Source organism: Streptomyces sp. NPDC002773 (genome assembly GCF_040295605.1).
In the GTDB taxonomy this organism is placed as follows: domain Bacteria; phylum Actinomycetota; class Actinomycetes; order Streptomycetales; family Streptomycetaceae; genus Streptomyces.
In genome coordinates, this window is record NZ_JBEOVO010000016.1 from 113607 (window position 1) to 171277 (window position 57671).

Sequence of the window (57671 nt, forward strand, 5' to 3'; positions counted from 1 at the left end):
GAGCACGCGTGCGCCGTAGGCGAGGGCAGGCGATACCGAGGCGATGTCCATGCCCGCCGCCGCCGCGAGTTCCTGCCACTGGCCCTGGGTGCGCTCGCGCCCGCCGAAGTAGACGAGCATGCGGAGGTCGGCGCTCGTGAAGCCCGGGTCCGGCGCGGAGGGCGTCTGGTCGGCGCACTCGACGAGCAGCACGGAACCGCCCGGTTCCAGCGCGTCCGCGCAGCGCCGCAGGATCCGTACGGCGTCCTCGTCCGACCAGTTGTGCAGGACGAACGACAGCGCAATCCGGTCGGCCTTCACCGGCAGCGGGTCGAAGAAGCTGCCGTCGAACACCTCGACCCTGTCGGCGAGCCCGGCCTCCTCGAACTTCCCGCGCGCCCGGGCCGCCGGGCCGGGGAGTTCGAGGAGGGAGGCGCCGATACCGGGCTGCTCGGCCAGCAGGGTGGCGAGCAGGTCGCCGTCGGCGCCGCCCACGTCGAGGAGGTGCCGCACCCCGGTCCAGTCGTGCTCCGCCACCACCTGGGCGAAGACGGTCCGCTGGCCCTGCGCCATCAGGTCGTAGAAGGTGGCGCCGAGGGAGGCGTCGTCCGAGACCTCGTCCCAGAAGTCCTTCCCGTACATCCGCCGGTGGACGGCGCCGCCGTCGCGGACCGCTTCGAAGAGGTGGACGAGCGCGAGGTCCGCCCGCCCCACCATGTGGCCCGGGTCCAGCCATCCGACCTGGGAGGCGGGGTGGCCGTGGGCGAGCAACTCGCCGATGGCGGTCGGCTCGTAGTGGTCGGGGCCCGTCTCCGTCAGGACGTCGACGGCGACCAGGTGCCGGAGCAGCCGCCGCAGGGTGTCCTGGTGGGAGCCGGTCGCCTTCGCGAGCCCGGCGACGTCGTGCACACCGCTCCGCAGGTGGTCGACGAGCCGCAGACTCGCGGCGACCCTCAGCGCCATGGGGGTCACCAGGTCTCCGAGCCGCTGCAGCGCGGCATAACCGGAGGAGGTGTCGGCGATGGCGGTGGAGCCGCCGAAATCGCCGTCTTCCGGGTTCCGCGCCACTTCGGTTGTCGGTTCGTCCACGGACACGTGCTTCTCCAATTCACATGGGGCGATATCGGCCGTCTGATACCGGGAATCGCGTTCTTCGAATATGCGGCCTTTCAGGCCGCGTCCAGTTCCCGGTGGGCCGCGGCCGGGCCGAACCACCGGGTGAGCGCGGGGACGAGACCCGCGGTGTCGCTCTCCGGCGTGGCCGTGCCGGCGCCGTCCGCGGCGGTGGCCGCGACCCAGGCGACGTGCCCGTCGGGTCGGATCAGCACGGCCGCGGCGGCCGGTAGGTCTCCGATCACCGGGAACGCCCAGTGGTCGTCCTGGGGCTCCGCCTCGACGAGGTCCACCCGGTCCGTCCAGCCGTCGAGGACCGTACGCAGGTGGGGCCGGCCGGTGAAGTCCAGGAGCACGGGCCGTGCGGCGTGCAGCAGCTCGTAGATCCGTGTCTGCCCGGAGGGGGACTTGATGTCGAGGTCGGTCATCCGGCGGCCGAGGGCCGGGTGCCCGCCGTCCACCGGGTAGTAGGCGTCGAGCTGGCTGATGACACCGCCCAGGTACCGGTTGCCGTCCTCGGACTCGACGAGGTCGGCGAACACCCCGCGGAGCGCGTCGGCGTGGGGGCCCGCGGGCCAGAGGGCGGTCTGCGCCCGGATGTTGTCGAGCATGCGCGTCGTGGCCGGGTGCCGCTCGTCGTGGTAGCTGTCGAGCAGCTCGTCGGGGGCCTGCCCGCGGACGACCGCGGCGAGCTTCCAGCCCAGGTTGACGGCGTCCTGGAGCCCCAGGTTCAGCCCCTGTCCGCTGGAGGGGAAGTGGACGTGCGCCGCGTCCCCGGCGAGCAGGACCCGCCGGTCGCGGTACCTGTCGACCAGTCGGCAGGCGTCGCTGAACCGGTCGAGCCGACGGGCGCTGTGCATGCCGAAGTCGGTACCGGCGATCTTGGCGCAGGCCTCGCTGAGCGTCTCCACGGTCACCGGCTCGTCCCGGTCGGTGACCTTGTCGAACTCCACGGTGATGATCCGGTACATGCCGGGGTACTCGGAGTGGAAGTTCATGTAGAACCCGTTCTCCCGACGGCCCTCGGGGCCGAAGACGACCTCGGCCGGGGGATCGGTGAGTTCGACGTCGCCCAGCAGCGCGGTCAGCGTGGCCTCCGTGCCGGGGAAGGCGATGCCGGTCAGCTTGCGCACGGTGCTGCGACCGCCGTCGCAGCCGACCAGGTAGTCGGCGCGCAGCAGCTCGGTCCCCTGCTCCCCGGTGATCTCCACCTCGACGCCGGTCTCGTCCTGGCGCAGACCGGTCACCGCGGCGGGCCGGCGGAGCCGTACCCCCAGCTCGATCGCCCTGTCCTCCAGGAGCTGCTCGATCCGGGACTGGTGGATGGCGATCGCGTACGGGTGCCTCGTCGGGAAGTCGTCGAGGTCCAGGTGCATGAAGGCGAAGTGCGCGAGCGGCAGCGCGGTGCCCTCCGCGAGGAAGCGGTCGACGAGCCCGCGCTGGTCGAGGAGCTCCACGCTGCGGGCGTGGAGGCCGCCGGCGCGTGACTCACCGGTGCGCGCCGCGAGCTTCTCGAGCACCAGCACGTCCACGCCCGCGAGCCGCAGCTCGCAGGCGAGCATCAGCCCGGTCGGGCCACCGCCCGCGATGATCACATCTGCCATGAGGACACCTCTCTTGTTCCGCCACAGAACTGCGTACGGACGGTTCGTTTGTGTGGTTGCGTACGGGCCCCGTCCCTGACGGAAGCCGGGCGCGCTCCTACCGGAAGTCGGCCGCGTGGTCGGCGGCCCACTCGTCGAGCGTCCGTGCCGGGCGGCCCGTGACCTCCTCGACCGTCGCCGTGACGTCCGCCGGCACGCCGACGAGCCCCGCCTGGAAGTCGAGGAGCATGTCGGCGAACTCGGCCGGTACCTGATCGCGGATCATCTGCTCGCGCGCGACCTCGGGCGCCAGCTCCTCGTACCGCACCGGGCGTCCGACGGCCTCGCCGATCCGCCGGGCCTGCTCGGCCTGGGTGAGGGACTCCGGCCCTGTCAGGACGTACTTCGCGCCCGCGTGCCCGTCCGTCAGGAGCAATCGGGCGGCGACGTCCGCGATGTCCCGCTCGTGGATGGGCGCCATCTCGGCCTCGGCGTACGGCCCGCGGACCACGCCGTCCGCGCGGATCTGCGGCGCCCACTGGAGGGAGTTGACGGCGAACGCGCCGGGCCGGACGAAGGTCCATTCGAGGCCCGACTTCTCGACCTCGCGCTCGATCTCCTTGTGGTACGCCACGATCGCGTTGTCGGCGCCTTCGGTGCTGTACTCGACGGCCGACGAGGAGAGCAGCACGACCCGGCGCACCCCGTGCTCCTTCGCGGCCCGGAGGACGGGGCCCGCCGTGCCCGGCGAGGGGAACAGGAACAGCGCGGAGACGTCCTTCAGGGCGGGTTCCACCGTCTCCGGCCGGGTGAGGTCGCCGCCCACCACCTCGGCCTCCGCGGGCAGCCGGGCCGCCGCCGGGTCGCGGGTCAGGGCGCGTACGGCCGCACCCGCGGCGAGCAGTTGCCCGACTACGTGACGACCGACGTTCCCGGTCGCTCCGGTCACCAGAAACACAGACCCTCCAAGGTCTTCGACGTCATTCCGCACGTGATCGCTCCGTCAGGCTGGCGTAGCGGCCGGAGTGGAAGATCAACGGCCGCGCGTCGGCGCCGACGGTCCAGTCGACCGCCTCGGCGATCACCAGTTCGTGGTCCCCCGCGACCTGGACCGACCTGATCCGGCAGTCCAGCCAGCCGAGTCCGTCCGCCGCCACCGGGTGTCCCGCGGCGCTCCTGGCCCACTCCCCCACGGCGAAGCGGTCCGCGCCGCGAGCCGCGAAGGTCCGGCAGACCTCTTCCTGCGTGTCGCTGAGGATCGTGATGGCGAAGCCGCCCGTCGCCCGGACAGCCGGCCAGGTCGTCGACGTCAGCGCGGCGCAGAACGCGATCAGAGGCGGGTCGAGCGACACGGAGGTGAAGGAGTTCACCGCCATACCGACCGGTCCTCGGTCCGACTCCGCGGTCACCAGCACCACTCCGGTGCCGAAACATCCCAGTACGTCGCGGAAACTGCGCTGGGTCAACACTGTCGCGCCCCCTGCTCTCTCCTGGGTCTCAGCGGAAGCCGTCGGCGTTGTCGCGAGCCCACTGGGCGAACGTCCTCGCCGGCTTCCCCGTGACCTTCTCGACCGTGGGCAGGGCCTGGGTCTCCGTCACGGTCGGGTGGCCGAGGAAGTCGAGCGTGGCGGCCACGATCTCGGCCGGCATGAACGCGGACATCTCCTCGCCGGCCCGCTCCGCGGTGATCTCCTCGTGCCGCAGCTTCCTGCCGATCGCCTCGCCGATCGCCGCCACCTGCTCGACGGGCGTGACGGGCCGGGGGCCGCTGAGCGGGTAGACCGCCCCGGCGTGCCCGTCCTCGGTGAGCGCGGTCCGGGCGACCGCCGCGATGTCACCGGGGTGGATGGCGGGCAGACCGACTCCCGCGAACGGCGTACGGACGACGTCGCCCTGCGCGATCTGGGCCGCCCAGGCGCGGGTGTTGGACGCGAACTGGCCGGGCCGCAGGAACGTCCCTTCGAGACCGGACGCCTCGACGGCCCGCTCGGCGTCCCGGTGGACCCGGCCGATCAGGGACTCCGGGCGGGTCTCCACGGCCACGCTGGAGAGCAGCACGATCCGCCGTACCCCGGCGCGGGCCGCCTCCTCGACCACCGCGGTCTCGTTCCCCGACATCATGAGGAACAGGGCCTCCACCCCGGAGAACGCCTTGGCCAGCGACTCAGGGTCGGCGAAGTCCCCCGCGACGACGTCCACGTCGGCCGGGAGCGCGGCCCGCCCCGGGTTCCGGGAGAGCGCCCGGACGGGCACCCCCTCGGCGCGGAGCTGCCGCAGCAGCTCGCCGCCCACGTTGCCCGTGGCTCCGGCTACCAGAATCATGACGTTCCCTTCCGGAACTTGTCGGTGTGGTCGGCGACCCACTGGGCGAAGCTCAGCCCGGGCCTGCCCAGGTACGGGTCGACCGGTGAGATCGCGTGCGGGCGGCCGACCATCGTGGTGAACATGCGCAGCCGTGCCTCCACGGCGTGCGGGGGGATGCCGGCGGCGAGCCACTCCTGCCGCGCCTCGTCGTGGCCGAGCTCCGCGAAGCGGACCGGCTCGCCGGTGACCTCGCCGATGATCCGTGCCCGGTCGGCGTAGGTGAGCGTCTCCGGCCCGCTGAACAGCGGTGCCTCGCCCACGAGTTCGTCGGTCAGCAGGGCGCGGGCGGCCACCGCCGCGATGTCGCGCTCATGGACCGGCGCGGTCCACGCGTCCCCGAAGGGGAAGCGGGCGACGCCCTCGGCCCTGATCTGCCCGGCCCACTCCAGGGCGGTCGCGGCGAGCCCTCCGGCGGGCCGCAGGAACGTCCACTCCGCGCCGGTCTCCCGGATCTGGCGCTCCAGCTCCCGGTGCTTCACGGCGATCATGTTCTTGGGGTCGTCGTCGAGGACCGAGTAAGACGAGAGGGCGACGATACGGCGGACTCCCGCCGCCTTCATCCGGGCGATCGGCTCCGCGGAGCCGCCCGGGAACGCGGCCATGACGAAGAAGACGGATTCGACGCCGTCCAGGGGCAGTTCGGCGGTCGCGGCCACCTCGACCCCGTCGGGAAGCCCGGCCGTGGCGGGGTCCCGGCTGAGGGCCCGTACCTTGTGGCCGGCCGCGAGCAGCTCGTCCACGAGCGGCCTGCCGACGTGCCCGGTGGCTCCGGTGATCAGGATCATCGTGGTCTCCTTCAGGCCGGTCCGGCCAGGCCCTGGGTGTAGTCGGCGCCCGCGGGTTCGAACTGCATGACCGCGTGGCTCGCGACCGAGCGCACGTCCCGCCAGTGCCGCTGGAGCGGGTGCCCGTCCTCCTGGGCCCGGGTGCCGCCGATCCTCAGCAGCCGGTCGGTCGCGTCGGCGAGCATCTGGAGCGCGAGCGCCAGGTCCCTGCGGTTGCGGCGCGCGAGCGCCGGCGTCAGGGCGCCGCCGTCCACGACGGCGGCGGCCCGCTCGATGAGCAGCTGGGCCGCGTCGATCTCTCCGGCGGCCCGGGCGAAGTCCACCTGGTAGGCCTGGCCCGCGCCGGCGCGGGGACCGGTCGGGGCGACCGCCACGAGCTGCGTGGCGACGGCGAGCGCGCCTCGCGCGGCGCCGAGCACGGGAGTGACGAACGTCAGCCCGCTCACGGCGGGGTTCGGCAGCGGGGCGCGGCCGGGGAGGCCCACCGTCGCGCCGCGCATCGCGTCCTCGCGCAGGCAGACGCGGTGCTCGGGCACGAACACGTCGTCCAGGACGAGCGTGTGGCTGCCGGTGCCGCGCATGCCGAGGGAGGACCAGGTGTCCTCGAAGCTGTAGTCCGCGCGCGGTACCGCGAAGAGCCGCATCGGCTGTCCGCCGGACTTCGGGCCGGGCGCGGGGCCGGTCAGCAGCGCCCAGTCGGCGTGCTCGACACCGCTGACGTAGCTCCAGGAGCCGGTGAGCCGGAACCCGCCCTCCGTCTCGACCGCCGTGCCCTGCGGCTTGATGACGGCGGCGACGAGGGTGTCGGGGCCGTCGCCCCAGATGTCGGCCTGGCCCTGCTCGGGCAGGCAGGCCACGTACCTGGCGGCGTGCGCGGCGAGGCAGGCGAGCCACGCCGTCGAGGAGCACTCCTCGCCGACCTTCGCGACCGCTGCGGTCAGCTCGGTGTAGCCGCGCTCGTCGCCGCCCCAGCGGGACGGCACCAGCCACCGGGCGAACCCGGCGTCCACCACGGCCCGTATGACGTCCGGGCTCACCCGGCGCTCGGCGTCGGCCTGCGCGGCCTGCGCTCCGGCCAGCTTGGCGACCTGGGACGTCGCCGCCTCTATCTCCGGTGAAAGTGACATTCCGGTTGTTCCCCTTTTCACGCGCCGTCGAGGACGGGCGGGATGTTGTGGTTGATGCGGAACAGGTTGTGCGGGTCGTACGCGGCCTTCAGCTCGGTCAGCCGCCGGTGGTCCGGCTCGGCGTAGGCCCGCCGGACCCGCTCGGGGTCGGCGTCGTGGTCGAACAGGAAGCCGGGCAGCAGGGCGCCGGTGTCCCACGGCCTCAGCCGCGCGAGGACCTCGTCCGCGGCCCGGCGTACCGTGTCCGCCTCCTCGGCGGGGGCCGGCATCCGCATCCACAGGTGGAAGGCCGCGTCCCTGGCGCCCGCCGCGTGCGGGCGCCGGGGCGGCCGGCTCACCGCCCCGCCCAGATGGCGCAGTTCGAGCCCCTGGAACGGCCCTTCGGGCGTCGCCGGGTCGATGAACGAGACCAGCGTCCCGACCGCCGTGTCGTCGAGCTCGGACAGCAGCGCGCTGCGGAAGTGCATGCTGACCGGGTGCTTCGGGTCGTGGTGGATCTCGGTGAGCCGCGCGTACGGCCGGGTGGCGCAGGTGTCCGTCTCGGGGGCGAGCGCGCGCAGCGGTTCCACCAGCCGGGCGCCCTCCTCCTCGTCGCCGGCGTGGACGACGTGCACGAGGACGAACGACCGGCCGCGGTACGGCTCGGGCACCTGCGGCGCGTCCTTGAACCGCAGCAGCGACACCGAGGACGACATCTCGTCCGGCTGGTCCTTGGCCCAGGTCAGGTAGGACCGCACCACGTGTGCCGCGTGCGCGGGGTCCTCGCCCGGGTAGAAGAGTTCGCCCGCGAAGACGGTCCGCAGCGGCACCAGGTCGATCTCGGCGGCGGTCACCACGCCGAAGTTGCTCCGGCCGCCCCGTACCGCCCAGAACAGGTCGGGGTCCTGGGTCGGTGACACGGTGCGGATACGGCCGTCGGCGGTGACCAGGTCCATGGAGCGGACGTGGTCGGCGGCGAAGCCGTGCGTACGGCAGGTCAGCGGCAGTCCGCCGCCGGTCAGGAAGCCCATCACGCCGACCTCGGCCGAGGAGCCGCTGAGCGGCGCGAGGCCGTGCTCCGCGGTGGCGGCGGCCACCTCGCCCCAGCGCAGCCCCGCCCCGATCCGGGCGGTCCCGGCCCGGGGGTCGACCGTGAGCTCGCGCAACCCGCCGGTCGCGACGAACACGGCGCCGTCGGCGGGGACGGACCTGCCGTGCCCGGTCGACTCCACCGCGACCGGCAGGTCCGCCGCGGCGGCGAACCGGACGGCGGCGGCCACGTCGTCGGCGTCGGCGGCGACCACCACCGCGGCCGGGCGGTGCCCGACGGTGAGCAGCCAGCCGGAGCTCGCCTCCTCGAAGCCGTCGTCCCCGGGGTGGAGCGCCCGGCCGCGGACCGCCGCGCCGAGGCCCACCACGCCGTGCCAGGCTGCCGGTTCGTCGGCGATCCGCTCACCGGCGAACTCGGCCGTGGTCGCGTGCACGAGCACGCCGTCGGGGGTAAGGATCCGGGCGGTGCCGGTCCCGGTGTGTGCCGCCCCTTCGAAGCGGGCCTCGACGTGGGCCTCCACCTGCCCCGCGTGGCCGCTCGCCAGGGTGTAGGTCTCGACGAGGTCGTACGAGAAGTGCCCCTGGTCCCGCCCGGCGGCCCAGGTCCCGGTGCCCACGGTGACCCCCGTACGCAGCGCGATCGTCCCGTCCGGGGCGAAGGAGATGACGTACGGGTCGGTCTGGTCGTCGTGGCAGACGAAACCGGTCCAGACCCCGACGGGGGTCTGGACCGGCCCGGCCACGGAGTCCGTGTCCGGCATGTCAGCTCTCCACCTTCTCCAACTTCTCCAGGGGCTTCTCTCCCTGGTTCGCCTGGTCCGCCTGGTCCGTCCCGTCCGCATCGGCGGCCGGGGGCGGGCCGGGCATCCGGGCGTTGCGCAGCAGGACCGCGGCCCCCGCGGCGAGGAGCACGGCGAGCACCGCACCGACGATCGCGGTCGTCTGCATGCCCTGGACGAAGGAGTCACGGGCCACCGCGAGGAGGCGGTCGGCGAGCTCGGTGGGGAGCCCGCGGGCGGTGTCGACCGCGGCGCCGAGCGTGTCCTTCGCCGCGTCGGCGTCCTGCGCGGACAGCCCCTCGGGCAGCCGGTCGGCGAGGTCGGACCGGTACACGGCGAAGCCGACGCTGCCGATCAGGGCCACGCCCAGCGCACTGCCGAGTTCGGGGCCGACCGAGGCCAGCGCGGACGCGGCACCGGCCCGCTCGGGCGGGGCCGCACCCACGATGAGGCCGGTGCCGAGCGAGATCATCGGGCCGAGCCCGAGACCGATGACGGCCGTCCCGCCCACCGCGAGGAACAGGTCGGAGGGGCCGCTGACACGGCTCAGCATCAGCATGCCGAGCGCGGAGACGACCAGGCCGCCGGCGAGCAGGTTGCTGAGCTTGACCCGCCCGGCGAGCGCAGGCCCGCCCATGGCGCCGACCATCACGCCGAGGGTGATCGGCAGCGACCAGAGCCCGGCCTGGACCGGCTCGAGACCCCGTACGAGCTGGAGGTACTGCATGACCAGGAACTGCAGCCCGGCGGAGAGCAGGGTGGCGAGCACCAGCATGCCGAGGGCGGTACCGAACAGGCTGTCGCGGAACAGCTTGAGGTCCACCAGGGGCTGCGTCAGGCGGCCCTGGCGGTGCACGAACAGGGCGGCGAGGACGAGTCCGGCCACGATCGGGACGCCCGACTCCAGGCCCAGGCCGTCCTCGGCGATCTGCTTCACGCCGTAGATCAGGGCGAGCATGCCGACGACCGACAGGACGGCGCTGAGGAGGTCCGGACGCGCGACCGAGCGGTCACGGTACTCGGGCAGCAGGATCGGCCCGAGGACCACGAGGAGCGCCATCACGGGAACACCGATGAGGAAGACCGCGCCCCACCAGAAGAGCTCCAGGAAGGTCCCGCCGACCAGCGGGCCGATCACCGTGCCGAGGCCGAAGAAGCCGGTCCACGCGCCGATGGCGGCGCCCTGCTGCTTGGGGTCCTGGAACATGACCCGGATCAGGGAGAGGGTGGACGGCATCAGCGTGGCACCCGCGATGCCGAGCAGCGCGCGGGCGGCGATGAGCATCGTCGGGTTGGCGGCGAACGCCGAGAGTACCGAGGCCACGCCGAAGGCGACCGCGCCGATCATCAGCAGCCGCCGGCGGCCGATCCTGTCCCCGATCGCGCCCATGGGGATGAGGAAGCCGGCGATGAGGAAGCCGTAGACGTCCACGATCCACAGCAACTCGGTGTTGCCGGGCCGCAGGTCGGCGGTGAGGGTGGGCAGTGCCAGATGCAGGACCGTCAGGTCCATGGCGATGAGGAGGGTGGGCAGGGCGAGGACCGCGAGTCCCAGCCACTCCCTACGGGTCGCCCGGGGCGGTAACCCCGCGTCTACCTCGTCTACCTCGGTACTCACAGAACTCTCCTTGCGTTGTGGCTGGACGAGGGAACCGTAGAACCTCAAGTCGAGTTGAGGTCAAGTGGTGTGCGGGGTCAGCGGACGTCGTGCCAGTCGGCGAGCAGCCCCGAGGCGCGCGCCTCCCGCACGCGGGGCGCCTTCGCGTCCTTCTCCGACATCAACGGCGGCTCGCTGAAGCCCCAGGGAAGCGCCAGATCGGGATCGAGGGGGTCGATGTCGATCTGCGTGCCCGGTACGTACAGGGTGGAGACCACGTAACAGATGCAGGTGTCGTCGGTGAGCGTCAGGAACCCGTGCCCGACGCCCTCCGGCACGTACACCGCCCGCCCCGACTCCGCGTCCAGCAGGGTCTCGTGGTGCTCCCCGAAGGTCGGCGAGCCGACCCGCAGGTCGACGACGATGTCGCGGGCCGACCCCCGCACGCACGTCACGTACTTGGCCTGCCCGGGCGGCACCGCGACCCCGTGGAGGCCGCGCAGCGTGTTGCGCGCGGACGTCGAGTAGTTGATCTGCGCCGGCCGGAACGGGCGGCCTGCCGCCTCCTCTACGAGGTCGTGGCGGAAGGACTCGAAGAACACACCCCGTGCGTCGGGGATCTGGTCCGGGGTGAACACGAACGCGCCGGGAACCCGCGTCTCGACCACACGCATCGCCGTCAGCCCCGCTCGCGGTACTGCGCGGTCAGCCGCTCCAGTACCGGTACGAGTTCACCCGGCCCGGGTGCGGCCGTGATGTCCGCGTGGATGGCGGCCGTCCCCTCTTGGAACGACGGCTCCGTCAGCAGCCGGGAAAGCTGCTTGCCCACCTCGGCCGCGGTGAGGCCGTCGGCGTGGAGGGTCACGCCCGCTCCCCTGGCCTCCAGGTAGCGGGTGCTGTTGAGCCCGCTCCCCAGGTCCTCCCGCACGATCATCTGGGGCACCCGGTGGACCGCCGCGGCGAAGAACGTGCCGAAGCCGCCGTGGTGGACGACCGCGGAGCAGGTCGGCATCACCTGGGTCAGCGGGAGGTAGTCCACGATCCGCACGTTGTCGGGGACGGAGAGGTCCGTGCCCAACTGGGCGGCGTTGACCGTGGCCACCACCTCGACGTCCATCCCGGCGACCGCCTCGAAGGCGGCCGCGACCCGCTCGTCCCGGCCGTCGTGGACCGTACGCCCGGTGACGCCCAGCGTCAGACAGACCCGGGGCCGGGCCGGCGGCCGCGCCAGCCACTCGGGGACCGGGCCCGCGCCGGTGTACGGCACCCAGCGCATCGGGACCCGGCGCAGACCGTCCGGCCTCGGCAGCTGCGAGGGCAGCGGGTCCACGGTGAAGTCGCCGAGCAGCAGCTCCTCGGAGAAGTCGTGACCGTACGGCCCGAACACCGGCGCCAGCGTCGCCGCCAGCGGATCGGTGTCCGCCCGCACCCCGGAGGCGGGGTCGTCCATCCGCTCGGCCAGGCGGCCGCGGATCCAGCCGAAGTAGTCGGGGCCCCACATCATCCGCGCCGACGCGGCCCCGCACTCGCGGGCCGCGACCGCTCCCGCCGGGCACGCCGGATCCCAGATCACCAGGTCGGGCCGCCAGCTCCGGGCGGCCTCCACCAGACGGTCGGCGAGCTCCGGCCGCCCCTCGCCGTCCGGGTGGTACCGCTTGCACGCGGCCACCAGGTAGTAACGGGTCGCCCGCCAGAGCTCGTCGAAGTCGGATCCGGGCTCAAAACCAAGCGCGTCGCTGAAGCGGTCCAGCTCCTCGTCGGTGATCGGCGCGGGCGGCGAGGTGCGCTCGCCGAGCCCCACCGCCGTGAGCCCGGCCGCGGTGATCTCCTCGACGAGGCCGTCGTTGCTGGCCACCCGTACCTCATGGCCCGCGCTCTGCAGCGCCCACGCCAGCGGGACGCTGGGGTACAGGTGAGCGGTCAGCGGTGCGACCGCGAAAAGAATCCGCATGTGAATGCCCTCAGCTGTCTGCCGGTCGTGAATGCGGGGAACAGAAAAGAGAAAAGAAAAAGGCGATCGATATTCTCAGCCCGGCGAATCGACACAGTGCTGAGGAAGTTACTGAACAGCTTCTTCGACGAAGCGGAGGAAGTCAATGCTGCTTTCTCAAAGCAACGACAGGCCTGGGTCAGAGAATTGTCAAGTCTCCTGGAAGTCTGCTGGACCGCGTATCCACCGCGTATCCGCGGAAGAACGGCCGAAGAACAGCCGAGGAACAACTCCTGGTGGACAGAACGAAAACGGGCACGGCGCCTAGGCCGTGCCCGCTCGTACCGCTGTCCGCTCGTACCGCTGGTTTTTCCTAGCGCCTGGCGTGCGCTCCGAGACACCGCAGGACGTCCTCCTCGTGGTAGAAGGTGCGGCCCTTGCCCGTGCGCCGCCGCCACTGCTGTTCGCTGGCGTGGCGGTAGACGCTGCCCGAGGCGATCCCCCAGAGCAGGGAGATGTCCCGGGCACTGAGCCACCGCACGGTCCGTGGCGGCGGAAGCGCCGGCACGGCCGGCCCCTCCGCCGCCGCAGCACCGCCGCTGAGCGCCATCCACTCCTGCGCGGACCAGCGGTGCGCTGGAACGGCGGAGCAGCTGATCTCGACCGGCGGATCGGAACGGCCGTCCCGCACGACGGCCGTGAGCCCTCCCCCGCAGTCCGCCACGACGCACGTCCCGACGTTCATCCCCCGGCCGGGGGACGGGTCGACCACGTACCGCGCCCGGCGGACCGCCCGCGCGACCTCCTCGCACAGCTCGCCCGCGGCTTCGTGGGCGGCGAGCCACCCGGCGTGCCGGATCAGGAACTCGACGACGTCGGCGACGGCGTCCCGGGGCGCGGCGACGACCCGCTCCCCGACGACGAGACCCGCCCAGGACCGCAGCACACCGACGATGACGGAACGGGCCTCGGCGGCTGCGGTGTTGAAGGGCAGCCCGGGCGCGGACCCGCCACCGGACGTACGCTCGCGCGGCCGGTCGGCACCGCCGAGGAGCAGCCCGCACTCGTCGTAAAGGTTCGGCAGCCGCCTCAGCCCGCCGACGAGCGCGAGGGCACACCCCGAACAGAGCCGCGCGCCCACGACGACACCTCCGCGCCGCCCACTCCCGCCACGACAGGCGAAGCCCTCGCATTCCACGGCACCGGCCACCGCGTAAGGCGCTCGTGTCGTGTCGTATCCGCGTGCCATATCGCCCCCGTCTCGAGTGACACGAACGTATTTCGCGGAGCCGGTACGAGGCAAGGAAAGACCCCGTTCCATGTCAATCCTCTGTAGCGCACCTTCCCTTTCCCTGAGGGAACTGTCCTCCGTGTGTCACCCACCGACCGACGCGCAACTGCGTCAGTTGCCGTCGCCTGTTCCTGAAACCACGGACGGACTGTCCGCCTCCTCCCCCGAGGTCCGCGGCGTGGGGATCGCCGACATCGGCGAACCCACCGAGGGATGCGCCTCCCCCTGCGTGAGGTAGACCTCGCGCCGCCGCAGCTGCGCCTCGTCGAGGTCGAGGGAGAGAAGCGGGCCGAGGACCGCTTCGGCGCCCTGGGCGGCGAACGTCTCGGCGGTGCCGTCGGTGTGGTGTTCCAGCCACTCGAGTGACCAGTCCACGACCCGACGTGTCTCGGCCGCCGAGAGGTCCTCCAGCGCGAGCAGGGATCTGAGGAGGAAACGCGACCGCCATTCCGGCATCCGGCGCTCCAGCCACGCGAGCGACCAGGAGATCGCCTTCGTGCGCTGCGCCAGTGTGAGGTCCGTACGCTTCAGGCGGGACTCCAGCACGAAGCTGACGTCGAGCGCGGTGGGGTCCGCCGACACCCGGGTGACCACCAGCGATTCGACCGTCGCGGCCTGTTCGGCCGGCAGGTCCGCGCGCTCGGCGAGGACGCCCAGCACGCGCCAGGTCTTCGCCGTCTCCTGCTGGGAGATCCACCGCAGTCCGCAGTCGGCCAACCTCCTGGCCTGGTCCCCGCTCAGGTCCGTCCGGCCGAACAGCGAGCGCAGCGTGCGGTGCAGCTGCGGTGAATGGCTGTGGCTCTCCAGCCAGGCGATGCCGGCGTCCAGTACGTCGTCGAGGTCAGCTCCCCCGATCCGGTCGTGTCTGGCCAGCCCGACCACGATGTGCCGCGCCGCACGGCTGGTTCTGTGGGTCTCCAGCCAGCCCATCGCCTGCGGAAAGACCCACTCCCACTCGTCATCCGCCAGGTCGCCCCGGTCCAGCAGGGGCTCGAGGACGAAGCCCGCCTCCTTCATCGACAGATGCCGGGTGAGCCATGTGCGGGTGAACGTGAGGATGTCCCGCACCCGCTCCTCCACGAGGCCGGTGCACTTGAGCAGTTTCTCCATGACGAAACTGGCCTGGGACTCGGACCCGCAGTGCCGCAGCCAGCCGATGGCCAGAAGGACACTGGCGTCGAGCTGCGCCTCGTCCAGACCGGGATGGGAGAGGAGCAACTCCAGCACGTGCCGGGCACGCGACTGCTCTCCGTACCTCAGGAGCCACTGCAGGCTGTACGCCACCACGGCGTCGAGGTGCCCGTCCGACATCTCGGATGCCCTGAGCAGCCGCTGGATCAAGTGCGTGGCGGTGACGTCCGCCCCGTGCACCTCCAGCCAGTCCAGGGCCGAGGTGACGGCTCTCCTGGTGAGTTCCCCCGCCGGCTCGGAATGCTGCAGCATCGGGTGCTCGAGCACGGCGGTCAGGACAGTGAGCGCCTCCACCTGCGTGGCGTTCTCCTCGAGCCACTCCAGCCCGGAGACGAGCGCCCGCAGCTTCTCCTCGTCCGTACGCGCGGTGCGGCCCCCGAGCGACCTCTGGAGCTGCTGGACCTCCATCCGGGTGCTGGTGTTCCGCCGCTCCCAGATCTCGGACAAGGCGCCGGCCTGGGCACGCTGTTCGGGCGTGAGTTCGGCCCGCCCGAGCAGCTCCGGCAGAAGGCGATCGGTCCCGGGTCCCGGGCAGTGCCGCTCGAGCCACGTCAGGCCCTCCTGTACGCCGACTGCGGCCTCCTGCGCCGTGAGGTCGTCGCGCGCGAGGAGTGCGCCGAGCAGGTGGCCCGCGCTTCTCCCCTCCCGGTGCTGCTCCAGCCATTGGGCCGTCCGGCAGGCGGCGAACCGCACCTCGTCGGGCGGGAGGTCGGCACGGAGGAGAAGCTGCGGCAGAACGCGATCGGCCGTTTCTTCGAGGCCGTGGATGCGCAGCCAGCAGTTCGCCGAGACGACGGCCAGGTCCGCCTGCTGGTCGGTGAGGTCGGATCGGGCCAGCAGGACGGGCAGGACATAACTGGCGTCCTTGGCCTCCTTGTGCTGCGACAGCCATTCGTTGGCGAAGGTGGCGGCCCGACGGGCCTCGTAGGCGGGAATGTCCTCCCGCTTGAGCAGGTGCTGCAGGACGTACCCCGCCGATTCCCTGTGTCCGTGCAGTTCCAGCCAGGACATCGCCTGCCCTATGGCCAGTCGAGCCTGCTCGTCGGTGAGATCGAGCCGGGTCAGCATCCTGGGCAGGAGGAAGCTGGCGGCTGCCTCGGTCGCGTGGAGGTCCAGCCAACGGCCCCCGAATCCGACGACGAGATCGCGTTCGTCGGGGTGGAGGTCGCCGCGCTCGAGCAGCCGACCGATCAGGAAGTCGCCGTGCTTCTCCGTCGCGTAGGCCTCCAGCCACCGGACTGCGGACCCGACCACGAGGTCTCGTTCGTCGGGGTGGAGGTCGTCGCGCTTGAGCAGCCGACGGATCAGGTAGTCGGCGTCCGTCTCCGTCGCGTGGGACGTCAGCCACCCGACCGCGTGGGTGATCGTCCGCCGGGTCTGCGGCCTGGTCGCTCCGTGCATGCCCAGTACCGCGTGCAGGATCCAGTTGGCACGCTGACTGTCCCAGTGGTGCTCCAGCCACTCGAGCGCCAGCGTGACGGCGTAACGGAGCTCCTCGCGCGGAAGGTCGGGGTGGTTCACCAGAGCGAGCAGGACCTTCGACGAGATCTCGAAGGTGATGTGGCGCCCTGTCCAGTCATAGGCTTCCGCGATCGCGCGGCGCACTTCGTCGTCGGTCAGGTCCTTCCGGCCCAGGAGGGGATGGAGGACCAGTCCGGTCTGCCGCGCGGCCCTCGAGTGTTCGCACCACCGCAGAGCCGCGGGGACGGCCTTCCTCGCCTGCTGGACGGTGAGGTCTCCGCGGGTGACCAGGGCGCTCAGGACGAAGTGGGCTCCCTGGGACTGGCCGTGGAGATTCACCCAGCCGACCGCGTTCTCGAGGGACGGGCTCAGTTCGGCCGGCAGGTCCGTTCTGCTGAGCAGCGGGCCAAGGACGTAGCTGGCGTCCTGCCGCCAGCCGTACGCCTCCAGCCAGCGCAGTGCCGCCGGGACGAGCAGGGCCGCGCTGTCGGCGGGCAGGTGCCACAGGCCGCTGTGGAGGAGGTGCCGGGCATCCGTCGTGTCGCCGTACTCCTCGAGCCAGGGACCGGCGATCTCCTGCCAGTTCCGTACTGCGGCCTGCGACCAGGGCGGCCCGTATACGAGCGCCCCGAGGGCGTAACCGCCCGCGTCGGCGTCGCGCCGCATGACGTCGCCGATGGCCGGGGCGTTGTCCGCGAACCAGCGGTCCAGCAGCTCCGACACGGCGGCCAGGGGCTGGGGCGCCAGGTCGTTCATCAACCGGGCGAGGTTCGTCGCGTAACGCCCGAGCGTCCGGGGGCTGGTGAGCGAGCCGCTCAGCAGCGACAAGGTCCTCCGCCGGTCCGGTCTGCGGGAACCAGGGGGGAAGATCACCGACTCGACGAGCTGGTCGCAGACGATGTCGTGGGCGGTGGTCACCATGTCGGTCTGGTCGTCGCGCTGCAGCCAGCCCAGGTCGAGCAGGGTTTCCACCACCTCCTCCGCCTCCGGGGTGCCCTCGGACGCCTCGGGCAGCGACGCCTCGGCGGTCGCGACCACCTCGGCGTACAGCTGCGGACAGGCTGCCGCCGCGGCCGCGGCGGCCGCGACCCGGTGGAAGGCGGTCCCTCCCTGACGGGTCCCCTTGCTCTGCACGACAGCGAGGTCGTCCTCCCCCAGCCGGCTTCTGAGCCAGGTGGACAGATCACCGCTCGCCCGCAGACCGGACAGGTCCCGCAGGCCGCCGGTCGCCACCCGACGCTCCACCTCACGGGCGACGAGGAGCGCGATGATGGGACGGTGGCCGCAGATCTCCCACATCCGGTCCAGGCCGAACCGCTCGATGGCCGTGGGCGCCATCCTCGTCAGCGCCTGCTCCGCCACCAGCCGCTGGAATTCCTCGTCCTGCCGCAGATCGACCTCGTCGAAGAGCTCGTACAGGTGGATCTCGTTCATCTTGCGCAACCACCCGGGCCGCGCCGTGGCGAGCAGGGCGACCTTGATCCCCTTCCGGCGCGCCTCCGGCAGGAGGTGGTGCCGGAGTGTGGTCAGGTCGAGCCGGGGGTTGTCGTCGTCCTGCACGAAGTAGTGGTTGAGGTAGTCCATGACCACCAGGGCCGGGGTGTCCTCGGCCAGCACCTGGCGGATGATCTCGGCGGTGACGTCCTCCTTTCCGCTGGGGCGCAGATGCAGCACGCGCCACTCCTTGTCCAGCGCCAGCCGTCCCACCTCGAGGACCGTCCGGGTCTTACCGGTGCCTGCCGCACCGATCAGCAGGACGCCCCGGCCGTCGGAGTCGCGGAGGCGGGAGAACAACTGGGACCGCTCGGTCTCGTGGCCCTTCCCCGGGGACACGTAGGGAAGACATTCGGGGGTGAGGTTCCGCTCGAACGCACCGAGCCCCGCGACGTAACGCTCCTGGGCGATCACGGGAAGCAGCGGATCGGGACCGGGAGACGACGCCTGCTCCGAGACCCCGTCCGCGGACATGGCCGCGGGCTTCCCACCGGTGTAGGCCCGGTTGCGGGCGAGCGGGATCTGGTCGCCCTCGCCGACGCAGGCGATGCGGGGCTCGGGCACCCGCTTCGTGCCCACCGTCCGGCCCTTCAGCTTGGTCCTGAGGACCTGGAGGACGTCACCGGTCAGGAGGTGGCTCTGTTCCTCGCCCCTGCGCCCCTTGTTGTCCAGGGGCCCCGTGATGCCCTCCTTGAGTACGTCCACCAGCGCGCGGGTGAACACGCTGCCGTCCGGGAGGCAGAGCGACTCCTCGGTCTCCGCGGCCGAGGTGAGGACACAGGCCCCCTCGATGTCGAAGGCCTCGCCCTCTTCCGCCGGGTCCCCGCCGCCCATGCGTAAGGCGAGCCCGCTGTGGCAGCAGTCGATGATGACGACCTTGCGCCGCGCCCGGGAGGCCACGATCGGTGCCTTGAGATCCTTGTACTCGACCGAGTGGTAGGGATGCAGGTCGCTGGACTTCCGCGTGGCGAGGAGCAGGTCCTGCATGTCCCGGGAGTAGTGACCGTGCCCGGCGAAGTAGATGAGAAGCAGGTCGGAGGCCTCGGCGGCGGCGGTGTGGACGGCCCCGAGAAAGTCGACCCTGTTGCTGTCGGCAGGAACGACTTTGTAGTCCCCCCAGCCGAGCGCCTCCATCTCGGGGTCGGTCAGCAGGTCGAGCAGTGCGGGGATGTTCTTGGCGACTCCTTCGAGGTCGGAGAACTCGTCGTAGTCATGGACGCCGAAGAAGACTGCCCGGGAGCGCGGGGCCGAGCGGTCGGTCATGACTGGGCGGCGTCGTCGCTCGCGTCTCCGGCTTCCAGGCGGCGCAGCAGCTCCGCCAACTGCTCCGCGTCGAGATGGCTGATGTCGACCGTCGTGCTCCCGAAGGTCAGCGTGCGCGCCCCCCGGGCCCCGCCCCTGGCCCGCGCGAGCCGCCAGCCGGCGTAGCCCACCGCGAAGTTCGCGATGTCGCCGACAGATCCCAGAACGATTTCCAGAGCGTCCAGCGTGCCCATGGCGGGCCCGGGCGTGGAGACGGCGGCGACGGACAGCGTCCGCGCGTGCGGGTCACGAGCCAACCACCCCTGAAGCTCCGTCAAAGCCAGCTTCTCGCCGTCACTTTCGACGCGAACACGCATCTTGGGACCCCCTCGTCCGTGTGTGAGCAGACGTCGATGCTAAGGGACCGACCCACCACCCCTCGACCGAAAGCCCGGGACTGCTGCACGGATAGGTGGTGCGGGCTCAGGGCCAGATCAGGTCGTTCTGGGCGGCCGCCTCCAGCCCGGACGCGGCGACGGTACGGCGCACATGGGCGTCGAGGCTGCCCTGGTGAAGGCGGCGGAAGACGTCGAGGATCACCGCGTCGTCGGGCTCCGGACGGAATTCGAGGCGGCCCGGGCGCGCGGGTACGCCGCAGGCCGGCGTCCAGCGGTAGCGGAACCGCTCGACCAGAGGAGACATCCCCGCGGCGACGGCCGCGTCGATACGGGCCTGGGCCTGCTCCCGGACCACAGGGTCGTCGCGCCAGCCGGGCGGCAGCTTGAGCGAGTACTCGGCCCGCGGTGCCGAGGAGCGGAGCAGTTGGACGGCCGCGCCGGCGTCCGTGAAGTCGAACCAGTCCAGGGCAGGGACTCGAAAAGTGCTTCCTCGCCCATAACGAGGGGGCGGATGACCAGATCCGCCATGTGAGGGGTTCCTTCCGGAGAGCGACGCGCTCCCCTTCAGAACCTCGGCGTCCCAACACACCGCACCGCGCCCCCACCCGCACGCCACCGTACGGACCGCAAAGGCCGCCCGACCCACTCCTTCGCGGGTCGGACGGCCTTTCGCCGAACGTATTAGACGTTGAAGCGGAACTCCACCACGTCGCCGTCCTGCATGACGTACTCCTTGCCCTCCATGCGGGCCTTGCCGGCTGCGCGGGCGTCGGCTACCGAGCCCGTTTCGACGAGGTCGGTGAAGGAGATGACCTCGGCCTTGATGAAGCCCTTCTGGAAGTCGGTGTGGATGACACCGGCCGCCTCGGGGGCCGTCGCGCCCTGCTTGATCGTCCAGGCGCGGGATTCCTTCGGGCCGGCCGTCAGGTAGGTCTGGAGGCCGAGGGTGGCGAAGCCGACGCGGGCGAGGGTGGCCAGGCCCGGCTCCTCGGCGCCGACGGACTGGAGGAGCTCCATGGCGTCCTCCTCGTCCAGCTCGGCGAGGTCCTGCTCCAGCTTGGCGTTGAGGAAGATCGCCTCCGCCGGGGCGACCAGGGCGCTCTGCTCGGCCTTGAACGCGTCGTCCGTCAGCTCGTCCTCGTCCACGTTGAACACGTAGAGGAACGGCTTGGTGGTGAGGAGGTGCAGGTCGTGGAGGAGCTCCGTCTTCTCCGTGCCCTGCACGATGCCCTGCGAGAAGAGGGTGTCGCCGCGCTCCAGGATCGCCTGGGCGGCCTCGACCGCCGCGACCTTCGGCGCCGTGTCCTTCTTGATCCGCATCTCCTTCTGGAGGCGCGGGAGGACCTTCTCGATCGTCTGGAGGTCCGCGAGGATCAGCTCCGTGTTGATCGTCTCGATGTCGTCCTTCGGCGAGACCTTGCCGTCGACGTGCACGACGTTCTCGTCCTTGAAGGCACGGATGACCTGGCAGATGGCGTCCGACTCGCGGATGTTCGCCAGGAACTTGTTGCCGAGGCCCTCACCCTCGCTCGCGCCGCGCACGATGCCCGCGATGTCGACGAAGTCGACCGTCGCCGGGAGGACGCGCTGCGAGCTGAAGATCTCCGCGAGCTTGGTGAGGCGGGCGTCGGGGACACCGACGACGCCGACGTTGGGCTCGATCGTGGCGAACGGGTAGTTGGCCGCCAGCACGTCGTTCTTGGTCAGGGCGTTGAACAGGGTCGACTTGCCGACATTCGGCAGACCGACGATTCCGATCGTGAGCGACACGGTGGCGACTTCCTGAAGTGTGGACGGGGGGCCGATCCCCCAGTTTACGGGCGGGCCGAACCGGCCAGTGACGCCGACCTTCGGTCGTTCTCGGGGGCAAGGTCACCCAAAGGGCGTGTCCCGGACCCGCTTCCCGCCCCCACCCGACCTACGTTGGTGGGGTGGAGCAGCACAGGACAAGTCAGCCGCAAGGCCGCCGACGGCCGCAAAACCCCGTCGCGCCGCCCGTCACGCCCCCCGGCGCGCTCGTGGAGGGTGCGGCCGTCCACCGCGTGACCGGCCGGGCCCGGCGGGCTCCGGACGGCGCCCGCGTCGAGCCCGCCGGCGCCGCGGGGCCGGCGGGCAAGGCGGCTGGGCGCGCGCCCGGCGGCCGACCGCCCGGCGCCGAGCCCGGCGGCCGGCCCGTGCCACCCGTCGTGCTCGCCCTCCGGCGGCTTCCCTCGCCCCGGCTCACCGGGCTCGGCGCCGGGCTCTTCGCCTCCGCCGTCATGCTGACGCTCGGCTTCCTCGACCGGCTGCTCCTCGACGGCTCCCCCGTCGCGTACGGGCTGCTGTTCCTGCCGGTCAGCGCCCTGACCGCGCTGTGGGTCCGTACCGCCGACCTCGTCACCGCCCCGATCGGCGTCCCCATCGCCTTCGCCGTCGGAGTCGTCCCCATCGCGGGCGGCTCCGGCGGCCTCGGCGGCCAGGCCATGGCGGTCGTGACCGCCCTCGCCGTCCACGCCGGCTGGCTGTACGGCGGCACCCTCGTCGCCGGGCTCATCGCGAGCGTGCGGAAGGTGCGGGAGATGGGCCGCCGGCAGCAGGCCCGCGCGATGGCCCCGGCGGCCGGCGACACGCCGGGCGCCGGGACCGGTGGGGCGGGTGGGGCCGGTGGGGCTGGTGGGAGGGCCGGGGCCGCTCGCCGCCGCCCCGTCACCTAACCCCCCTCACACCGCCCTCACACCCCCCTCACACCGCCCTCGCCGCCATCCCCGCCCCCACGATCCCCGCGTCGTTCTGCAGTTCCGCCGGGACGATCTCCGCGCGGATGCCCTCGATCAGGGGCAGGAACTTGTCCGCCTTCCGGCTCACCCCGCCGCCGATGATGAAGAGTTCCGGCGAGAACAGCATCTCCACGTGCGCGAGGTACTTCCGGACGCGGCGCGTCGCCCAGTGTTCCCAGGTGAGGTCCTCGTCCTCCTTGGCCTTCGTCGACGCCCTGGTCTCCGCGTCGTGGCCCTTGAGTTCCAGGTGGCCCAGTTCCGTGTTGGGGACGAGGCGGCCGTCGACGAAGAGGGCCGAGCCGATGCCGGTGCCCAGGGTCAGCATGATCACGGTGCCCTTGCGGCCCCGGCCCGCGCCGTAGGTCATCTCCGCGACCCCGGCCGCGTCCGCGTCGTTGAGGACGGTCACCGGGAGGCCGCCGAGGCGGTCGCTCAGCAGGGTGCCCGCGTCGACGTCGATCCATGACGGGTCGACGTTGGCCGCCGTACGGATCACTGAGCCCGTGACCACGCCGGGGAAAGTCACCCCCACCGGTCCTGTCCACCCGAAGTGCGCCACGACCTCCGCGACGCAGCCCGCCACACCGTCGGGTGTGGCGGGCTGCGGGGTCAGTACCTTGTGGCGCTCCTCGGTGAGCGCTCCGCGCTCCAGGTCCACAGGGGCGCCCTTGATGCCCGAGCCGCCGATGTCCACTCCGAAGACGTTCATGGACCCCACGGTAAGGGCTGTGGCGCCGTGTTACTCCTTGACAGGCGCGGCCGCGAGAAGCTTCGCCGCCTCGGCCCGCAGGTCCTTGTTGCGGAGCTCCTTGGGGAGCGAGAAGGTGAGGGACTCGTCGGCCGTCTTGACGATCTCCACGTCCGCGTAGCCGCGCTCCGCGAGCCACTCCAGGACCTCCTGCACCAGGACGTCCGGGACGGAGGCGCCGGAGGAGAGGCCGACGCTGGTCACGCCCTCCAGCCAGGCCTCGTCGATCTCGCTCGCGAAGTCGACGAGGTACGCGGCGGGGACACCGGCCTGCTTGGCGACCTCGACCATGCGGATCGAGTTCGAGGAGTTCTTCGAGCCCACGACGATGACCAGTTCGGCCTGGCCGGCCAGCTCCTTGATGGCGATCTGGCGGTTCTGCGTGGCGTAGCAGATGTCGTCGGACGGCGGGGAGATCAGCTGCGGGAACTTCTCCTTCAGCGCGTCGACCGTCTCCATCGTCTCGTCGACGGAGAGGGTGGTCTGGGAGAGCCAGACGACCCGGGACGGGTCGCGGACCTCGATCTTGGCCACGTCGCCCGGGCCGTCGACCAGCTGGATGTGGTCGGGGGCCTCCCCGGAGGTGCCGATGACCTCCTCGTGGCCCTCGTGGCCGATGAGGAGGATGTCGAAGTCCTCGTTGGCGAAGCGGACGGCTTCCTTGTGGACCTTGGTGACGAGCGGGCAGGTCGCGTCGATCGTCTTCAGGCGGCCCTCGCGGGCCTCCTCGTGGACGGTCGGGGCGACGCCGTGCGCGGAGAACATCACGATGTTGCCCGGCGGCACCTCGGTCGCCTGGTCGACGAAGATGGCGCCCTTCCGCTCCAGCGTCTGGACGACGTACTTGTTGTGGACGATCTCGTGCCGGACGTAGATCGGCGCCCCGTACTGCTCCAGGGCCTTCTCCACCGCGATCACGGCACGGTCCACGCCCGCGCAGTAGCCGCGGGGTGCGGCGAGCAGGACACGCTTCGGACGGTTCGTCGCGGGGGCGGACTCGGGCGTCGGCGCGGGCGTTGCAGTCATGCGTCCCATCGTAAGGCCGCGTCGGTGAGCGGTTTGATCGGCGCCGTGGCCGAAACTGTCGCCATGGCCGAGGAATCGCAGGTGGCGGGGGACGGGGAGCACTCGGGGGACGGGAAGCAGCCGGGGCGCGGGGGCCGCGCGGAGCGCGGGGACCGGACGGAGCCGGGGGGCCAGTCTGATCCCGGGGACCATACGGCGCTTCGGCGGAACCTCGGGTTCCGTGACCTGGTCGTCTACGGGCTGCTCTTCATCGCCCCCATGGCGCCCGTCGGCGTCTTCGGCACGCTCGACGCCAAGTCCGGCGGCGCGGTCGCACTCGTGTACGTCGTGGCCACCGTCGCCATGGCGTTCACGGCGTTCAGTTACGCGCAGATGGTGCGGGTCGCTCCGCAGGCCGGCTCCGTCTTCACGTACGCGCGTAAAGGTCTCGGCGAAGGGCCGGGATTCGTCGCCGGCTGGATGGCGATGCTCGACTACCTGCTCATCCCGGCCGTCGCCTACCTCTTCGCGGGTATCGCGATGGAGGCGCTGGTGCCGGAGGTGGACCGGTGGGTGTGGACCGGGATCGCCGTCGTCGTCACCACCCTGCTCAATCTCTGGGGTGTACGGGCCGCCGCCCGGGTCGGCTTCGCCGTGCTCGCGATGGAGATCATCGTGCTGCTTGTCTTCGTCGTCTCGGCCGTGGTGGTGCTCGTACGGGACGGGGCACGGCGCGACTGGTGGTCGCCGCTCACCGGGGACGTCTCGTTCTCGCTCGCGGCGGTGGTGGGCGCGGTGTCGGTGGCCGTCCTGTCCTACCTGGGCTTCGACGCCATCGCCTCCTTCGCGGAGGAGGTCACGGGCGGTTCGGCGAAGGTGGCGCGGGCGGTGCTGTTCTGCCTGGCCCTCGCGGGCGTCCTCTTCGTTGCGCAGTCCTGGCTGGTCGCGCTCCTCGAACCGGTCTCCTCCGCCGAGCTCGCGGCGGATCCCGGGAAGCAGGGCTCGGCCTTCTACGACGCCGTGGAGACCTCGGTCGGCAGCTGGCTGCACGACCTCGTGGCCGTGTCCAAGGCCATCGGCGCGGCTTTCGCGGCGCTCGCCGGGCAGGCGGCCGGCGGCCGGCTCCTCTTCGCGATGGGCCGCGACCGGCGCCTGCCGCACGTGCTCGCCCGGACGGACGGGGGCGTGCCCCGGGTGGCGCTGCTCGTGGCCGCGACGGTGACGATGATCGCGGCGGTGTGGGCGGCCCGCCGGGACGACGGCCTCGACCACCTGGTGTCGGTCGTCGACGTCGGCGCGCTGACGGCCTTCGTCCTGCTGCACGCGAGCGTGGTGGGCTGGTTCGCGGTACGGAGGGCGGAGGGGCCGCCGCACTGGCTGAAGCACGTCGTCCTTCCGGTGCTCGGCGCACTGATCCTGATCGCGGTCATCGTCGAGGCCTCGGCCGCGGCGCAGGTGGTGGGTGTGGTGTGGCTGGGAGTGGGTTTGGTGGTGCTCGCCGTGCAGGGCGCGACGCGGACACCGGTGGAGCGGTAGGGCTGCCGTACGAGGAGAGGCCGGGGCCGGGTTGTCGTACCGCGCACCCTGGCGTTGTCGTGCCGCGCACCCTGGCGTTGTCGTACCGCGCCGTTACGCTCGGTCCATGGGTCTGAACACGTCCGCCGAAGCACCGCTTCCCGTCGGTGAGGTCTCCCGGCTGATCGGGGGGTGGATCGACCGGCTCGGGGCGATCTGGGTCGAGGGGCAGATCACGCAGCTGTCGCGGCGCCCCGGCGCCGGGGTCGTCTTCCTCACGCTGCGCGATCCCTCGTACGACATCTCCATCGGCGTCACCTGCTACCGCCAGGTCTTCGACGCCGTCGCGGACATCGTGTCGGAGGGCGCCCGGGTCGTCGTGCACGCGAAGCCCGAGTGGTACGCGCCGCGCGGGCAGCTGTCGCTGCGGGCGGTGGAGATCAAGCCGGTCGGCATCGGCGAGCTGCTCGCCCGCCTGGAGCAGCTGAAGCGGAGCCTGGCGGCCGAGGGGCTGTTCGCGCTCGACCGGAAGAAGTCGCTGCCGTTCCTGCCGCACCGGATCGGGCTCGTCTGCGGCCGTGCGTCGGCGGCGGAGCGGGACGTCCTGGAGAACGCGCGGCGGCGCTGGCCCGCCGTCGCCTTCGAGGTGCGGAACGTGGCGGTGCAGGGCGTGAAGGCGGTTCCGCAGGTCGTCCAGGCGGTCAAGGAGCTCGACGCGCACGAGGACGTGGACGTGATCATCGTCGCCCGCGGCGGCGGCAGCGTCGAGGACCTGCTGCCGTTCTCGGACGAGCAGCTCGTCCGGGCCGTGGCCGAGTGCCGTACCCCGGTGGTCTCGGCGATCGGGCACGAACCGGACGCGCCCCTCCTCGACCTGGTGGCCGACCTGCGCGCCTCGACGCCGACGGACGCGGCGAAGAAGGTCGTGCCGGACGTCGGCGAGGAGCTGGAGCGGGTGCGCGGGCTGCGGGACCGGGCGCTGCGGACGGTCCGGGGGCTCCTCGACCGGGAGGAGCGGGGCCTCGCGCACGCGCTCGCGCGGCCCGTCATGGAGCATCCGCAGCGCATGGTCGAGGTCCGCGAGGACGAGGTGGCGGCGCTGCTCGCCCGGAGTCGGCGGGTCCTCGGGCACCTCCTGGACCGGGCGGACTCCGAGCTGTCGCACACGCGGGCGCGGGTCAGGGCACTGTCGCCCGCCGCGACACTGGAGCGGGGGTACGCGGTGCTCCAGCGGGCGGACGGCTCGGTGGTCCGCTCACCGGAGGAGGCCGCGGAGGGCGAGGAGCTGCGGGCGCGGGTCGCGGAGGGCGAGTTCGCGGTGCGCCGCGTGGCCGACCCGGCCTGAACGGACATCCAGAGAGCATGCAGGGCAGAGAGAACCGGACACGGAGGGTGGAGCGGCACATGGCAGCGGGCACGGGTACGGGTGCGGGTGCGGGTGCGGGAACGGGAACGGGAACGGGTGCGGACGAGGCGGCGCTCGGGTACGAGGAGGCGCGGGACGAGCTGATCGAGGTCGTACGGCGCCTTGAGGCGGGCGGGACGTCCCTCGAGGACTCGCTCGCGCTCTGGGAGCGCGGCGAGGAGCTCGCGAAGGTCTGCCGGCGCCGCCTCGAAGGGGCCAGGGCCCGGCTGGACGCCTCGCTCGCGGCGGAGCGCGCGGCGGAGGCGGAGACGGAGGCCTAGGCGGGGGCCTGAGGCGGAGGCCTGAGGCGGAGGCCTAGGCGAAAGGGGCGCGGCGGGGGCGGGGGCCGGCGTAGGCCCCGCCGGCCCCGGCCGGTGTAAGGCCCGGTCGGGACGCGAGCTGACGTAGACTCCGAGTGAAGCGGATCACTATCCGGATGGATTAGTTGAAGTTTCATCAATCATCGGCGTAGTGTCGAGGACATCGCTTGAACCCCGTACGAGCGACCCCCCTTTGCAGTCCGGAAGGTACGCAGCATGTCTCTCGCCCTTGACCCCGCCGCCCAGGACCTCCTCTTCCGCGAGGCCCGCACCGCCAACACGTTCGCCGACGAGCCGGTGACCGACGAGCAGGTCCAGGCGATCTACGACCTGGTGAAGTACGGCCCGACCGCCTTCAACCAGACCCCGCTGCGCATCACCCTGGTCCGCTCCCCCGAGGCCCGCGAGCGCCTGGTCAAGCACATGGCCGAGGGCAACCAGCCCAAGACCGCCGCGGCCCCGCTCGTCGCGATCCTCTCCGCCGACAACGAGTTCCACGAGGAGCTCCCGGCCCTGCTCCCGCACTTCCCGCAGGCCAAGGACATGTTCTTCGCCGAGCGCCCGGTCCGCGAGCAGTCCGCCGTCCTGAACGCCGCCCTCCAGGCCGCGTACTTCATCGTGGGCGTCCGCGCCGCCGGCCTGGCCGCGGGCCCGATGACCGGCCTGGACTTCGCCGGCCTCCAGAAGGAGTTCCTGGACGACGACCACACCCCGCTGATGGTCGTCAACATCGGCAAGCCGGGCGAGGACGCCTGGTTCCCGCGCTCCCCGCGCCTGTCCTACGAGGACGTCGTCACCACCGTCTGAGCCCGACGGTACGCAGGAAGGGCCCCGCACTCCACGAGTGCGGGGCCCTTCCCGTACGCCTGCACCGCTACCGGTGCCCGCTCAGACCTTCTTCGACCGGAGCGCGCCCGCCATCTCGGCCAGCTGCTCGAAGGACGCCGTGCCGGTCACCACCGTCGTCGCCCCGCCGTCCACGCGGACGAGGGCGTCGTACTTCGGGCCCTCCCAGCGCTGCCAGACCTGGCCCGCCACCGTCTGCGTCTTCCCGGTGTTCTTCGCCCGGTGGGTGACGTCCGGCACGAAGGTGTTCGCGGCCGCCGTCGACTGGTGGATCGCCACGTACTGCGTGTCCGGGGAGAGGAAGCCGAGCTGCCAGGCGTCGGCGTTGTCCCGCTTGTACGAGACGACCGTCGCCTTCCACCCCTCACCGAGGCCCTCGGGGGCCAGCACCGGATACGGCGCCGCCCGCTGAGCCGTCAGGAGCTCGACCCGGTAGTCCTTCGCCTTGACCGGGTCGGCGCTCTCGTCGTGCGGGATGAAGAGATACATCACTCCCGCGGCGACCAAGATCACCCCGAGGGACTGGAACATCCCGCGTACCGTCTGCCTGCCTCGCATACCTGCCACGCCCCCCATGGTCGCATCACGGTCGCGTGCTCATACGTGGGCCCCTCTGCTCATTTTGTCGACGTACCGATAGAGTCGCAGCACCCTCCCTTAACCGGCCGTCGCCGTACAGAAAGGTGCGTTCCGATGACCGAGCAGCAGAATCTGCCGCCCGAGCTCGTGGTCTCCCCCGAGGCCCCCGACCGCAACCTCGCCCTCGAGCTGGTCCGCGTCACCGAGGCCGCCGCCATGGCCGCCGGCCGCTGGGTCGGCCGCGGGGACAAGATCGGCGCGGACGGCGCGGCGGTCAACGCCATGCGGACCCTGATCTCCACCGTCTCGATGAACGGCGTGGTCGTCATCGGCGAGGGCGAGAAGGACGAAGCCCCCATGCTCTTCAACGGCGAGCGGGTCGGCGACGGCACCGGCGCCGAGGTCGACATCGCCGTCGACCCGATCGACGGCACCACGCTCAACGCCAAGGGCATGCCGAACGCGATCGCCGTCCTGGCCGCCGCCGACCGCGGCACCATGTTCGACCCGTCCGCGGTGTTCTACATGGACAAGCTGGTCACCGGCCCCGAGGCCGCCGACTTCGTCGACATCAACGCCCCCGTCTCGGTCAACATCCGCCGGGTCGCCAAGGCGAAGAACTCCTCGCCCGAGGACATCACGGTCATGATCCTGGACCGCCCCCGCCACGAGGGCATCGTCAAGGAGATCCGCGAGACCGGCGCCCGGATCAAGTTCATCTCGGACGGCGACGTCGCCGGTTCGATCATGGCCGTCCGCGAGGGCACCGGCGTCGACATGCTCATGGGCGTCGGCGGCACCCCCGAGGGCATCATCTCCGCCTGCGCCATCAAGTGCCTCGGCGGTGTCATCCAGGGCAAGCTGTGGCCGAAGGACGAGGCCGAGCGGCAGAAGGCGCTCGACGCGGGCCACGACCTGGACCGGGTCCTCTCCACGAACGACCTGGTCAGCGGCGACAACGTGTTCTTCGTCGCGACCGGCATCACCGACGGGGAGCTGCTGCGCGGGGTCCGCTACCGCGCCGAGACGGCGACCACGCAGTCGCTCGTCATGCGCTCGAAGTCCGGCACGATCCGCCAGATCGACTCCACGCACCGGCTCTCGAAGCTGCGCGCGTACAGCAAGATCGACTTCGATCGCGCGAACTGACCCGAACCCGGGCGGGCCGCCGCCTGAGCCGAGCTGCGCTGAGCCAGGCTGAGTCGAGCCGATCCGGTCCGAGCCTGCCTCGCGGGTACGAAGAGGGGCGCCCCCCCTGTGCGGTGGGGGCGCCCTTTCCCGTACGGGGACGGCGACGGGGTCCGCTCTCGGCGGCCCTCAGCCCGCCTGGGCGATCCGCTCCGTCGCGGCCGCCTTCCTCAGTTCCACCTCGCGCCGCCGGCGCCGGGCCAGGGCGACGCGGCGCTCCGCCGCGGTCAGCCCGCCCCACACCCCGTACGGCTCGGGCTGGAGCAGCGCGTGCTCCCGACACTCGACCATCACCGGACAGCGCCCGCAGACCCGCTTCGCCGCCGCCTCACGCGCGAGCCGCGCGGCGGTCGGCTCCTTGGAGGGCGCGAAGAACAGCCCGGCCTCGTCCCGGCGGCACACCGCCTCCGCGTGCCAGGGACCGGCCTCGTCCTCCCGGGCAGGGGCGCGCTGAGGGGGCACGGCGGCGACCTGGAGGGGCTGATGCGGCGGTTGCAGCACGGTCTACTCCTGACGACGACTTCGCGAGCGAGCGGCGATGCACCAGCCTTACCCGCTGTGCGCGCGCCTATGCACCGCGTCCCGCGCCGTTCCGCTCTGCGGACAACCGAGGGCGAATTCCGGTCACCCTCCGAGCCGTTGAGGTGTCAGTGGCCGAGGTGCTTGCGGAGCTTGTCCTGGAGGTCGGTGATCCACTTGCCGCGCTTGGGTCTCGCCTCCACGTTGCCGAAGACGGAGTAGCCGTTGATGACGACGACCGGGGCCTGGGGGTCGACGCCCTCCAGGGTCACGACCTCGAAGTTGCCGAAGACCCCGCTGCCGTTGCCCCGCAGGCTGATGTTCTCCGGGACCCGCACCTCGACGTTGCCGAAGATGGAGGTGGCGTTGATGGTGGTGAGCCGCTGGGCGAAGATCGCCTCGGTCAGGTCGATCTCGATGTTCCCGAAGAGCGCGAAGGCGTTCGTCCTGCGGCCCACCCGCCAACGGCCCTTGCGGGTGGTGCTGGAGAAGATCGCGACGAGGCTGTCGGCGGGGCCGCCCTGGTCGTCGGCCCCGTAGGCGTAGGCCGGCTCGGGCTCCTGGCGGGTCCCCGTCCCCGCCGCCGGCAGGTCACGGACGATCGGCTCCAGCTCGCCCACCGTCTTGGCCCGGAGGACGGCGTCGATCCGGTCCGAGTGCTCCTCGGGGTCGAGCCGCCCCTCCGCGAGGGCGTCCCTGAGGATGTCCGCGATCCGGTCCCGGTCCGCGTCCGAGGCTCGCAACGAGCCCCGCGGATCGGCGAAGCCGGTCTCGGCGGGCACGGCCGGCTGCTGCGCCTGCGCCTGGGGCTGCGGCTGCGGCTGCTTTCCGGACGCGGGTTCGGACGCGGGTTCGGGCTGCTTTTCGAGGTCCACGGAGCCAGCCTAGCGAAACGCGATAGATCGCGACCAGAGGGCGGGGCCGCGACCTGTGGACAACGCCCCGAACGGACCGGCGGAGAGGCCGGTTCGCGACCACCGCCGAGAGACCGGCCGCGCGGGTCCCAGAGGGAACGCCTGGCTACCCCGGAAGACCGGCCGCGCGAGTCCCTGAGCGGGTCCCTGAAAAGCGCGCCCCCACCCCCACCCCGCCACTCCGGCGTGATCCCCGCTCCAAGTGAGCCTTACCTCACAGGACCGGGGCCCGGCCCGCGTTCTACGCTGGAGGGCGCACTGCCAACGGAGGCGGTGCGCCGTCTTGCCGAGTGAGGAATGGCCCCCATGCCAGAGTTTGCGTACTCCGATCTGCTCCCCCTGGGAGAGGACACCACGCCCTACCGCCTGGTGACCTCCGAAGGTGTCTCCACCTTCGAGGCCGACGGCCGTACGTTCCTCAAGGTCGAGCCGGAGGCGCTGCGCACCCTGGCCGCCGAGGCGATCCACGACATCCAGCACTTCCTGCGCCCGGCCCACCTGGCCCAGCTGCGCCGGATCATCGACGACCCCGAGGCCTCGTCGAACGACAAGTTCGTCGCGCTCGACCTCCTCAAGAACGCGAACATCGCCGCCGCGGGCGTCCTCCCCATGTGCCAGGACACGGGCACCGCGATCGTCATGGGCAAGCGCGGCCAGAACGTCCTGACCCCGGGCCGCGACGAGGAGGCCCTCTCCAAGGGCATCTACGACGCGTACACCAAGCTCAACCTGCGGTACTCGCAGATGGCCCCGGTCACCATGTGGGAGGAGAAGAACACCGGCTCGAACCTGCCCGCGCAGATCGAGCTGTACGCCACCGACGGCGGCGCGTACAAGTTCCTCTTCATGGCCAAGGGCGGCGGCTCCGCCAACAAGTCCTTCCTCTACCAGGAGACGAAGGCCGTCCTCAACGAGGCGAGCATGATGAAGTTCCTGGAGGAGAAGATCCGCTCGCTCGGTACGGCGGCCTGCCCTCCGTACCACCTGGCGATCGTCGTCGGCGGCACGAGCGCCGAGTTCGCGCTCAAGACCGCGAAGTACGCCTCCGCGCACTACCTGGACGAGCTGCCCTCCGAGGGCTCGGCCGAGACCGGTCACGGCTTCCGCGACAAGGAGCTCGAGGAGAAGGTCTTCGAGCTGACGCAGAAGATCGGCATCGGCGCGCAGTTCGGCGGCAAGTACTTCTGCCACGACGTCCGGGTCGTCCGCCTTCCCCGCCACGGCGCCTCGCTGCCCGTCGCGATCGCCGTCTCCTGCTCGGCCGACCGCCAGGCCGTCGCGAAGATCACCGCCGAGGGCGTCTTCCTGGAGCAGCTGGAGACGGACCCGGCCCGCTTCCTGCCGGAGACGACCGAGGACCACCTCGACGAGGCCTCCGACGTCGTGACGATCGACCTCAACCAGCCGATGGACGACATCCTGGCCGAGCTGACCAAGTACCCGGTCAAGACCCGCCTCTCCCTCAACGGCCCGCTGGTCGTGGCGCGCGACATCGCGCACGCCAAGATCAAGGAGCGCCTGGACGCGGGCGAGGAGATGCCGCAGTACCTGAAGGACCACCCGGTCTACTACGCGGGCCCCGCGAAGACCCCCGAGGGGTACGCCTCCGGTTCCTTCGGCCCGACGACGGCCGGCCGCATGGACTCGTACGTGGAGCAGTTCCAGGCGGCGGGCGGCTCGAAGGTCATGCTGGCCAAGGGCAACCGCTCGCAGCAGGTCACGAACGCCTGCGGCAGCCACGGCGGCTTCTACCTCGGCTCGATCGGTGGCCCGGCGGCGCGGCTGGCGCAGGACTGCATCAAGAAGGTCGAGGTCGTCGAGTACGAGGAGCTCGGCATGGAGGCGGTCTGGAAGATCGAGGTCGAGGACTTCCCCGCGTTCATCGTCGTGGACGACAAGGGCAACGACTTCTTCCAGAACCCGGCCCCCGAGCCGACGTTCACGCACATCCCGGTGCGGGGTCCCGGCCTCGGCTGATCCCCTCCCGCTCTCGCGAAGCCCTCGTCCCCAGGTGAGTTCCTGAGGACGGGGGCTTCGTCGCGCTCCGCTCAGAAAGTCGCTACCGACTGGTAGCCCTTCCGACGCCTACTGGCCAGTATGGGTCGCGAGCATGTCAACCACTGAGCCGGTCGACCCCTCGGGAGCCCCCCATGCCCTCCACACCCCCCACCCCCCTCCGCAGGCGCGCCGCCGCCGGGACCACGGGCGCACTCGCCCTGACCGCGTTCCTCGTCGTCGGTACCGCGCCCTCCGCCTCCGCCGCCGACCCCGACACCCACCTCACGTCCACCGCCGCCCTCAAGGACGTCGACTACGCGACCTGGCGGCGGGACGTGGCGGCCGTGGTCGCCGAGGCCCGCCCGTACGTCGAGGAGCGCTCCGAGGACGCCGGCCGCGAGAAGCAGGCGATCGTCCTCGACATCGACAACAGCTCCCTGGAGACGGACTTCCACCCGTTCTGGGAGCTGCCGACCCCGGCCATCCCGGAGGTCCGCGACCTGGTCGACGACGCCCACGCGCGCGGGGTGGACGTCTTCTTCGTCACCGCCCGCCCGGGCATCCTCCACTCCCTCACGGACTGGAACCTGAAGCAGGCCGGCTACCCGGTCGACGGTCTGTACGTGCGCTCACTGCCGGACCTGTTCGCCGAGGTCAGCGCGTACAAGACGGCGAAGCGCGCGGAGATCGAGGCCAAGGGCTACACGATCATCGCCAACATCGGCAACAACACCACGGACATCGTCGGCGGCCACGCCGAGCGGGCGTTCAAGCTGCCCGACTACGGCGGCAAGCTCTCCTGACAACCGCCCGACGAACCCCAGCCGTTGGCCCTCCCGCCGACTAAACTGATCACCTGTTCGAACACCGAGGGGGATCATGATCGACGTCGACGGGTATCTGGCCGTGCTCGGGGTGGCCCGGCCGGCCGCCCCGACCGCCGAGGCGCTGTGGGCACTGCACCGGGCGCACGTGGAGCGGGTCGCCTACGAGAACCTCGACATCCATCTGGGGCGGCCGACGGGCATCGACGCCGCGGGATCCGCGGCCCGGGTCCTGCGCGGGCGCGGCGGCTACTGCTTCCACCTCAACGGGGCCTTCAGCGAGCTGCTTTCGGCCCTCGGTTACGACATCACCCTGCACCGGGCCGGGGTGCAGGGCACCCCCGCGGACCCCGCGGGCGCGCACGGCGACCATCTCGCGCTCACCGTGCGGCTCGACGGCGAGCGGTGGCTGGTCGACGCCGGGCTCGGCTGCGGAATGTACGAGCCGCTGCCGCTGCGCGAAGGCACGTACACCCAGGGGCCGTTCACCTACACGATGGTCCCCTCGGACGCGGCGCCCGGCGGCTGGCGGTTCACCCATGACCCACGCGGTTCGTTCACGGGGATGGACTTCGCGCCGGAGCCCGTGGAGCTGTCCTCCTTCGCCGCGGAGCACGAACGTCTCTCCACCTCCCCCGACTCCCCCTTCGTCCGGGTCCTCACCGCCCAGCTCCGCGACGCCAAGGGCGTGGACGTGCTGCGGGGCTGTGTGCTGCGCCGGATCGACGCCGGGGGCACGGACGACCGGACCATCGACTCGGCCGACGACTGGTACGGCGTGCTGGCCGGTGTGTTCCGGCTGGACCTGACCGACGTCGACGCCGGCGCGCGGGCGGAGCTGTGGCAGCGCGTCCGCACCGCCCACGAGGAGTGGGAGTCCGCGGCACTGCGGTGACGGGTCTGCGGGTCCCTCCTCAGGGGCTGATCAGGTCCCTCCTCAGGGCCTGATGTGGAAGTCGAGCTTCGAGTGGTCGCCGTCCGGGGTCGAGCGGATGGTGCCGCGCGCGTCCTTGAAGTCGCCGGTGCCGCCGGTGACGGCGATGTCGAAGGCGGCGAGCGTCTCGTCGGCCGGATCGAACGACACCATGGCCTGGCCCGTCAGCTGCCCGCCGGGGCCGCCGTTCAGGACGAAGGTGCCCACGCACATCATGTCGCTGGGGTTGCCGGCGCGTACGACGGTGCAGCTCACGCCGTCCCGGCCGATCTTCTCGCCGCCCTTGGAACGGTAGAGGTCCTCGGCGAACGCGAAGGAGTCCCCGACCTTGGGCGCCTGCCCGGTCTCCTCGCCCGCCTCGCCGGGGATCTCCTTGGCGTAGACGGTGAACTCGAAACCGTTGGCGGCGGCGGCCGGGACGGCGGCGACGGGGGCGGCGGCGACGGCGACGGCGGTGAAGGCACCGGTCGCGACCGCGCAGGCCCCGAGCACGCGGATCCTCCTGAAGCTCCGGAACATGTTCTGCCTCCTGCCTGCTGCGGGGCGCGGGACGCCCCTCTGGGGTCCGCTTCACATTGTCCGGCTCACGGCCCGGGTCCGCCCGTCCGGCGCCGCTGCGGCCCGGAGCTACGCTGACGCGCATGAGACACCCGATACGGACCCTGGCCCCGCTCGCCGCCGCGCTGGTGGCGGGGCTGACACTGACGGGCTGCGGCGCTGTCGAGCCGATGCCCGAGGTGACGCAGGGCGCACGACCGGGGGCGCCGGCCACCGAGGCCCCGCCCGCCTCCCGGGCACCCGCCACCCAGGCGCCGGCCGTCGCGGCGGCTTCGGGGGTGAGCGTCGGCGGTTCCGGCACCGCGTGCGCGCTCCCCGTCTCCTTCGCGGTGGCGGAGAAGTGGAAGCCGAAGGCCATCAAGAATCCCGAGGACCCGGAGTTCGCGGCGCTCACGCACCAGGGGCCGGCCGTCATCCGCTGCGAGGTGGACGCCAAGCCGGCCGGGAACATCGGGTTCCTGCGCGTGTGGACGGCGGCCGGCACGGGGCCCGCCCGGGCCGCCCTCGAAGGCTTCGTGAAGGCGGAGAAGGGCGTCTCGAAGGCCGTCTACAAGGAGACCGCGGCCGGCGGCGCACTGCGCGTCACCGAGGTGACGTACACGGTCTACAACGACCTGATGGAGGAGTCGAAGGAGGAGCGGGCCTTCGCCGTCGCGACCCCGAAGAAGGGGACGGTGATCGTGCACCTCGGCGGGCTCGACAGCGAGGAGCACCAGGAGATGCTCCCGGCGTACGAACTGGCCCGTACGACTCTCAAGGTCCTCTGACTCCACCTGAGCGCGCCTCCCACGGCCTGCGGGTGTGGCCCCCGTCCGGGTGGGACGGGGGCCACGGCGTTCCCTACCGCGCGGGTCTACGCGAACTTCTGGCCGGCCGAGCCGTCGCAGTTCTGCAGCCTGACCTGCTGCTTCGCCGCGCTCAGCGTGAGGCACTGCCCGGTCGCGGCGGCGGGCCGGATCGTGGCGCCGTCACGGACGAACCTCTGGTTGGCGCCGCCGTGGCAGTTCCAGAGAACGAGCGCCGTGCCCGCCGCGTACGAGGTGCTGGGCACGTCGAGGCAGCGGTCCTGGGTGAGCCCGGTGTGGACGGTCTGGCGGGCGGAGTCGTACCACCAGAGCTGGTTGCGGCCGCCGTGGCAGTCCCAGCCGAAGACCCGGGTGCCGTTGGCGCTCCGGGCGCTGTCCACGTCCAGGCAGTTGGCGGTGGCGCCGTTCTTCAGCGGCTTGTACGCGTCGTCCCAGGCGAGCGGGAAGAGCGTCGGCCTGCCCGTGGAGTTGACGTCGGCGCAACTGGCCTCGCGGGCGCCGGAGTCGTAGATCTGGGTGAGGCAGGACGCGAAGGCGGCGTGCCCGCGCGCGTTGGGGTGGAAGGACTGCCGCACCGAGTTCTCGTCGGGCGTCCCGGGCTTGGAGAGGTCGATGTAGAGGCCCCGGGCCCAGGGGTCCTCCATACAGACCTCGTGGCCGTGGAAGAGCCGCGAGTTGTCGAGGTAGACGGCTCCGGTGGAGGCGGCGGCCGCGCGCATCCCGCGTTCGAAGGCGGGGACGGCGGTGTTGCGGCCCCAGACGGTGTCGGAGTCGTAGCCGAGTCCGCCGCAGGCGAGCTTCCCGGGGAAGTCGGGGTTGTCGTTGAAGTCGGGGCCGATGGGGCTGGGGTAGCCCATGAGGACGAGCTTGTAGTCCCCGTCGGCGTATCCGGCGCCGCGCATGACGCTCTTGAGGTCGCGCACGGTCTGCTCGACCTTGGGGACGAGTCCGTCGACGCGGGCCTGCCAGCCGGGGGCGTACTTCGGCTCGCAGGGGCCCTGGAGGGTGAGGTACCGCGTGACGCAGTCCGTCATCACGGGCCCGAACTGGAGGTCGTCGTTGGCTCCGGCGACGAGCAGGACCATCTTGATGCGGGTGTTGCGCGCCTTGATGGCGAGGTTGTCGCTCTGGACGAGCTCGTCGGCGTACTGCTTCGAGCCGCCGATCCGGATGTTTCCGGAGTACGCGCCGGAGCAGGACACGTTGAAGGTGAGGTCCGCGGCGATCCCGGTGCGGTGGATGGCGGCGTCGGGCGAGCGGTGGCACCAGTTGGTGGGGCCGTTGGTGGGGGGCTCGTACGTGCCGACGCCCTCACCCGAGATCTCGCTGTCGCCGAGCGAGATCAGGCCGGTCCTCCGCTGGGCGAGCGGGCGCTCCTCGGGGCTGCCGTAGATCTTCGTGGCCTCGGCGGCCCGGATCGCCTCGAGGTCGGGCGGGAGCGGTACGGCGGCCGTGACCGCCGTCGTGCCGGTTCCGGTCGCGCCGGCCGGGGCGGCGGCGGTCATCGTGCCGAGCGTGGCTGCGGCCGCGGCGACGACGGCGATGGGCCAGCGGAGTCTGTACCTGGTGCGCGTCATTGCGCCTCCTGGAAGTGGGGTTACCCACGGTTTTTACTGGCCGGTACGCGTGTTGGGAATACATCGAACAAGACAAGTGCTCATCTTTTGTAGGAGGTTGAGAAAATGAACGACGCCGAGGACTACCGGATCGAGCACGACTCCATGGGTGAGGTGCGGGTCCCCGCGCACGCCAAGTGGCGGGCCCAGACCCAGCGGGCGGTGGAGAACTTCCCGGTCTCGGGCCAGCGCCTGGAGCGCGCCCACATCGAGGCCCTGGCCCGGATCAAGGCCGCCGCCGCCCAGGTCAACGCGGACCTCGGGGTGATCGACCGGGACCGCGCGGAGGCCATCGTCTCGGCGGCGGCGGAGGTCGCCGAGGGGCGCTGGGACGAGCACTTCCCGGTGGACGTCTTCCAGACCGGCTCGGGCACCTCGTCCAACATGAACACCAACGAGGTGATCGCCACCCTCGCCACCGAGCGGCTTCTGGAGGGCGCCGAGGGCCGCGAGCCCCGCGAGGTCCACCCCAACGACCATGTGAACGCCTCGCAGTCCTCCAACGACGTGTTCCCCTCCTCCATCCACATCGCGGCCACCGGCGCCGTCACCCGCGACCTGATCCCCGCCCTCGACCACCTGGCCGCCGCCCTTGAGCGAAAATCGGCCGAATTCGCGACGGTGGTGAAGTCCGGCCGTACGCATCTGATGGACGCCACCCCGGTCACCCTCGGCCAGGAGTTCGGCGGGTACGCCGCCCAGGTCAGGTACGGCGTCGAGCGGCTGCGCGCCGCGCTCCCCCGGCTCGCGGAACTCCCCCTCGGCGGTACGGCGGTGGGCACCGGCATCAACACGCCGGCCGGCTTCTCGGCGGCCGTCATCGCGGAGGTCGCCCGCGCGACCGGGCTGCCGCTGACCGAGGCCCGCGACCACTTCGAGGCGCAGGGCGCGCGTGACGCGCTCGTGGAGACGTCCGGGCAGCTCCGTACCGTCGCCGTCTCGCTCACCAAGATCGCCAACGATCTGCGCTGGATGGCCAGCGGGCCCCGCACGGGCCTCGCCGAGATCAACCTCCCCGACCTCCAGCCCGGCTCGTCGATCATGCCGGGCAAGGTCAACCCGGTGATCCCCGAGGCGGTCCTCATGGTCGCCGCGCAGGTGACCGGAAACGACACCACCGTGGCGGTGGCGGGCGCGGCCGGGAACTTCGAGCTCAACGTCATGCTGCCGGTGATGGCGAAGAACCTCCTGGAGTCGGTACGGCTGCTCGCCAACGCGTCCCGGCTGCTCGCCGACCGTACGGTGGACGGGATCACCGCCAACGTCGAGCGGGCGCGCGAGTACGCCGAGTCCTCGCCGTCCGTGGTCACCCCGCTGAACAAGTACATCGGGTACGAGGAGGCCGCGAAGGTCGCGAAGAGGTCCCTCGCCGAGCGGAAGACCATCCGCGAGGTGGTGATCGAGTCCGGGTACGTGGAACGCGGCGACCTGACGGTCGAGCAGCTGGACGAGGCATTGGACGTCCTGCGGATGACCCACCCGTAGGCCCGGGGGCACCCCCTAAGATCTGCGCATGACAGGATCGGGCGGCTCTCAGCACTGGGCGCCGGGGGACCACGTCCTCTGGCGCTACCGCGGCAACGGCACCGGCGAGGTGCACATCTGCCGGCCGGTGACGGTCGTGCAGGACACGCCTGAGCTGCTCGCCGTCTGGATGGCCCCCGGCACGGAGTGCGTCCGCCCCGTGCTCGTCGACGGCACTCCCGTGCACGAGGAGCCGCTCGCCACCCGCTACACCGCCGCGCGCACCACGGAGCGCGCGCGGTGGTTCGGCAGCGGGGTCCTGAAGCTGGCGCGCCCCGGCGACCCGTGGTCGGTGTGGCTGTTCTGGGAGCGCGGGTGGCGCTTCCGCAGCTGGTACGTGAACCTGGAGGAGCCGCGGGTCCGGTGGTCCGGCGGCTTCGACTCCGAGGACCACTTCCTCGACATCTCCGTCTACCCCGACCGCAGCTGGCTGTGGCGGGACGAGGACGAGTTCGCGCAGGCCCAGCGGTCCGGCCTGATGAGCCCGGCGCAGGCCGCGCGGGTGCGGGAGGCGGGGCAGCGGGCGGTGGACCGGATCACGGCGTGGGGGGCGCCGTTCGCGGACGGCTGGGAGGACTGGCGGCCCGATCCGGGCTGGCGGGTTCCGGAGCTGCCGGCCGACTGGGACCGGACTCCCGCTCACATGGCACCGTGAGACCCTTGTTGCGCCCCCGGGGTTCAAACGTAGGATCGTCCTCCGCACGGCAGAAGCGGAACGAACGGCACGTCAGACCGAACCGACGTCCTGTCAGACCCACCGGACGGCCCGTCAGCGGCCGAGCACAGCACAGGAACTGACCAGAAGTCATCCACGAGGGGGAGAGCAGTGCCGGACGTCTGCCCGGGTGTCACGCCCCCTGCCGTAGCCGCGGTTCGCGGAGCCTCCACATCCGCCGTACACAAGGGGTTTATCCCCGCCGAAGGCGCGGCATCGGCGAGAAGAGCGAGTGCATCGCACCACCGGCCCGGACGGACGGAATCCCACGCGTGACGGAGCATCCCACCTCCCACGAAGGCCGGCAGCCCCTGGCTGCCCGGCCGCAGGAACGCGCGCGCCCTCGCCAGGAGGCGGCGGCCGGCCTGCCCTCCGACCTGCCCGCCCAGGCGGGCGGCCCGACGGCCCCGGGGCAGGGGGCGCCGGTCGCGCAGGCGCCGTCGGCGACGCCCGCGCCCGGCGGCGGTCCGGCGACGCCCCCCACCGCCGGCACACCCGGCACGCCCGCATCCGGCGGCCCCGGAGGCCCCGGCACACCCGGCGCCGTCGCCGTCGCCGTGTCCCCTCAGCCCTCGGGCGGACTCCGCGGCGGGGACACCGCCACTCGACGCGAGGGCGACCGGCTGCGGTTCGTCGGGGCGGCGACCCGGCGCATCGCGCGCGGCATCGACCTGGACGAGATCGTCCTCGGTCTGTGCCGGGCGACCGTGCCGACCTTCTCCGACGAGATCCTGGTATACCTCCGCGACCCGCTGCCGGTGGGCGACGAACGCCCGGTGGCGCCGTTCGTGCTGCGCCTCCGCCGCACGGACCGGCTGCGGTTAAGCGATCTGGAGGGCGAGGAGCTCGTCCTCGTACCCGACCCGGATCCGACCCCCGCGGCCGAACTCTGCGAGGTGCGGTCCGGCGGGGCGCTCGCCGAGGTGCTGCGCGGGGTGCGGCCGGTGTTCGGCGACTCCGCCGCCGCCAGGACCGCGCTGACCGAGCTGCTCGGTCCCGAGCATCCGCTGCCCGGCGGGCTGCGGGCGGTCCTCGCGCCGCTGCGCGGCCGGCGCCGGGTGATCGGCGCGGCCGTGTTCCTGCGCCGCCCCGAGCGGGCCGGTTTTGAACCCAACGACCTGCTGGTCGCGGCGCAGCTGGCCACGCACACCGCGCTCGGCATCGACAAGGCCGTGCTCTACGGGCGTGAGGCGTACATCGCGGACGAGCTCCAGCGGACGATGCTGCCGGACTCGCTGCCGCAGCCGACCGGCGTCAAGCTCGCCTCGCGCTATCTGCCGGCCGCCGAGACCGCCCGGGTGGGCGGTGACTGGTACGACGCGATCCCGCTGCCCGGCAGCCGGGTCGCCCTGGTCGTGGGCGACGTCATGGGCCATTCCATGACCTCGGCGGCGATCATGGGCCAGCTGCGCACCACCGCGCAGACCCTGGCGGGGCTGGACCTGCCGCCGCAGGAGGTCCTGCACCACCTGGACGAGCAGGCGCAGCGGCTCGGCGAGAACCGGATGGCGACCTGTATGTACGCGGTGTACGACCCGGTCTCGCACCGGATCACCGTCGCCAACGCGGGCCATCCGCCGCCGATACTGCTGCACCTCGGCGGCCGCGCCGAGGTGCTGCGGGTACCGCCGGGCGCCCCGATCGGGGTGGGCGGGGTGGACTTCGAGGCGGTCGAGCTGGACGCGCCCGCCGGAGCCACACTGCTGCTGTACACGGACGGTCTGGTGGAGTCCCGGCTGCGGGACGTGTGGACCGGGATCGAGCAGCTGCGGGAGCGCCTGGAGGCGACGGCGCAGCTCACGGGTCCGGACCACTCGCCGCCGCTTGAGGCGCTCTGCGACGACGTCCTCGACATGCTGGGTCCTGGCGACCGGGACGACGACATCGCGCTGCTCGCGGCCCGTTTCGACGGGATCGCGCCGAGCGACGTGGCGTACTGGTTCCTGGAGCCGGAGGACGCGGCCCCTGGGCGGGCCCGGCGGCTCGCCCGGCGGGCGCTCGCCCGCTGGGACCTGGAGGAGCTGACGGACTCGGTGGAGCTGCTCATCAGCGAGGTCGTGACGAACGCCGTGCGGTACGCGGAACGCCCGGTGACCCTGCGGCTGCTCCGGACGGACGTGCTGCGCTGCGAGGTCGGCGACGACTCGCCGCAGCTGCCCCGGCAGCGGCGGGCGCGCGACACCGACGAGGGCGGGCGCGGCCTGTTCCTGGTGAACCGCCTCGCGCGGCGGTGGGGTGCGACGCGTCTTTCGGGCGGCAAGGTGGTCTGGTTCGAGCTGGCGACCCCCTGACGTCCGCACCCGGACCCGAAAGAGAAGGCCGAACGACGAAGGAGAAGGCCGGACCCCGCATGGGGGTCCGGCCTTCGTCATGTCGCTACCGCGTCGGACGGCTGGTGGGCCCGTTCCCGGGCTCGGTGCCCGCGTCCGGCGGTTCGATCGACGGCGGGGGCGAGGGTTCGCCGGTCACGGTCGGCTTGCCGGTGGGCTGGGGCGGCGTGGTGACCGGGTCCCGCGTCGGCTCCGGCGGCGTGGTGGCCGTGGTGGTCGGCGGGCGCGTCGGGTCGGGGGCCCGCGTGGTCGGCGCCTGCGTCGTCGGCTCCTGTGTCGGTGCCTCGGTCGTCCGGGTGGGCTCCGGGTTCGGCTCGGTGGGGGTCCAGCTGTCCGTCTCCAGGTCGAAGGAGGCGTCGGAGCCGCCGCCGAGGGCGCCGGTCGTGTAGTCGCCCCAGATCTGCGCCGGCGTACGGCCACCGTTGGCGCGGCCCGGGTTGATGGTGTCAGTGAGGGTGACCTGGTTGCCCTTGGTGTCCTCGCCGAAGAGGCCGACGGCGGTGACGAGTTCGGGGGTGTAGCCCACGAACCAGGCGGAACGGTTGTTCTCGGAGGTTCCGGTCTTGCCGGCGGCCTCGTAGTCGCCGGCGGCGCGGAAGCCGGAGCCGTTCTGGACGACACCCTGCATGGCCTTGGTGACGGTGTCGGCGGCCTCGCGGCTGATGACCTGCTCGCCGATCGCGTTCTGGGGCTGGTGCACGCGGTCCTTGTGCGAGGCGGCCTTCACGAGGGTCGGGGTGACCTTCTTGCCGTGGTTGTCGAGCGTGGCGTACACGCCGGCCATGTCCAGGGTCGAGGCGCCCATGGTGCCGAGCGACATGGCGGGGGTCTCGCCGAAGTCCGCGCCGTCCTTCATGCCGAGGGCGAGCGCGGTCTTCTTGGTGGTGCCCTCGCCGACGTCGACGATCATCTGGGCGAAGACCGAGTTGATGGACTTGTCGGTGGCCTTCTGGACGGTGACGGGGCCGTAGCTGCGGTCGTCCTCGTTCTCCGGCGCGAAGGCGATGTCGCTGCCGACGACCTTGCGCTTGCTGTCGCCGTCGTAGACCGTGCCGAGACCGATCTCCCGCCCGTCCTGGGTGTCCGCGCCCGTGTCGAGGGCGGCGGCGAGGACGACCGGCTTGAAGGTGGAGGCGGGCTGGTAGTCGCGGCGGGTCGCGTTGGACGTCCAATGCTCGGTGGCGCCGACGCCGCCGTACATGGCGACGACCGCCCCGGTCTTCGGGTCGACGGAGGTGGCGCCGGCCTGGACGGTGGCGTCCTTCTTGTCGCCCTTGCGGTCGAGCTTGGCCTCCAGCTGCCGGTCGACGGCCTTGACGAGGGCCTGCTGCCGCTTCTCGTCGATGTTGAGGGTGATCGTCCAGCCGCCGGCCTTGATGTCCTCCTCGCTGACGCCCTGGCGCATCAGCTCCTGGTTGGCGGCCTCGACGATGTAGCCGGTCTGGCCCTCCATGCCGGGGGCGGGCCTGGGCTTCTGCGGGACGGGGAACTTCATGGCGGCGCGCTCGTCGGCGGGGAGCCAGCCCTCGCCGACCATGTTGTCGAGGACGTAGTTCCAGCGCTCCTCGACGAGCTTGCGGCCGGTGGCGCTCGCGGAGCTCCAGTCGTACTGGTTGGGCGCCTGGAGCAGCGAGGCGAGGTAGGCGCCCTGGGCGGTGGTGAGCCGGGTGGCGTCGACGCCGTAGTACGAGCGGGCGGCGGCCTGGATGCCGTAGGCGCCGCGTCCGTAGTAGCTGGTGTTCATGTACCCGGCGAGGATGTCGCTCTTCGCGGTCTCCTGGTCGACCTTGATGGCGATGACCATTTCCTTGAGCTTGCGCGTCGCGGTCTGGTCCTGGCTCAGGTAGAAGTTCTTGACGTACTGCTGGGTGATGGTCGAACCACCCTGCTTGCCCTTGCCGGTGATGGTGGACCAGGCGGCTCGGGTGGTGCCCTTGATGTCGACGCCGTTGTCCTCGTAGAAGGTCTTGTTCTCCGCGGCGACGAACGCCTTCTGGACCTTCTCGGGGATCTTCTCCAGGCCGACGATCTCGCGGTTTATCTCGCCGGTCTGCGCGAGGACCTTGCCGTTGGCGTACTTGTAGGTGTTGCTCTGCATCGTCGCCTCGGCGTTGGCGCTCGGCACCGGGACCATCACGTAGACGACGTACAGGGCGCCCATGGCGAGCAGGCAGAACACGAAGAACGTGCCCAGGAGCTTCTTCCAGGAGAAGAAGCGGCGCAGACCGCGCTTCTTCGCCTTGCTCGTGTCCGGTCGGCCCATGTGTCGTGTCGCTCCGCTCGTCGTGTGTCCCCCGGCGTGCCCCGGTCCGTGTCCCGCCCGCGCCGGGTCGGCTCAGCTAGCCAGCTAAACCGACGATGCGGACATAGGACAACCGATCACGCCTTTTACGGACGTGAGAATCAGCACCCATGCCCAGAGGAACCGACGCTCCGGCGCACCGGATGGTTGCGTGAGGCGGGCCTTCCACTTCACTCCGGCCGCTATACATCGTGCGTATACACACCATGTACAGTGGCGCGCATGTCCATCGGTCACACCCTCCTGGGACTCCTGGAGTCCGGCCCGCGCCACGGCTACGACCTCAAGCGCGCCTTCGATGAGAAGTTCGGCCACGACCGGCCGCTGCACTACGGCCAGGTCTACTCGACCATGTCCAGGCTCCTGAAGAACGGCCTCGTCGTCGTCGACGGCATCGAGGCGGGCGGCGGCCCGGAGCGGAAGCGGTACGCCATCACCGAGGCCGGCATCACCGATGTCGCCCAGTGGCTCACCACGCCCGAGAAGCCGGAGCCGTACCTCCAGTCCACCCTCTACACCAAGGTCGTCCTGGCCCTGCTCACCGGCCGCGGCGCCGCCGAGCTCCTCGACACCCAGCGCGCCGAGCACCTGCGCCTCATGCGCGAACTCACCCGGCGCAAGAAGGACGGCGACCTCGCCGACCAGCTCATCTGCGACCACGCCCTCTTCCACCTGGAGGCGGACCTCCGCTGGCTGGAACTGACCGCCGCCCGGCTCGACCGACTCGCCGAGGAGCTCCGCCGATGACCTCCACCCCACTCCTGCGGGCCACCGCCCTCGACAAGGCCTACGGGCCGACCCCCGCACTCGCGGGCGCCTCCTTCTCCCTCCGGGCGGGCGAGGTCGTCGCCGTCATGGGCCCGTCCGGCTCCGGCAAGTCGACCCTGCTGCACTGCCTGGCCGGAATCGTGCGCCCCGACGCGGGCAGCATCACCTACGACGGCCGCGAACTCACCGCGCTCTCCGACACCGCGCGCAGCTCCCTGCGCCGTACCGACTTCGGCTTCGTCTTCCAGTTCGGCCAGCTCGTCCCCGAACTGACCTGCGTGGAGAACGTGGCCCTCCCCCTCCGGCTCAACGGCGAGAAGCGGAAGACCGCCGAGGCCAGGGCCACCGAGTGGATGGCCCGCCTGGAGGTCGACGACACGGCGCACAAGCGCCCCGGCGAGATATCCGGCGGCCAGGGCCAGCGCGTCGCCGTCGCCCGCGCGCTCGTCACCGCACCGCGCGTGATCTTCGCCGACGAACCGACCGGCGCCCTCGACTCCCTCAACGGCGAGCGGGTCATGCGGTTGCTCACCGACGCCTCACGGGACACCGGCGCCGCCGTCGTCCTCGTCACCCACGAGGCCCGGGTCGCCGCGTACTCCGACCGCGAGATCGTCGTACGCGACGGAGCCGTACGGGACGCGGAGTGGGCCGCATGATCCTCCGCACCTGGGCCCGCGACCTGGCGCTCGGCGCCCGGTTCGCGGTCACCGGCGGCCGCTCCGGCCTGCTGCGCACCCTACTGACCGCGACCGGCGTCGGCTTCGGCGTGGCCCTGCTGCTGCTCGCCGCCGCCCTGCCGAACATGCTCTTCCAGCGGGAGGTACGGGAGTCGGTCCGCGCCGTCGACGGCAGCGAGCAGGTCACCTCGCCCCGGCCGGACAGCTTTCTCCACCTCGGACAGACCACCGTCCACCGGGACGACGTCGTCAACGGCCTGCTGCTGCGCCCCGAGGGCGACGCACCCCCGGTCCCGCCGGGCGCCACGGCGTTCCCCCGGACCGGCGAGATGCTGGTCTCCCCCGCGCTCCGCGAACTGCTCGACTCCCCCGAGGGCGCCCTGCTCAAGGAACGCCTCCCCTACAAGGACGCCGGGACGATCGGCGAGGCCGGACTCATCGGCCCGGCCGAGCTGCGGTACGTCGCCCACGTCGACTTCCTCACCACGGAGAACTTCGACGGGCGCGGCGCCCGCTACGGCTGGTCCGTGCCCGAGGAACCGATGAACGCGTTCCTGATCCTCCTCGTCGTCGTCGCCTGCGTCGTCCTGCTCCTCCCGGTCCTCGTCTTCGTCGCGACCGCCGTCCGCTTCGGCGGCGAGCAGCGCGACCGGCGGCTCGCGGCGCTCCGGCTCGTCGGCGCGGACACGGCCATGACCCGGCGGATCGCGGCCGGCGAGTCCCTCGCGGGCGCGCTGCTCGGCCTCGTCGTGGGCCTCGGCCTGTTCGCGGTGGCCCGGCAGTTCGCCGGCGCCTTCACCCTCTGGGACGTCAACGCCTTCCCGTCCGACGTCGTGCCGATGTCCGCGCTCGCCGCCGTCGTCCTCGTCACCGTCCCGGTCTCCTCCGTCGTGGTGACCCTCTTCGCCCTGCGCGGGGTGTCGATCGAGCCGCTCGGAGTCGTCCGGACCTCCACCCCGCGCCGCCGCCGGCTGTGGTGGCGGCTGCTGCTCCTCGCGGCCGGCGCGGCCCTGCTCGTCCCGCACATGGGCGAGGTCCAGGCGACCGGGACCGACATCGACACCGTGGGCGTCGCGACCGGCACCACCCTCGCCCTGATCGGCCTCACCACCCTTCTGCCGTGGCTCGTCGAAGCCTGCGTGAAGCGGCTCCACGCGGGCCCCGTCGCCTGGCAACTCGCCGTCCGCAGGCTCCAGCTCAGCAGCGGCACCGCGGCCCGGGCGGTCAGCGGCATCGTCGTCGCCGCGACCGGGGCGATCGCCCTCCAGATGCTGTTCCAGGCGATGGAGAACGACTTCACGCGGAACACGGGCGAGGACTCGTCCCGCGCCCAGCTCGCGATCGGCACCGACGCCAGGACCGCCGGCGAGGCCCGCGGGATGATCGAACGGTTCGAGCGGACCGAGGGCGTCAGCGCGGTGATCGGCACGGTCGAGTCGTACGTGTGGCGGCCCGGACCCCTCAAGGGCGGCGAGGAGTTCGCCCCCATGGCCTCGATCAAGGTCGGCGACTGCGCCTCCCTCACGGAGTACGCCACGCTGCCCTCCTGCGAGGACGGCGACGTCTTCGTCTTCCTCGCCCACGGCGCCCAGGGCAACCCGGACGACAGCCGGGTCACGGCGGCGGCACGCCCCGGCGCCACCGTCGCCCTGCGCGACCCGCATCCGCACCCGCTCGCGCCGAAGCGACCCGAGGGAGCCCCGCTGCCGCAGTGGCGCATCCCCGCCGACGCCCGGATCGTGGACTCCCGCCCCGACCCGACGGGCATGTACCAGTACGGCATCCTCGCCACGCCGTCGGCGATCGACGCCGCCCGGCTCGACGAGCCCGACGCGCTGGCCATGGTGCGGCTCGACCCGGCCGTGCCGGACGCCGCCGAGTACGTACGGAACACGGCGGCGGCCATCGACCCGACGGCCTGGGTCCGCACCCTGAAGGACACCGAGCGGGACGCGGCGTTCTCCAGCGTCCGCACCGGCATCCTGGTCGGCTCCACCCTGACGATGCTCCTGGTGGCGGCCTCGCTCCTGGTCGCGACCCTGGAACAGCTCAGGGACCGCAAGCGGCTGCTCTCCTCGCTCGTCGCCTTCGGCACCCGGCGCTCCACCCTGAGCTGGTCGGTGCTGTGGCAGACGGCGGTGCCGATCGCCCTCGGGCTCGTCCTCGCCGTGGCGGGCGGCCTCGGCCTCGGGGTCGTCCTCCTGAGGCTGGGCGGGCAGCAGGTCCAGGACTGGTGGGTCTTCCTGCCCGTCACCGGGATCGGACTCGCGCTGATCGCGACCGTGACCCTGCTGAGCATGCCGGTCCTGTGGCGCCTGATGCGGGCGGACGGCCTGCGCACGGAGTAACCCTCCGGACGGAGGTACGAGGAGCAGGGCGCCGGCTCCTGGGACCGGGGGGTCTCAGGAGCCGGCGCCCGACACCCGCAGAGGCGCACGTCTCAGGAACCGGCGCCCAGGACCCGTACCGGAAGCCCCCTCATCGCGCCGCGCAGGGCCTCCGCCAGTTCCTCGAACTCGGCGTGCCGGGCCGCGCCCGTCCGCATCGCGAGGGCGATCCGCCGGGCGGGGGCCGGTTCGGCGAAGAGCCCGGTCCACAGGGCGTTGTTACGGGCGGTCTCGACCGTGACGGCGGTGCGCGGCAGCAGGGTCACGCCGAGACCGCCGGCCACCAGCTGGACCAGCGTGGAGAGCCCCGCCGCGGTGGTGGTGACCTCGGCGCCGCCCGTGCGCCCGGCCTCGCGGCAGATGTCGAGGGCCTGGTCGCGCAGGCAGTGCCCCTCGTCGAGGAGCAGCAGCCGCAGCTCCTTGAGAGCCTCGCGCGGGATGTCGTCCCGCCCGGCCAGCGGATGCCCCTGGGGGGTGACCAGGACGAAGTCCTCGTCGAAGAGGGGGAGTTCGGTGACGCCGGGCACCCCGAGCGGCACGGCGAGCAGCAGCAGGTCGAGCCGCCCGGCCGCGAGCCCCTCCAGGAGCGAGGAGGTCTGCTCCTCGTGGACCTGGAGGTCGAGGTCCGGGTAACGCCGGTGGACCAGGCGCAGCACCGTCGGCAGCAGGTACGGGGCGACCGTCGGGATCACACCGAGCCGCAGCACCCCGGTGAACGGCGCCTGCGCGGCCTCCGCCTCCTCCATCAGCTCCGCGACCGCGTCGAGGACCGCCCGCGCGCGGGCCGCGAGCCGCTCCCCGGCGGGCGAGAGCAGCACTTTTCTCGTCGTACGCTCAAGGAGCTGGACACCGAGTGCCTCTTCGAGTGCCGAAACCGCGCCCGAGAGCGCGGGCTGGCTCATGCCGATGGCGGCCGCCGCATCGCGGAAGTGCAGATGCTCGGCGACCGCCGCGAACGCCCTGAGCTGCGAGAGGCTCGGCTGCTTGCCTCGGGTCGGGCCGTGCGGAGGGCTGTACGGGGAGCTGTACGGGGAGCTGTACGGGGACGCCACTGATAACCACCTTCGATCAACACGACCCACTCTAGCTATTTCACTGATCAATGCACTCCGTGCCATGCTGTGATCTCGTCCAACCCCCACGGAAGCCCCCAAAAGGGACCCTTCCTGTTCGCAAGGAGAGCGCGTGCTCACTGTCGGTGACAAGTTCCCCGCCTACGACCTGACCGCCTGCGTGTCGCTGGAGAGCGGCAAGGAGTTCGAGCAGATCGACCACAAGTCCTACGAGGGCAAGTGGCGCGTGGTGTTCTTCTGGCCGAAGGACTTCACCTTCGTCTGCCCCACCGAGATCGCCGCCTTCGGCAAGCTGAACGACGAGTTCGCGGACCGCGACGCCCAGATCCTCGGCGTCTCCGGCGACTCCGAGTTCGTGCACCACGCCTGGCGCAAGGACCACGCCGACCTGCGTGACCTGCCCTTCCCGATGCTGGCCGACTCGAAGCACGAGCTGATGCGCGACTGCGGCGTCGAGGGTGCCGACGGCTTCGCCCAGCGTGCCGTCTTCATCGTGGACCCGAACAACGAGATCCAGTTCACCATGGTGACCGCCGGCTCCGTCGGCCGTAACCCCAAGGAGGTCCTGCGGGTGCTCGACGCCCTGCAGACCGACGAGCTGTGCCCGTGCAACTGGAACAAGGGCGAGGGCACCCTCGACGCCGGCGCCCTCCTGTCGGGCGAGTGATCTGACATGGCTCTCGACGAACTCAAGTCCGCCATACCGGACTTCGCCAAGGACCTGAAGCTGAACCTCGGCTCGGTCATCGGCAACAGCGAGCTGCCGCAGCAGCAGCTCTGGGGCACCGTCCTCGCCTGCGCGATCGCCTCGCGCTCGCCGAAGGTCCTCAAGGAGCTGGAGCCCGAGGCCCAGGCCAACCTGAAGCCCGAGGCGTACCAGGCCGCCAAGTCCGCCGCCGCGATCATGGCGATGAACAACGTCTTCTACCGGACCCGGCACCTGCTGTCGGACCCCGAGTACGGGACGCTGCGCGCCGGTCTGCGGATGAACGTCATCGGCAACCCGGGAGTCGAGAAGGTCGACTTCGAGCTGTGGTCGCTGGCCGTCTCCGCGATCAACGGCTGCGGCCAGTGCCTGGACTCGCACGAGCAGGTCCTGCGCCAGGCCGGTGTCGACCGCGCCACCATCCAGGAGGCCGTGAAGATCGCCGCGGTGATCCAGGCGGTCGGCGTGACCCTCGACGCGGAAGCGGTCCTCGCCGAGTAGGCGTAACCGTCGTACGTACGAGAAGGGCCCCGGGGCAGCACGCCCCGGGGCCCTTCCGCCACTTCCGGCCGGTCACTTCTTGAGCGCCGCCATGAGGGCGAGCGCGTCCTGGCTCATCGGGACGTCGATCCCGGAGAGGTCGAGGCGCTCGCTCTCGACCGGGACCCCGTTCACCTCGTGGTACTGGCGGTACAGGTTGATCGTGATCTCCGCCTGGCCGTCGAGGATCCGCAGGGTTCCGCCCTCTCCGCTGTGGCTGTCGAAGAAGGCCTGCTCACCGATGCCGTCGAGCTCCTGGATCACGCCGTGCTGCCGTGCCCGCACCGCGAACTCGGGCTCCGGGTCGACCGTCTTGTGCAGGGTGTACGTGATGTCGAGGCTCTGCCCGGTCTCCAACGGCCCGAAGACGACCATGCACGAGGACTCGCTCATCGCCGGTTCGTCCACGCCGAGACCGGCTCCGTCCTGGCTCTTCTTCCCCAGGACCGTTCCGAGGGCCTTGAGCTCCGCCACCTCGCAGAGGTCGGCCACCGGCTTGTATCCGCCGAGGTCCGGGCCCGGTTCCTGCTCCCGGTCGTACGCGTAGAGTCCGCCGCCCCACACCGCCGAGGCCGCCACCGCGCCGCCGAGCGCCCACAGCCAGGGGCGGCGGGTCCGGGGCGGGCGGGGCGGCGGGGTCTCGGTGAGGACCTCGGGGGCCTCGAACTCCACTCCGCCGACCAGCTCCGGTTCCGATATCACGTGCCGCTCCGGGGGCCGGCCGCCGAGCCCGGCGCAGGCGTGGGCGCCACCTCGAACGCGGTCGCCCCGCGCGGCTCCGGCGCGCTGCGGAGCGCCTGTTCCGTGGTGTACGCGCGCAGGTAGCCGACCACCGTGTTGGAGACGGCGACCAGCGGGACCGCGACGACGGCGCCGCCGATGCCGGCGGTCAGACCTCCGGCCGCGACGGCGAGGACGACGGCCAGCGGGTGGACCCGTACCGCGCGGCCGAGGATGAACGGCTGGAGGACGTGGCCCTCGATCTGCTGCACGGCGAGGACGACGACGAGCACCATGAGGGAGGTGAAGAGACCGTTGGTGACGAGGGCGACGACGACCGCGAGGGCGCCGGAGATCACCGCGCCGACCAGCGGGATGAAGGCGAACAGGAAGATGAAGACGGCGAGCGGCACGGCCATGGGCACGTCGAGGAAGTAGAGCCCGAGGCCGATGAAGACGGCGTCGATGAGGGCGACCAGCACCGTGCCCCGCACATAGGCGGTGAGGGTGCGCCAGGCGCGCGGGCCGGCGCCGGCGACACCCGGCCGGGCCTGGGCGGGGACCAGCTTCAGCGTCCACTCCCACACCTTCTTCCCGTCGTAGAGCAGGAAGAGCGTCGAGAACATGGCGAGCAGGATGCCGGTCATCGTCTCGACGACGACGGTGACGCCCTGGAGTCCGACCTGGGTGATCTGTTCGGCGTTGGCCCCGACGGAGTCGCTGAGGTTCTTCGCGATGGCGTTGATCTGCTGCTCGGTCACATGGAAGGGGCTGTTGAGGAGCGCGAGCTTGAGCTCCTCGATGCCGTTCTTGACCTGGTCGGACAGGTTGTCGATGTTGTCCATGACCTGCCAGACCACGAACCAGCCGACCAGGCCCATCACGACGAAGCCGGAGACGGCGGTCACGGCGGTGGCGAGACCGCGGGGCAGGCCCTTCCTGCGCAGCATGGCCACGGTGGGCTGGAGCAGCGCGGTGACGAGCAGTGCGGCGACGAAGGCGAGGACGACCAGCTGGACTGAGCTGATCACCTTCATCAGCACCCAGACCGTGCCGGCGAAGACGAGGAGGCGCCAACTCGCCTCCGCCGCGACGCGCATGCCCCAGGGGATGGCGGCGACGGGGTCGGGCCGGGCGGCGACGGCCGGCGCGTACGAGGGGGGCGCGGGGACGGACGGACCCGGCTCGGTGGCCGCGACGGCGGCCGTGTCCGGGAGGGGGCTCGCGGTGTCCGGGTCTTCCTCCGGGCGTGCGGGCGTGGCCGGACGCGTCTTCGGGCGGGCGGGTGCGACCGCGTCCGGGTGGGCGCGGTCGGCGGGGCGCTCCACCGGGCCCTCGTACGGCGGGTGGAGCTGGTCCTCGCGCTCGGCCTCGGCCCTGCGCTCGTCGAGCCGTTCACCCATGCGGCTCAGGCTCTCGCCCAGTCGGCCCAGCCACCCTGGCACTCTCGGCATCTCTTCCCTCTTCCCCCGCTGGTCTTCCCCGCGCGCTCCCCCGGCGATCCCATGGGCCTTCGAACCTACACGCAAGAAGCCCCTCACCGTAGGACGGTGAGGGGCTCTCGAAGGTTGAGCACGCCGATACTAGTAGTAGCGGTTGGCCTGCCAGAACGTCCAGGCGTCGCAGGGGCTGCCGTAGCGCTCGTTCATGTAGCTGAGGCCCCACTTGATCTGGGTGGCGGGGTTGGTCTGCCAGTCCGAGCCGGCCGAGGACATCTTGTAGCCCGGCAGGGCCTGCATCAGACCGTAGGCGCCCGAAGACGGGTTGACCGCGCGGTAGTTCCAGCTGGACTCGTGGTCCACGATGGTGCTGAAGCACTGGAACTGCGAGGCCGGGATCATCTGGCGGGCCATCGCCTTGACCTCGGAGATGGAGTACGAGCCCTGGGCGGAGAACGACGAGGCGTCGCGCACCGAGGAGCGGCTGGCGCGCTCGGCCTCCGCCTCCTTGCGCTCCTTCTCGGCCTTCGCCTCTGCCTCGGCCTCGGCGGCGGCCTTGTCGGCCGCTTCCTTCTTGGCCTCGGCGTCCTTGGCGGCGCGCAGACGGGCCGCTTCCTCCGCGGACTTCTTCGCGGCCGAGTCGGCAGCGGCGGCCTGGACGTCGGCCTGCTCCGAGAGGGACGCGACCTGTACCTGGGCCTGCTCGCCCACGGGGATGTCCGCGAGCAGCGTCGTGTCGGCCGCGGCGGCCTCGAAGTTGTCGTCCGAGGACTGAGCGGCGTTACCCGACGCAACGCCCATGACGGCGCCGACGGTGGTGACCGCAGTGGCCGAAGCCACCGCGAATCCCCGGACCGAGATCCGGCTCACACGGTTTCCTTCCAGCATCGCCCGCATCGGTGACCACACGGGCGAAATCGTGCCCCTGGCGCTGGTCTCCGACGTACGGGGTCACAGGAGACACGGGCCCGTGGTGCTGTGGGCGGCATACGGCGGACGGCTGTTGAGTTGTGCGGGGGTTGTGCGCCCAGAGGGTGCACGGGTGCCGTATGCGGGGCCTGACGGAAGCAAGACTTTGCCGGACGGCGACACCGCAAGGCAATTCTCCGTTGCGTGTGAAAGCTCACACCCCGGTGAGGCAGGTGTTTTCGGTGTTACGGCGGACAGCACGGCGCCGCCCGGCTAAGCTCCTGCGCTCTGCCGGGCGGCGCCAACTTCCGTACGGGTGCGGACCCGTACGAATCGGGTCAGATCTGAACGTCCTCCAGCATCTCCGTCACGAGCGCGGCGATCTGGGAGCGCTCGGAGCGGGTGAGGGTGACGTGCGCGAAGAGCGGATGCCCCTTCAGTTTCTCGATCACGGCGACGACTCCGTCGTACCGGCCGACCCTCAGGTTGTCCCGCTGGGCGACGTCATGGGTCAGAACGACCCGCGAATTCGCCCCGATTCGGGACAGAACGGTCAACAGGACGTTCCGCTCGAGGGACTGGGCCTCGTCCACGATGACGAACGCGTCGTGGAGCGAACGCCCCCGGATGTGGGTCAGCGGCAGGACCTCCAGCATCCCGCGGCCGAGCACCTCCTCGATCACCTCACGGCTCGCGACCGAGGACAGCGTGTCGAACACCGCCTGGGCCCACGGGCTCATCTTCTCGGACTCGCTGCCCGGCAGGTACCCGAGCTCCTGGCCTCCGACCGCGTACAGCGGACGGAAGACCATCACCTTCTGGTGCTGACGGCGCTCCAGGACCGCTTCCAGGCCGGCGCAGAGCGCGAGCGCGGACTTGCCGGTGCCGGCCCGGCCGCCCATCGAGATGATGCCGACGTCCGGGTCGAGGAGCAGATCGAGCGCGATCCGCTGCTCGGCGCTGCGGCCGCGGAGCCCGAAGGCCTCCCGGTCGCCGCGGACGAGCCGTACGTTCCCCTCGGCGGTGATCCGGCCGAGCGCCTTGCCGCGCTCGGACTGGAGCACCAGACCCGTGTGGACCGGAAGCTCGGCGGCCTCCGGCACGTACAGCGACTCCTGGTCGTACAGCAGGTCCACCTGCTCCCCGGAGAGCGCGAGGTCGGACATCCCGGTCCAGCCGTTGGCGTCCGTGATGGCGAGCTCGGCGCGGTACTCCTCGGCGAGGAGCCCCACCGAGGAGGCCTTGATGCGCAGCGGGAGGTCCTTGGACACGACCGTGACGTCGTACCCCTCCGCCTGGAGGTTCCGCGCGACCGCGAGGATCCGTGAGTCGTTGTCCCCCAACCTGTAGCCGGCGGGCAGTACACCGGGGTCGGAATGGTTGAGTTCGACACGCAGGCTGCCGCCCAGGTCCCCGATGGGGAGCGGGGCGTCCAGACGCCCGTACCGGACCCGGAAGTCGTCCAGGAGGCGCAGGGCCTGCCGGGCGAAGTAGCCGAGTTCGGGATGGTGCCGCTTGGCCTCCAGCTCCGTCACCACGACGATCGGAAGCACTACCTCGTGCTCCTCGAAGCGTGACACGGCGTTGGGATCGGCCAGCAGGACGCTGGTGTCGAGAACATAGGTGCGCCGGTCGGAAAGGCGGCGCTTCGTGCTGGTCACCACGGAAGGACAGACCCCCTCGGAAGACCCCTGTGAGGTCGGGGTGCGACGGAACCGGTGTCGCGGCGGAATGGGACCGGGCTCAGGCCGCCATGCGCGGGCCGAACCACGGCCCTCCGCTTCTCCCGTACGTGTCCCGCACGGTCGTCCTGGTGCAAGGGGCCTCCCGGGTGGCGGTCTCCGTGCCGCTCACTTCACCAGGGATATGCCCTCGATCAGGCCTTGCCATGCCACGGCATATGACGACGTGTTCATGAACACGAGGTGATCGGTTCCGACCGGGTCCGGGGCGCTCCGAGGGCGCCCCGCCTCAGGTTCCGTAACGCCGGTGCCGGGCGGCGTAGTCACGCAGCGCGCGCAGGAAGTCGACCTTGCGGAAGGCCGGCCAGTGCACCTCGCAGAAGTAGTACTCCGAATGGGCGCTCTGCCACAGCATGAAGCCGGACAGACGCTGCTCGCCGCTGGTGCGGATCACCAGGTCCGGGTCGGGCTGACCGCGCGTGTACAGGTGCTCCGAGATGTGCTCGACGTCGACGATCTCGGCGAGCTCCTCGAAGCTCGTCCCCCGCCCCGCGTGCTCCATGAGGAGCGAGCGGACCGCGTCCGCGATCTCCTGCCGGCCGCCGTAGCCCACGGCCACGTTCACGAGTATCCCCGTGTTGGCGTGGGTGGCCTGCTCGGCCTCCTTCAGGACGGACTGCGTACGGGCCGGCAGCAGGTCCATCGTGCCGACGTGGTTGACCCGCCAGCGGCCGTCGGCGGCCAGCGCCCGCACGGCGTTCTCGATGATGCCGAGCAGCGGTACGAGCTGTTCCTCGGGCCGGTTCAGGTTGTCCGTGGAGAGCATCCAGAGCGTGACGACCTCGACGTCGGTCTCGGCGCACCAGCCGAGCAGCTCCTGGATCTTGTCCGCGCCGGCCTTGTGCCCCTGCTCGGGGGTCCCGCCGGACGCCTTGGCCCAGCGGCGGTTCCCGTCGAGGATGACCCCGATGTGCTTGGGCACCTGGTCATGGTCGAGGCGGCCTTCCACCCGGCGTGCGTAGAGCCCGTACACCAGGTCGCGCAGGTTCACCGTTCTTTACCCCTCTGTGCAGCGGCGGCCCGCCCGGCATCGGCGGTCCGCAAGGCGCCAGACTACTGCGCACGGGCGACGGGCTCCCAGTCCGGGACTGTCACAAGTCCGTGATAAGCAGAGATACGTGACTGATTCCTCCCTGTACCGCGCCTCCGCGGACCGCTACGACGCCATGGAGTACCGCCGCTCGGGCCGCAGCGGCCTGAAGCTCCCGGCGGTCTCGCTCGGCCTCTGGCACAACTTCGGCGACGACCGCGCGCTCGACACCCAGCGGGCGATCCTGCGCCGCGCCTTCGACCTCGGCGTCACCCACTTCGACCTGGCGAACAACTACGGCCCGCCGCCCGGCTCCGCCGAGCTGAACTTCGGCAAGCTCTTCGCCCAGGACTTCGCGCCGTACCGGGACGAGCTGATCATCTCGACGAAGGCCGGCTACGAGATGCACCCCGGCCCGTACGGCGAGTGGGGCTCCCGCAAGTACCTGCTCTCCTCGCTCGACGCCTCCCTGAAGCGGATGGGCCTCGACTACGTCGACATCTTCTACTCGCACCGGTTCGACCCGCACACCCCTCTTGAGGAGACGATGGGGGCCCTGGCCTCCGCCGTCCAGCAGGGCAAGGCGCTGTACGTGGGTGTCTCCTCGTACAACAGCGAGCAGACCGCCGAGGCCGCGCGCATCCTGCGGGACATGGGAGTGCCGGCCCTCATCCACCAGCCCTCGTACTCGATGATCAACCGCTGGACCGAGGAGGACGGCCTCCTCGACACCCTCGAGGACGCCGGCATGGGCTGCATCTCCTTCGTGCCGCTGGCGCAGGGGCTCCTCACCAACAAGTACCTGAAGGGCATCCCGGAGGGCTCGCGGGCCACCCAGGGCAAGTCCCTCGACCCGAACCTGCTCTCCGACGAGGTGCTGCGGCGCCTGCACGGCCTCGCGGACATCGCGGC

49 protein-coding genes (2 of these 49 cut by a window edge) are annotated in these 57671 nt (G+C 71.6%); 19 read left to right on the plus strand and 30 right to left on the minus strand.

All coding sequences use genetic code 11. The features are described from left to right. From ABT034_RS20695 to ychF, 16 genes are all read right to left on the minus strand, one after another. Positions 1–1068 carry the 5' portion of a methyltransferase gene (locus tag ABT034_RS20695; protein ID WP_351217183.1) on the minus strand. The gene continues 27 nt to the left of window position 1, outside the view, so 1068 of the gene's 1095 nt are visible here — the first part of the coding sequence; it begins with the start codon at positions 1066–1068; its stop codon lies off the left edge, out of view. A gap of 80 nt (positions 1069–1148) precedes the next feature. Further along, entirely contained in the window at positions 1149–2696 is a 1548-nt protein-coding gene (locus tag ABT034_RS20700) for an FAD-dependent monooxygenase (protein WP_351217185.1), read from the minus strand. Positions 2697–2793: 97 nt separating this feature from the next. After that, entirely contained in the window at positions 2794–3624 is an 831-nt protein-coding gene (locus ABT034_RS20705; RefSeq protein WP_351217187.1) for an SDR family oxidoreductase, read from the minus strand. A gap of 31 nt (positions 3625–3655) precedes the next feature. Continuing rightward, positions 3656–4144: a flavin reductase family protein gene (locus ABT034_RS20710; protein WP_351217188.1), complete on the minus strand. Its 489-nt coding sequence runs from the start codon at positions 4142–4144 to the stop codon at positions 3656–3658. A gap of 28 nt (positions 4145–4172) precedes the next feature. Continuing rightward, positions 4173–4997, minus strand: a complete 825-nt coding sequence (locus ABT034_RS20715) for an SDR family oxidoreductase (protein WP_351217189.1) — start codon at positions 4995–4997, stop codon at positions 4173–4175. Beyond that, positions 4994–5824, minus strand: coding sequence for an SDR family oxidoreductase (locus ABT034_RS20720; RefSeq protein WP_351217190.1), 831 nt, complete (start codon positions 5822–5824; stop codon positions 4994–4996). Before ABT034_RS20720 ends, ABT034_RS20715 begins: the two co-directional genes overlap by 4 nt. An 11-nt stretch (positions 5825–5835) precedes the next feature. Next, positions 5836–6951, minus strand: a complete 1116-nt coding sequence (locus tag ABT034_RS20725; RefSeq protein ID WP_351217192.1) for an acyl-CoA dehydrogenase family protein — start codon at positions 6949–6951, stop codon at positions 5836–5838. A 17-nt stretch (positions 6952–6968) separates the two neighbouring features. Next, complete coding sequence (locus tag ABT034_RS20730; RefSeq protein ID WP_351217194.1) at positions 6969–8741, minus strand: FAD-binding oxidoreductase; 1773 nt, start codon at positions 8739–8741, stop codon at positions 6969–6971. Position 8742: 1 nt separating this feature from the next. Further along, a complete protein-coding gene (locus ABT034_RS20735; RefSeq protein ID WP_351217196.1) occupies positions 8743–10377 on the minus strand; it encodes an MFS transporter in 1635 nt (544 codons plus the stop codon). 77 nt (positions 10378–10454) lie between these two features. After that, complete coding sequence (locus ABT034_RS20740) at positions 10455–11030, minus strand: dTDP-4-dehydrorhamnose 3,5-epimerase family protein (protein WP_351217198.1); 576 nt, start codon at positions 11028–11030, stop codon at positions 10455–10457. Positions 11031–11035: 5 nt separating this feature from the next. Then, a complete protein-coding gene (locus tag ABT034_RS20745; protein ID WP_351217200.1) occupies positions 11036–12307 on the minus strand; it encodes a nucleotide disphospho-sugar-binding domain-containing protein in 1272 nt (423 codons plus the stop codon). A 352-nt stretch (positions 12308–12659) separates the two neighbouring features. Next, positions 12660–13427 (minus strand): hypothetical protein, encoded by a 768-nt coding sequence (locus ABT034_RS20750; protein WP_351217202.1) that lies wholly within the window; start codon positions 13425–13427, stop codon positions 12660–12662. 261 nt (positions 13428–13688) lie between these two features. Next, positions 13689–18986 (minus strand): caspase, EACC1-associated type, encoded by a 5298-nt coding sequence (locus ABT034_RS20755; protein ID WP_351217204.1) that lies wholly within the window; start codon positions 18984–18986, stop codon positions 13689–13691. Next, complete coding sequence (locus ABT034_RS20760; RefSeq protein WP_351217206.1) at positions 18983–19342, minus strand: effector-associated constant component EACC1; 360 nt, start codon at positions 19340–19342, stop codon at positions 18983–18985. The genes ABT034_RS20755 and ABT034_RS20760 overlap by 4 nt, the downstream gene beginning before the upstream one ends. 106 nt (positions 19343–19448) lie before the next feature. Beyond that, the gene (locus ABT034_RS20765) at positions 19449–19718 is read right to left on the minus strand and encodes a hypothetical protein (RefSeq protein WP_351217208.1); all 270 of its coding nucleotides are present in this window, start codon (positions 19716–19718) and stop codon (positions 19449–19451) included. A 326-nt stretch (positions 19719–20044) separates the two neighbouring features. Beyond that, entirely contained in the window at positions 20045–21133 is a 1089-nt protein-coding gene (ychF, locus tag ABT034_RS20770) for a redox-regulated ATPase YchF (protein WP_351217210.1), read from the minus strand. 404 nt (positions 21134–21537) lie between these two features. Here ychF and ABT034_RS20775 point away from each other — a divergent pair, with 404 nt between their 5' ends. After that, positions 21538–22056 (plus strand): DUF6542 domain-containing protein, encoded by a 519-nt coding sequence (locus ABT034_RS20775; protein ID WP_351217280.1) that lies wholly within the window; start codon positions 21538–21540, stop codon positions 22054–22056. Between the two features lie 28 nt (positions 22057–22084). On the opposite strand, the gene ppgK is transcribed toward ABT034_RS20775, so the two are convergent. Together ppgK and ABT034_RS20785 are read right to left on the minus strand one after the other, a co-directional pair. Beyond that, positions 22085–22828 (minus strand): polyphosphate--glucose phosphotransferase, encoded by a 744-nt coding sequence (ppgK, locus tag ABT034_RS20780; RefSeq protein WP_351217212.1) that lies wholly within the window; start codon positions 22826–22828, stop codon positions 22085–22087. A gap of 30 nt (positions 22829–22858) precedes the next feature. Further along, positions 22859–23902 (minus strand): 4-hydroxy-3-methylbut-2-enyl diphosphate reductase, encoded by a 1044-nt coding sequence (locus ABT034_RS20785; RefSeq protein WP_351217214.1) that lies wholly within the window; start codon positions 23900–23902, stop codon positions 22859–22861. 54 nt (positions 23903–23956) lie between these two features. Between ABT034_RS20785 and ABT034_RS20790 the strand changes: the two genes are divergently transcribed. From ABT034_RS20790 to ABT034_RS20805, 4 genes are all read left to right on the plus strand, one after another. Then, a complete protein-coding gene (locus ABT034_RS20790) occupies positions 23957–25408 on the plus strand; it encodes an APC family permease (RefSeq protein WP_502973004.1) in 1452 nt (483 codons plus the stop codon). Between the two features lie 106 nt (positions 25409–25514). After that, on the plus strand, positions 25515–26732 hold the full coding sequence (gene xseA, locus ABT034_RS20795; RefSeq protein ID WP_351217218.1) for an exodeoxyribonuclease VII large subunit: 1218 nt from the start codon (positions 25515–25517) through the stop codon (positions 26730–26732). A 59-nt stretch (positions 26733–26791) separates the two neighbouring features. Beyond that, positions 26792–27073 carry an exodeoxyribonuclease VII small subunit gene (locus tag ABT034_RS20800; protein ID WP_351217220.1) on the plus strand — a complete coding sequence of 94 codons (282 nt, stop codon included), beginning with the start codon at positions 26792–26794 and terminating at the stop codon, positions 27071–27073. A 255-nt stretch (positions 27074–27328) separates the two neighbouring features. Then, on the plus strand, positions 27329–27919 hold the full coding sequence (locus tag ABT034_RS20805; protein ID WP_351217222.1) for a malonic semialdehyde reductase: 591 nt from the start codon (positions 27329–27331) through the stop codon (positions 27917–27919). An 81-nt stretch (positions 27920–28000) separates the two neighbouring features. Here ABT034_RS20805 and ABT034_RS20810 read toward each other — a convergent pair whose 3' ends face one another. Further along, a complete protein-coding gene (locus ABT034_RS20810; RefSeq protein WP_351217224.1) occupies positions 28001–28534 on the minus strand; it encodes a DUF4245 domain-containing protein in 534 nt (177 codons plus the stop codon). A gap of 117 nt (positions 28535–28651) precedes the next feature. On the opposite strand from ABT034_RS20810, the gene glpX reads away from it, so the two are divergent. Then, a complete protein-coding gene (gene glpX, locus ABT034_RS20815) occupies positions 28652–29686 on the plus strand; it encodes a class II fructose-bisphosphatase (RefSeq protein ID WP_351217226.1) in 1035 nt (344 codons plus the stop codon). Positions 29687–29854: 168 nt separating this feature from the next. Here glpX and ABT034_RS20820 read toward each other — a convergent pair whose 3' ends face one another. Both ABT034_RS20820 and ABT034_RS20825 read right to left on the minus strand, forming a co-directional pair. Continuing rightward, a complete protein-coding gene (locus tag ABT034_RS20820; RefSeq protein WP_056551586.1) occupies positions 29855–30226 on the minus strand; it encodes a WhiB family transcriptional regulator in 372 nt (123 codons plus the stop codon). Between the two features lie 146 nt (positions 30227–30372). Then, positions 30373–31119, minus strand: coding sequence for a DUF1707 SHOCT-like domain-containing protein (locus tag ABT034_RS20825; protein WP_351217228.1), 747 nt, complete (start codon positions 31117–31119; stop codon positions 30373–30375). A gap of 345 nt (positions 31120–31464) precedes the next feature. On the opposite strand from ABT034_RS20825, the gene ABT034_RS20830 reads away from it, so the two are divergent. The 3 genes from ABT034_RS20830 (at position 31465) to ABT034_RS20840 (ending at position 34875) form a co-directional block, all read left to right on the plus strand. Then, entirely contained in the window at positions 31465–33135 is a 1671-nt protein-coding gene (locus tag ABT034_RS20830) for a fumarate hydratase (protein WP_351217230.1), read from the plus strand. A 173-nt stretch (positions 33136–33308) separates the two neighbouring features. Continuing rightward, positions 33309–33959, plus strand: a complete 651-nt coding sequence (locus tag ABT034_RS20835; protein WP_351217232.1) for an HAD family acid phosphatase — start codon at positions 33309–33311, stop codon at positions 33957–33959. Between the two features lie 76 nt (positions 33960–34035). Continuing rightward, a complete protein-coding gene (locus ABT034_RS20840; protein ID WP_351217234.1) occupies positions 34036–34875 on the plus strand; it encodes an arylamine N-acetyltransferase family protein in 840 nt (279 codons plus the stop codon). A 42-nt stretch (positions 34876–34917) separates the two neighbouring features. On the opposite strand, the gene ABT034_RS20845 is transcribed toward ABT034_RS20840, so the two are convergent. Continuing rightward, positions 34918–35433, minus strand: a complete 516-nt coding sequence (locus tag ABT034_RS20845) for a hypothetical protein (RefSeq protein ID WP_351217236.1) — start codon at positions 35431–35433, stop codon at positions 34918–34920. Between the two features lie 122 nt (positions 35434–35555). Here ABT034_RS20845 and ABT034_RS20850 point away from each other — a divergent pair, with 122 nt between their 5' ends. Next, positions 35556–36239, plus strand: coding sequence for a lipoprotein (locus ABT034_RS20850; RefSeq protein WP_351217238.1), 684 nt, complete (start codon positions 35556–35558; stop codon positions 36237–36239). Positions 36240–36325: 86 nt separating this feature from the next. On the opposite strand, the gene ABT034_RS20855 is transcribed toward ABT034_RS20850, so the two are convergent. Continuing rightward, positions 36326–37855, minus strand: coding sequence for a ricin-type beta-trefoil lectin domain protein (locus tag ABT034_RS20855; protein ID WP_351217240.1), 1530 nt, complete (start codon positions 37853–37855; stop codon positions 36326–36328). A 105-nt stretch (positions 37856–37960) separates the two neighbouring features. Between ABT034_RS20855 and ABT034_RS20860 the strand changes: the two genes are divergently transcribed. From ABT034_RS20860 to ABT034_RS20870, 3 genes are all read left to right on the plus strand, one after another. Further along, positions 37961–39379, plus strand: coding sequence for a class II fumarate hydratase (locus tag ABT034_RS20860; RefSeq protein WP_351217242.1), 1419 nt, complete (start codon positions 37961–37963; stop codon positions 39377–39379). Positions 39380–39407: 28 nt separating this feature from the next. Further along, the gene (gene fomD / locus ABT034_RS20865) at positions 39408–40073 is read left to right on the plus strand and encodes a cytidylyl-2-hydroxypropylphosphonate hydrolase (RefSeq protein WP_351217244.1); all 666 of its coding nucleotides are present in this window, start codon (positions 39408–39410) and stop codon (positions 40071–40073) included. 332 nt (positions 40074–40405) lie between these two features. Then, positions 40406–42424: a SpoIIE family protein phosphatase gene (locus ABT034_RS20870; RefSeq protein ID WP_351217246.1), complete on the plus strand. Its 2019-nt coding sequence runs from the start codon at positions 40406–40408 to the stop codon at positions 42422–42424. Positions 42425–42509: 85 nt separating this feature from the next. Here the strand turns inward: ABT034_RS20870 and ABT034_RS20875 are convergent, their stop codons facing one another. Continuing rightward, on the minus strand, positions 42510–44726 hold the full coding sequence (locus ABT034_RS20875) for a transglycosylase domain-containing protein (protein WP_351217248.1): 2217 nt from the start codon (positions 44724–44726) through the stop codon (positions 42510–42512). Between the two features lie 261 nt (positions 44727–44987). Here ABT034_RS20875 and ABT034_RS20880 point away from each other — a divergent pair, with 261 nt between their 5' ends. The 3 genes from ABT034_RS20880 to ABT034_RS20890 are packed head-to-tail and all read left to right on the plus strand — an operon-like array spanning position 44988 to position 48561. Then, on the plus strand, positions 44988–45512 hold the full coding sequence (locus tag ABT034_RS20880; RefSeq protein WP_351217250.1) for a PadR family transcriptional regulator: 525 nt from the start codon (positions 44988–44990) through the stop codon (positions 45510–45512). Continuing rightward, a complete protein-coding gene (locus tag ABT034_RS20885; protein ID WP_351217252.1) occupies positions 45509–46192 on the plus strand; it encodes an ABC transporter ATP-binding protein in 684 nt (227 codons plus the stop codon). The genes ABT034_RS20880 and ABT034_RS20885 overlap by 4 nt, the downstream gene beginning before the upstream one ends. Further along, positions 46189–48561 (plus strand): FtsX-like permease family protein, encoded by a 2373-nt coding sequence (locus ABT034_RS20890; RefSeq protein WP_351217254.1) that lies wholly within the window; start codon positions 46189–46191, stop codon positions 48559–48561. Before ABT034_RS20885 ends, ABT034_RS20890 begins: the two co-directional genes overlap by 4 nt. Positions 48562–48653: 92 nt before the next feature. Here ABT034_RS20890 and ABT034_RS20895 read toward each other — a convergent pair whose 3' ends face one another. Continuing rightward, positions 48654–49652, minus strand: a complete 999-nt coding sequence (locus ABT034_RS20895; RefSeq protein WP_351217256.1) for a hydrogen peroxide-inducible genes activator — start codon at positions 49650–49652, stop codon at positions 48654–48656. Between the two features lie 133 nt (positions 49653–49785). Here ABT034_RS20895 and ABT034_RS20900 point away from each other — a divergent pair, with 133 nt between their 5' ends. Further along, complete coding sequence (locus ABT034_RS20900) at positions 49786–50340, plus strand: peroxiredoxin (protein WP_351217258.1); 555 nt, start codon at positions 49786–49788, stop codon at positions 50338–50340. 6 nt (positions 50341–50346) lie between these two features. Further along, complete coding sequence (locus ABT034_RS20905; RefSeq protein ID WP_073809246.1) at positions 50347–50880, plus strand: alkyl hydroperoxide reductase; 534 nt, start codon at positions 50347–50349, stop codon at positions 50878–50880. Positions 50881–50952: 72 nt separating this feature from the next. On the opposite strand, the gene ABT034_RS20910 is transcribed toward ABT034_RS20905, so the two are convergent. From ABT034_RS20910 to ABT034_RS20930, 5 genes are all read right to left on the minus strand, one after another. After that, positions 50953–51621 (minus strand): hypothetical protein, encoded by a 669-nt coding sequence (locus ABT034_RS20910; protein WP_351217260.1) that lies wholly within the window; start codon positions 51619–51621, stop codon positions 50953–50955. Next, complete coding sequence (locus tag ABT034_RS20915; protein ID WP_351217262.1) at positions 51618–53093, minus strand: AI-2E family transporter; 1476 nt, start codon at positions 53091–53093, stop codon at positions 51618–51620. Before ABT034_RS20915 ends, ABT034_RS20910 begins: the two co-directional genes overlap by 4 nt. 129 nt (positions 53094–53222) lie before the next feature. Continuing rightward, entirely contained in the window at positions 53223–53948 is a 726-nt protein-coding gene (locus ABT034_RS20920; RefSeq protein WP_351217264.1) for an aggregation-promoting factor C-terminal-like domain-containing protein, read from the minus strand. A gap of 377 nt (positions 53949–54325) precedes the next feature. Further along, entirely contained in the window at positions 54326–55651 is a 1326-nt protein-coding gene (gene phoH2 / locus ABT034_RS20925) for an RNA 5'-3' helicase PhoH2 (RefSeq protein ID WP_351217266.1), read from the minus strand. A 307-nt stretch (positions 55652–55958) separates the two neighbouring features. Next, positions 55959–56720, minus strand: coding sequence for an isoprenyl transferase (locus ABT034_RS20930; RefSeq protein ID WP_351217268.1), 762 nt, complete (start codon positions 56718–56720; stop codon positions 55959–55961). A 127-nt stretch (positions 56721–56847) separates the two neighbouring features. Between ABT034_RS20930 and mgrA the strand changes: the two genes are divergently transcribed. Next, positions 56848–57671 carry the 5' portion of an L-glyceraldehyde 3-phosphate reductase gene (gene mgrA, locus ABT034_RS20935; protein ID WP_351217270.1) on the plus strand. Its footprint extends 214 nt past the window's final position, so the window shows 824 of its 1038 coding nt (coding positions 1–824); its start codon is at positions 56848–56850; its stop codon lies beyond the right edge, outside the window.

Coding starts and splice junctions, on each gene's coding strand:
- ABT034_RS20805 (WP_351217222.1), top strand. CDS start 27,329: ATGTCTCTCGCCCTTGACCCCGCCGCCCAGGACCTCCTCTTCCGCGAG.
- ABT034_RS20890 (WP_351217254.1), top strand. CDS start 46,189: ATGATCCTCCGCACCTGGGCCCGCGACCTGGCGCTCGGCGCCCGGTTC.
- ABT034_RS20855 (WP_351217240.1), bottom strand. CDS start 37,855: ATGACGCGCACCAGGTACAGACTCCGCTGGCCCATCGCCGTCGTCGCC.
- ABT034_RS20860 (WP_351217242.1), top strand. CDS start 37,961: ATGAACGACGCCGAGGACTACCGGATCGAGCACGACTCCATGGGTGAG.
- ABT034_RS20845 (WP_351217236.1), bottom strand. CDS start 35,433: ATGTTCCGGAGCTTCAGGAGGATCCGCGTGCTCGGGGCCTGCGCGGTC.
- ABT034_RS20715 (WP_351217189.1), bottom strand. CDS start 4,997: ATGATTCTGGTAGCCGGAGCCACGGGCAACGTGGGCGGCGAGCTGCTG.
- ABT034_RS20785 (WP_351217214.1), bottom strand. CDS start 23,902: ATGGGACGCATGACTGCAACGCCCGCGCCGACGCCCGAGTCCGCCCCC.
- ABT034_RS20810 (WP_351217224.1), bottom strand. CDS start 28,534: ATGGGGGGCGTGGCAGGTATGCGAGGCAGGCAGACGGTACGCGGGATG.
- ABT034_RS20875 (WP_351217248.1), bottom strand. CDS start 44,726: ATGGGCCGACCGGACACGAGCAAGGCGAAGAAGCGCGGTCTGCGCCGC.
- ABT034_RS20880 (WP_351217250.1), top strand. CDS start 44,988: ATGTCCATCGGTCACACCCTCCTGGGACTCCTGGAGTCCGGCCCGCGC.
- ABT034_RS20830 (WP_351217230.1), top strand. CDS start 31,465: ATGCCAGAGTTTGCGTACTCCGATCTGCTCCCCCTGGGAGAGGACACC.
- ABT034_RS20740 (WP_351217198.1), bottom strand. CDS start 11,030: ATGCGTGTGGTCGAGACGCGGGTTCCCGGCGCGTTCGTGTTCACCCCG.
- ABT034_RS20730 (WP_351217194.1), bottom strand. CDS start 8,741: ATGCCGGACACGGACTCCGTGGCCGGGCCGGTCCAGACCCCCGTCGGG.
- fomD (WP_351217244.1), top strand. CDS start 39,408: ATGACAGGATCGGGCGGCTCTCAGCACTGGGCGCCGGGGGACCACGTC.
- ABT034_RS20745 (WP_351217200.1), bottom strand. CDS start 12,307: ATGCGGATTCTTTTCGCGGTCGCACCGCTGACCGCTCACCTGTACCCC.
- glpX (WP_351217226.1), top strand. CDS start 28,652: ATGACCGAGCAGCAGAATCTGCCGCCCGAGCTCGTGGTCTCCCCCGAG.
- ABT034_RS20835 (WP_351217232.1), top strand. CDS start 33,309: ATGCCCTCCACACCCCCCACCCCCCTCCGCAGGCGCGCCGCCGCCGGG.
- ABT034_RS20755 (WP_351217204.1), bottom strand. CDS start 18,986: ATGACCGACCGCTCGGCCCCGCGCTCCCGGGCAGTCTTCTTCGGCGTC.
- ABT034_RS20915 (WP_351217262.1), bottom strand. CDS start 53,093: ATGCCGAGAGTGCCAGGGTGGCTGGGCCGACTGGGCGAGAGCCTGAGC.
- ABT034_RS20700 (WP_351217185.1), bottom strand. CDS start 2,696: ATGGCAGATGTGATCATCGCGGGCGGTGGCCCGACCGGGCTGATGCTC.
- ABT034_RS20725 (WP_351217192.1), bottom strand. CDS start 6,951: ATGTCACTTTCACCGGAGATAGAGGCGGCGACGTCCCAGGTCGCCAAG.
- ABT034_RS20720 (WP_351217190.1), bottom strand. CDS start 5,824: ATGATCCTGATCACCGGAGCCACCGGGCACGTCGGCAGGCCGCTCGTG.
- ABT034_RS20790 (WP_502973004.1), top strand. CDS start 23,957: ATGGCCGAGGAATCGCAGGTGGCGGGGGACGGGGAGCACTCGGGGGAC.
- xseA (WP_351217218.1), top strand. CDS start 25,515: ATGGGTCTGAACACGTCCGCCGAAGCACCGCTTCCCGTCGGTGAGGTC.
- ABT034_RS20760 (WP_351217206.1), bottom strand. CDS start 19,342: ATGCGTGTTCGCGTCGAAAGTGACGGCGAGAAGCTGGCTTTGACGGAG.
- ABT034_RS20800 (WP_351217220.1), top strand. CDS start 26,792: ATGGCAGCGGGCACGGGTACGGGTGCGGGTGCGGGTGCGGGAACGGGA.
- ABT034_RS20840 (WP_351217234.1), top strand. CDS start 34,036: ATGATCGACGTCGACGGGTATCTGGCCGTGCTCGGGGTGGCCCGGCCG.
- ABT034_RS20885 (WP_351217252.1), top strand. CDS start 45,509: ATGACCTCCACCCCACTCCTGCGGGCCACCGCCCTCGACAAGGCCTAC.
- ppgK (WP_351217212.1), bottom strand. CDS start 22,828: ATGAACGTCTTCGGAGTGGACATCGGCGGCTCGGGCATCAAGGGCGCC.
- ABT034_RS20850 (WP_351217238.1), top strand. CDS start 35,556: ATGAGACACCCGATACGGACCCTGGCCCCGCTCGCCGCCGCGCTGGTG.
- ABT034_RS20905 (WP_073809246.1), top strand. CDS start 50,347: ATGGCTCTCGACGAACTCAAGTCCGCCATACCGGACTTCGCCAAGGAC.